This is a genomic window from Microcoleus sp. N3A4, from assembly GCF_036701805.1.
Classification (GTDB): domain Bacteria; phylum Cyanobacteriota; class Cyanobacteriia; order Cyanobacteriales; family Microcoleaceae; genus Microcoleus.
The window spans coordinates 1-49,350 of record NZ_JAUBRJ010000061.1 but is presented as its reverse complement, the minus strand read 5'-3'; the positions used below and the strand labels follow the sequence as shown (position 1 = coordinate 49,350).

At 45.5% G+C, this 49,350-nt stretch carries 46 protein-coding genes; 22 read left to right on the top strand and 24 right to left on the bottom strand.

The genetic code is table 11. From position 1 onward, the window contains the following. Window positions 1-376 precede the first annotated feature (376 nt). The 7 genes from QUA56_RS27445 to QUA56_RS27415 form a co-directional block, all read right to left on the bottom strand. On the bottom strand, window positions 377-1,699 hold the full coding sequence (locus QUA56_RS27445) for a CO2 hydration protein (protein ID WP_333364348.1): 1,323 nt from the start codon (window positions 1,697-1,699) through the stop codon (window positions 377-379). Between the two features lie 177 nt (window positions 1,700-1,876). Beyond that, complete coding sequence (locus tag QUA56_RS27440; protein WP_333364345.1) at window positions 1,877-3,430, bottom strand: NADH-quinone oxidoreductase subunit M; 1,554 nt, start codon at window positions 3,428-3,430, stop codon at window positions 1,877-1,879. 214 nt (window positions 3,431-3,644) lie between these two features. Beyond that, entirely contained in the window at window positions 3,645-4,364 is a 720-nt protein-coding gene (locus tag QUA56_RS27435; protein ID WP_333364343.1) for a carbonic anhydrase, read from the bottom strand. A gap of 128 nt (window positions 4,365-4,492) precedes the next feature. Beyond that, window positions 4,493-6,352, bottom strand: coding sequence for an NAD(P)H-quinone oxidoreductase subunit F (locus QUA56_RS27430; RefSeq protein WP_333364340.1), 1,860 nt, complete (start codon window positions 6,350-6,352; stop codon window positions 4,493-4,495). Between the two features lie 554 nt (window positions 6,353-6,906). Then, a complete protein-coding gene (locus QUA56_RS27425) occupies window positions 6,907-7,899 on the bottom strand; it encodes a glycosyltransferase (protein WP_445242953.1) in 993 nt (330 codons plus the stop codon). A 390-nt stretch (window positions 7,900-8,289) separates the two neighbouring features. Next, entirely contained in the window at window positions 8,290-9,405 is a 1,116-nt protein-coding gene (gene mraY / locus QUA56_RS27420; RefSeq protein ID WP_333364338.1) for a phospho-N-acetylmuramoyl-pentapeptide-transferase, read from the bottom strand. A gap of 130 nt (window positions 9,406-9,535) precedes the next feature. Then, a complete protein-coding gene (locus tag QUA56_RS27415; protein WP_172190580.1) occupies window positions 9,536-9,775 on the bottom strand; it encodes a DUF3134 domain-containing protein in 240 nt (79 codons plus the stop codon). Window positions 9,776-9,924: 149 nt separating this feature from the next. On the opposite strand from QUA56_RS27415, the gene QUA56_RS27410 reads away from it, so the two are divergent. From QUA56_RS27410 to QUA56_RS27400, 3 genes are all read left to right on the top strand, one after another. After that, window positions 9,925-11,859 (top strand): glycosyltransferase, encoded by a 1,935-nt coding sequence (locus QUA56_RS27410; RefSeq protein WP_333364335.1) that lies wholly within the window; start codon window positions 9,925-9,927, stop codon window positions 11,857-11,859. 164 nt (window positions 11,860-12,023) lie between these two features. Continuing rightward, window positions 12,024-12,608: a PAP/fibrillin family protein gene (locus tag QUA56_RS27405; RefSeq protein WP_333364332.1), complete on the top strand. Its 585-nt coding sequence runs from the start codon at window positions 12,024-12,026 to the stop codon at window positions 12,606-12,608. 83 nt (window positions 12,609-12,691) lie between these two features. After that, window positions 12,692-13,132 carry a retroviral-like aspartic protease family protein gene (locus QUA56_RS27400; protein ID WP_333364329.1) on the top strand — a complete coding sequence of 147 codons (441 nt, stop codon included), beginning with the start codon at window positions 12,692-12,694 and terminating at the stop codon, window positions 13,130-13,132. A 39-nt stretch (window positions 13,133-13,171) separates the two neighbouring features. On the opposite strand, the gene QUA56_RS27395 is transcribed toward QUA56_RS27400, so the two are convergent. Further along, a complete protein-coding gene (locus QUA56_RS27395) occupies window positions 13,172-13,411 on the bottom strand; it encodes a helix-turn-helix transcriptional regulator (RefSeq protein WP_333364327.1) in 240 nt (79 codons plus the stop codon). Between the two features lie 163 nt (window positions 13,412-13,574). Between QUA56_RS27395 and QUA56_RS27390 the strand changes: the two genes are divergently transcribed. The 9 genes from QUA56_RS27390 to QUA56_RS27350 all read left to right on the top strand — a co-directional run bounded on the left by QUA56_RS27390 (window position 13,575) and on the right by QUA56_RS27350 (window position 22,737). Continuing rightward, window positions 13,575-13,835, top strand: a complete 261-nt coding sequence (locus tag QUA56_RS27390) for a hypothetical protein (protein WP_333364324.1) — start codon at window positions 13,575-13,577, stop codon at window positions 13,833-13,835. Window positions 13,836-13,995: 160 nt separating this feature from the next. Next, window positions 13,996-14,664, top strand: a complete 669-nt coding sequence (locus QUA56_RS27385; RefSeq protein WP_333364321.1) for a Uma2 family endonuclease — start codon at window positions 13,996-13,998, stop codon at window positions 14,662-14,664. A gap of 185 nt (window positions 14,665-14,849) precedes the next feature. Then, window positions 14,850-15,104 carry a type II toxin-antitoxin system ParD family antitoxin gene (locus QUA56_RS27380; RefSeq protein ID WP_333364318.1) on the top strand — a complete coding sequence of 85 codons (255 nt, stop codon included), beginning with the start codon at window positions 14,850-14,852 and terminating at the stop codon, window positions 15,102-15,104. Between the two features lie 140 nt (window positions 15,105-15,244). Next, a complete protein-coding gene (locus tag QUA56_RS27375) occupies window positions 15,245-15,406 on the top strand; it encodes a type II toxin-antitoxin system RelE/ParE family toxin (protein WP_333364315.1) in 162 nt (53 codons plus the stop codon). A gap of 136 nt (window positions 15,407-15,542) precedes the next feature. Next, window positions 15,543-15,836 carry a DUF433 domain-containing protein gene (locus QUA56_RS27370; protein ID WP_333140545.1) on the top strand — a complete coding sequence of 98 codons (294 nt, stop codon included), beginning with the start codon at window positions 15,543-15,545 and terminating at the stop codon, window positions 15,834-15,836. Continuing rightward, window positions 15,833-16,177 carry a DUF5615 family PIN-like protein gene (locus QUA56_RS27365; protein WP_333364311.1) on the top strand — a complete coding sequence of 115 codons (345 nt, stop codon included), beginning with the start codon at window positions 15,833-15,835 and terminating at the stop codon, window positions 16,175-16,177. Before QUA56_RS27370 ends, QUA56_RS27365 begins: the two co-directional genes overlap by 4 nt. A gap of 164 nt (window positions 16,178-16,341) precedes the next feature. Beyond that, complete coding sequence (locus tag QUA56_RS27360; RefSeq protein ID WP_333364308.1) at window positions 16,342-17,157, top strand: PD-(D/E)XK nuclease family protein; 816 nt, start codon at window positions 16,342-16,344, stop codon at window positions 17,155-17,157. 226 nt (window positions 17,158-17,383) lie between these two features. Next, window positions 17,384-19,954: a DHH family phosphoesterase gene (locus QUA56_RS27355; protein ID WP_333364306.1), complete on the top strand. Its 2,571-nt coding sequence runs from the start codon at window positions 17,384-17,386 to the stop codon at window positions 19,952-19,954. 479 nt (window positions 19,955-20,433) lie between these two features. Continuing rightward, a complete protein-coding gene (locus QUA56_RS27350; RefSeq protein WP_333364304.1) occupies window positions 20,434-22,737 on the top strand; it encodes a serine/threonine phosphatase in 2,304 nt (767 codons plus the stop codon). Here QUA56_RS27350 and QUA56_RS27345 read toward each other — a convergent pair. Then, window positions 22,734-23,426 (bottom strand): PEP-CTERM sorting domain-containing protein, encoded by a 693-nt coding sequence (locus tag QUA56_RS27345; RefSeq protein ID WP_333364301.1) that lies wholly within the window; start codon window positions 23,424-23,426, stop codon window positions 22,734-22,736. The two genes, QUA56_RS27350 and QUA56_RS27345, sit on opposite strands and share 4 nt — an antisense overlap. Before the next feature lie 666 nt (window positions 23,427-24,092). Here QUA56_RS27345 and QUA56_RS27340 point away from each other — a divergent pair. Next, window positions 24,093-25,334: a protein kinase domain-containing protein gene (locus tag QUA56_RS27340; RefSeq protein ID WP_333364356.1), complete on the top strand. Its 1,242-nt coding sequence runs from the start codon at window positions 24,093-24,095 to the stop codon at window positions 25,332-25,334. Between the two features lie 215 nt (window positions 25,335-25,549). Here the strand turns inward: QUA56_RS27340 and QUA56_RS27335 are convergent, their stop codons facing one another. Next, entirely contained in the window at window positions 25,550-25,768 is a 219-nt protein-coding gene (locus QUA56_RS27335) for a DUF4327 family protein (protein ID WP_006631282.1), read from the bottom strand. Between the two features lie 633 nt (window positions 25,769-26,401). On the opposite strand from QUA56_RS27335, the gene QUA56_RS27330 reads away from it, so the two are divergent. Then, complete coding sequence (locus tag QUA56_RS27330) at window positions 26,402-27,382, top strand: aspartate carbamoyltransferase catalytic subunit (RefSeq protein WP_333364297.1); 981 nt, start codon at window positions 26,402-26,404, stop codon at window positions 27,380-27,382. A gap of 137 nt (window positions 27,383-27,519) precedes the next feature. Here the strand turns inward: QUA56_RS27330 and QUA56_RS27325 are convergent, their stop codons facing one another. Beyond that, window positions 27,520-27,912, bottom strand: a complete 393-nt coding sequence (locus tag QUA56_RS27325) for an SH3 domain-containing protein (protein ID WP_333364294.1) — start codon at window positions 27,910-27,912, stop codon at window positions 27,520-27,522. 636 nt (window positions 27,913-28,548) lie between these two features. On the opposite strand from QUA56_RS27325, the gene QUA56_RS27320 reads away from it, so the two are divergent. The 3 genes from QUA56_RS27320 to QUA56_RS27310 all read left to right on the top strand — a co-directional run bounded on the left by QUA56_RS27320 (window position 28,549) and on the right by QUA56_RS27310 (window position 30,555). Beyond that, window positions 28,549-29,040, top strand: coding sequence for a molybdenum cofactor biosynthesis protein MoaE (locus QUA56_RS27320; RefSeq protein WP_333364353.1), 492 nt, complete (start codon window positions 28,549-28,551; stop codon window positions 29,038-29,040). Between the two features lie 107 nt (window positions 29,041-29,147). After that, on the top strand, window positions 29,148-29,807 hold the full coding sequence (locus QUA56_RS27315; RefSeq protein WP_333364350.1) for a sigma-70 family RNA polymerase sigma factor: 660 nt from the start codon (window positions 29,148-29,150) through the stop codon (window positions 29,805-29,807). A 142-nt stretch (window positions 29,808-29,949) separates the two neighbouring features. After that, complete coding sequence (locus QUA56_RS27310; RefSeq protein WP_333364291.1) at window positions 29,950-30,555, top strand: zf-HC2 domain-containing protein; 606 nt, start codon at window positions 29,950-29,952, stop codon at window positions 30,553-30,555. Window positions 30,556-30,721: 166 nt separating this feature from the next. Here the strand turns inward: QUA56_RS27310 and QUA56_RS27305 are convergent, their stop codons facing one another. Next, complete coding sequence (locus QUA56_RS27305; RefSeq protein ID WP_333364288.1) at window positions 30,722-33,250, bottom strand: NACHT domain-containing NTPase; 2,529 nt, start codon at window positions 33,248-33,250, stop codon at window positions 30,722-30,724. Window positions 33,251-33,446: 196 nt separating this feature from the next. On the opposite strand from QUA56_RS27305, the gene QUA56_RS27300 reads away from it, so the two are divergent. Both QUA56_RS27300 and QUA56_RS27295 read left to right on the top strand, forming a co-directional pair. Further along, window positions 33,447-34,043: an ATP-binding protein gene (locus QUA56_RS27300; RefSeq protein WP_333364285.1), complete on the top strand. Its 597-nt coding sequence runs from the start codon at window positions 33,447-33,449 to the stop codon at window positions 34,041-34,043. Window positions 34,044-34,097: 54 nt separating this feature from the next. Continuing rightward, window positions 34,098-34,817 (top strand): response regulator transcription factor, encoded by a 720-nt coding sequence (locus QUA56_RS27295; protein WP_333364282.1) that lies wholly within the window; start codon window positions 34,098-34,100, stop codon window positions 34,815-34,817. 20 nt (window positions 34,818-34,837) lie between these two features. Here the strand turns inward: QUA56_RS27295 and QUA56_RS27290 are convergent, their stop codons facing one another. After that, window positions 34,838-35,242, bottom strand: a complete 405-nt coding sequence (locus QUA56_RS27290; protein WP_333364279.1) for a gamma-glutamylcyclotransferase — start codon at window positions 35,240-35,242, stop codon at window positions 34,838-34,840. Window positions 35,243-35,362: 120 nt separating this feature from the next. Between QUA56_RS27290 and QUA56_RS27285 the strand changes: the two genes are divergently transcribed. Next, window positions 35,363-35,962, top strand: a complete 600-nt coding sequence (locus tag QUA56_RS27285) for a glyoxalase-like domain protein (RefSeq protein ID WP_333364277.1) — start codon at window positions 35,363-35,365, stop codon at window positions 35,960-35,962. Window positions 35,963-36,123: 161 nt separating this feature from the next. Beyond that, entirely contained in the window at window positions 36,124-36,960 is an 837-nt protein-coding gene (locus QUA56_RS27280) for a phytanoyl-CoA dioxygenase family protein (protein ID WP_333364274.1), read from the top strand. A gap of 110 nt (window positions 36,961-37,070) precedes the next feature. Here the strand turns inward: QUA56_RS27280 and QUA56_RS27275 are convergent, their stop codons facing one another. The 8 genes from QUA56_RS27275 to QUA56_RS27240 form a co-directional block, all read right to left on the bottom strand. After that, entirely contained in the window at window positions 37,071-38,342 is a 1,272-nt protein-coding gene (locus QUA56_RS27275) for a bifunctional sterol desaturase/short chain dehydrogenase (protein WP_333364272.1), read from the bottom strand. A gap of 73 nt (window positions 38,343-38,415) precedes the next feature. Further along, window positions 38,416-39,042 (bottom strand): restriction endonuclease subunit R, encoded by a 627-nt coding sequence (locus QUA56_RS27270; RefSeq protein WP_333364270.1) that lies wholly within the window; start codon window positions 39,040-39,042, stop codon window positions 38,416-38,418. Window positions 39,043-39,053: 11 nt separating this feature from the next. Further along, window positions 39,054-39,677, bottom strand: a complete 624-nt coding sequence (locus tag QUA56_RS27265; RefSeq protein WP_333364267.1) for a restriction endonuclease subunit R — start codon at window positions 39,675-39,677, stop codon at window positions 39,054-39,056. A gap of 268 nt (window positions 39,678-39,945) precedes the next feature. Then, window positions 39,946-40,842, bottom strand: a complete 897-nt coding sequence (locus QUA56_RS27260; RefSeq protein WP_333364263.1) for a polysaccharide deacetylase family protein — start codon at window positions 40,840-40,842, stop codon at window positions 39,946-39,948. A gap of 65 nt (window positions 40,843-40,907) precedes the next feature. Beyond that, window positions 40,908-41,879 (bottom strand): hypothetical protein, encoded by a 972-nt coding sequence (locus tag QUA56_RS27255; protein ID WP_333364261.1) that lies wholly within the window; start codon window positions 41,877-41,879, stop codon window positions 40,908-40,910. Then, window positions 41,857-42,102: a hypothetical protein gene (locus QUA56_RS27250; RefSeq protein WP_333364258.1), complete on the bottom strand. Its 246-nt coding sequence runs from the start codon at window positions 42,100-42,102 to the stop codon at window positions 41,857-41,859. The genes QUA56_RS27255 and QUA56_RS27250 overlap by 23 nt, the downstream gene beginning before the upstream one ends. A 3-nt stretch (window positions 42,103-42,105) precedes the next feature. Beyond that, on the bottom strand, window positions 42,106-43,257 hold the full coding sequence (locus tag QUA56_RS27245; protein ID WP_333364255.1) for a DUF3696 domain-containing protein: 1,152 nt from the start codon (window positions 43,255-43,257) through the stop codon (window positions 42,106-42,108). Beyond that, entirely contained in the window at window positions 43,254-44,405 is a 1,152-nt protein-coding gene (locus tag QUA56_RS27240) for a DUF262 domain-containing protein (protein ID WP_333364252.1), read from the bottom strand. The genes QUA56_RS27245 and QUA56_RS27240 overlap by 4 nt, the downstream gene beginning before the upstream one ends. A gap of 132 nt (window positions 44,406-44,537) precedes the next feature. Between QUA56_RS27240 and QUA56_RS27235 the strand changes: the two genes are divergently transcribed. Continuing rightward, on the top strand, window positions 44,538-45,239 hold the full coding sequence (locus tag QUA56_RS27235) for a Uma2 family endonuclease (protein WP_333364249.1): 702 nt from the start codon (window positions 44,538-44,540) through the stop codon (window positions 45,237-45,239). A 108-nt stretch (window positions 45,240-45,347) separates the two neighbouring features. Here QUA56_RS27235 and QUA56_RS27230 read toward each other — a convergent pair whose 3' ends face one another. From QUA56_RS27230 to QUA56_RS27220, 3 genes are all read right to left on the bottom strand, one after another. Further along, window positions 45,348-46,997 (bottom strand): family 10 glycosylhydrolase, encoded by a 1,650-nt coding sequence (locus tag QUA56_RS27230; protein ID WP_333364245.1) that lies wholly within the window; start codon window positions 46,995-46,997, stop codon window positions 45,348-45,350. Window positions 46,998-47,447: 450 nt separating this feature from the next. Further along, on the bottom strand, window positions 47,448-47,846 hold the full coding sequence (gene psb27 / locus QUA56_RS27225) for a photosystem II protein Psb27 (RefSeq protein WP_333364243.1): 399 nt from the start codon (window positions 47,844-47,846) through the stop codon (window positions 47,448-47,450). A 147-nt stretch (window positions 47,847-47,993) separates the two neighbouring features. Beyond that, complete coding sequence (locus tag QUA56_RS27220) at window positions 47,994-49,247, bottom strand: DNA replication/repair protein RecF (protein WP_333364241.1); 1,254 nt, start codon at window positions 49,245-49,247, stop codon at window positions 47,994-47,996. Window positions 49,248-49,350 lie beyond the last annotated feature (103 nt).

The following is a 49,350-nucleotide window of genomic DNA, read 5'->3' as shown; positions in this document are numbered from 1 at the left end:
CGTGAGGCTATTTCTGCCCATTCTTGTGACTTGGCTCGGCCTGAGCTCATTCCCTTCTTTCAGACCTGAATCCTTACCACATATTTTTTTTGCAAGAGGTCTATTAATTATTTGTTATTTGTTTTCGCGATCTCGTTTGCGGTTGTCTCCGAATGATTTCACCGCAGATAACGCAGAGAAATCAGAGTAAAAGAAGAGAGAGATGAATGATTGCGATGCCAACTGCCTTAATATTATATCACTTTTGAAACGGCTTAAAAAAACTCTGATTTTTCCCAGTCGGTTTCAACCGACTCGCAGCTCTGAGCCAGGGGTTTAAACCCCTGGCTAACGGACTGGCGAACTTTTCAGCTAAGATGCCTCCCGCAAACATCCTTTACCTGTAATCCGAAGTCTGAATACTCTTCAACTTCGCAGCATATTTCATACCGTACTCCGGGCGGCAGAAGCGATCGAGCTGAGCCTCAAAGAAAGCCCTATTTGCCTTCAAATGCTTGGGATTCGGGTCATCTAAGGGATACAGAAGCGCCGTCCGCAAAGCTTGAATCACCGCCGAAGTAACGCAGTACATCGATCGCTGAAATGTCACCCCAATTTGATTGAGGATATCATCTTCGCCGCGACAGCGCTGTTTGTAGAAATCCATCAAATAAGGTGGCAGGAAATGCAGCATATCTTGTGCTAGCAAAGTTGGCGGAATGCCCGCCGTACCTACCAGGAATTTGTCTGCATAAAGCACTCCGTAGTGGAAGTCTTTTTGTTCGTCAGGAACTTCCCTAGCTTGAGCGTTGTAAGATTTGGTCCCTCGGAACGGCGAAGTGCGATAAAATATAGCTTCCACGTAAGGTAACGCTGCTTCGTAAAGCCAAGTGAAACCCTTAGATTTGGGGATGATTTCGTAGGTTTCACCGTCGATTTGAACGTGGTGGTAAATCGGACGACCGGCGATCGCAAATATGCCATTTACCAGGAAATCCATCGCTTGCGGGACTGTGGTAACTTTCCCTTCATCGTAAAGATCCGAAACTTCAAAAAACACCGGTGCCATTACTTCCCAGAATAAACCGAGATTGCTGTAATAAGACATTTGGCGGCACTGTTCTAAAAACATTTCGGGGAATGCTTTGTGAAGTGCCAGCATGAACGGGTCTTTTTTGAAGTAAGCTTTAATTGCCCGATCGGCATTAGCCTTATATTCGTCAGTGTCCAAATAAGGATCGAATTGATTGGTAGGCACGTACAAGCCCCGGTGCCAAAGCATTGACCTCATGCACTCTTCCGCAAATTCCATGTTAATGCGATCGTGCCACAAATGGTGAAACAGCCGCGGCATTTTACCAGTTTCACCCTTTTTCATGAACTCCAAAAGTTCCGGGTGTGCGCTTCCAGTCCCGCGCCAAATCCGCAAATCTGCACCGTCGCCTGCATAGTGATTTTGCAAGTCTAAATACTCCTGGGGCAAGAAGTATTTAAAGAAAGGAAGCGGCTGTAAAAATACCCGTTCGGCGATGTAAAGCAAATCCCGCCAGTAGAAATCCATCGGCACTGCGTAAGCTTTCCAGATAGCGATAATTTGCATCAGATTTTCCGGCGTATCTGGAATCATCGCTCCGCCGGCTTCTAGTCTGTGAATTACTTCAGCAAATTCGTGCTTGGAAGGAGGTAGTTTAGTTGCTGGTTTATTAGGGGTATGTACCATTGTTGTTTCCTTTGATTGAGTGAATCTCAATATTTTGAGTTCTTGCAAAAAGCTGCGATTATTTAACTGGTTCTCCGGCTTTGCTTGGAAACCGATATCCATGCCAGAACCGGAAAATTGGAGGCAGAGCCTCGGGATTTGCGTTACCAGGCAGAGCCTGGTAACGAGTAGATTCTCTTAGTCCGCGTCGGCGGACTTCGTTTGTGTAGACGCGATTTCAATCGCCGAGGAGTCGATGGGATAGCTAATAGCTATTTGGGTATTTCTGTCCGCCGGCAGAGTAGCAACGATCGCATTTGTAGTAGATTCGCTCCACTTGAGCAGCCAAGCAGGTTGAATTCCCAAAACGAAAATGATGCCCGCCAAAACCAGCGCCGGCATATTTTCAGCAAACGTAACTGGAGGGTAGTAAGCCGTGGCATTGTCCAACTTCCCAAAACAGGTGCGGTTGAGCAGAATTACAAAGTAAACTGCTGTTAAACCTGAAGCTAAAATGCAGAGTAAAGTGGGAATTGGAAAGATCGAAAAACTGCCTTGAAATACTAAGAATTCGGCAATAAAACCCACCAAACCCGGAATTCCGGCGCTTGCCATGCCGCCCAAAACTAACAGGGAACTGGCAGTTGGTAAACCCCGCATCGGGTTCATCAAACCGTTGAGCACGTCCAAATCCCGGGTGCCAACTTTGGTTTCGATGATGCCTACCAAATAAAACAGCAAAGCTAAAATTAAGCCGTGGCTTACCATTTGCCCGACAGCGCCGATTAATGCCAGCTTCGTACCCGCGGCGCAGGCAACGAGGATGTAACCCATATGTCCGATCGAACTATAGGCTACCATGCGCTTGATGTCTTTTTGGGCGATCGCGCTCAAAGCACCGTACATCACGCTCACAGTCCCGATAATCGCTAAACCCGGAGCGATAATTGACCAAGTTTCGGGAAACAACTGCAAGCCGAACCGCACTAAACCGTAAGTTCCCAACTTTGCCAAAATCCCTCCCAGCAGAATTGCTGTTGCTGGCGAAGCTTCGACGTAAGCATCAGGCAGCCAAGTATGCAGCGGTACTAAGGGAATTTTAATTCCCAACCCAACTAGCACAATTGTTAGCAGGATCAATTGCGTTCTCAAGGGCAATTCTTGAGTGTTAATCGCAGTGTAATCGAAATTTAAAGAGCCACTCAGCCAAGCAACACCCAAAAATCCCGCTAAAACTAAAAATCCCGAAACAGCCGTGTAAATCAAAAACTTCATGGCAGCGTATTCTCGCTGCTTTCCGCCCCAAATCGCAATCAACAGGTAAAAAGGAATTAATTCTACTTCGTAGAACAGTACAAACAGCAGCAAATTTTGAGACATCAAAGCTCCGGCAATACCAGCATTGATCAGCAAAATCAAAGCGTAGTAAAGCTGGGGCCTAGCCATCTCTTTGCCAGTGCCGTAAATGACTAATAGCGTCAGCAAAGCACTTAAAACCAGCAGCGGCAAGGACAAGCCGTCAATGCCCAAGTTGTAGCTCAAACCTAATTGTGGAATCCAAGGCAAATATTCTTGAAATTGCAGTCCAGAATTGGCTGGATCGAATTGAGTCAACAGCCAAATATTGACAAGGAAAACAGCAGCAGCAAAAGCCGAGGCTATTGAACGCAGACGCATCCCATTGATGTTTCCGGGCAAGAACCCGACTACCGCAGCGCCCAACGCGGGCAACCAGAGCAAGGTACTAAGCATAATGTGTCAAGAGTGAAGAGTAAAGAAACAATTTTGCACGCTATTGTCTTTGATAATTTGAGAGTTGAGATGTTACAGTCCTGGACGAAGGTGTCACAATTAAATCTGTAGGTTGGGTTGAACGAAGAGAACCCTACGCTTCGCTCCGCCCAACGTCAACTAGAAGATTGTGTTGGGTTTCATTCTTCAACCCAACCTACGTATATTAATTGCATCAGGACTCAGAAAGAATACTTACTCTCCCCGTGTCTAAATCGTAATATGCACCGACAACTTTCAGTTTGTTCTCCGCAATTAACTTAGAGATAACTGGAGAGGCTTTCAACCTGTTAGCTTGCAGCACAACATTGGCTTTTGAGGCATTCTCTAGCCTGTCGCCCGCTTGGTTTTTCGATCTTTCAACAGCAGGCTTAATTGCCTCGATCAAACTGCCAATTTGACCGGGAACTTGAGCTCCTTTGATGGTTGCGTCTACCGCACCGCACCTTTTATGCCCGACTACCACAAGCACTTTTGCTCCCAGTACCAGCGTGCCAAATTCCAGGCTGCCAATTTCTTCTGGAGTAGTAACATTTCCGGCCACGCGACACACAAATAAATCTCCCAATCCCTGATCGAAGATAATCTCGGAAGGAAAGCGGGAATCTGCACAGCCGAGAATAGCAGCAAAGGGTTTTTGAGCTATGGCAACTTCGAGGAGGCGGGGTAAGTCTTGGTGGGGACTTTGGCGTTTTTTGTCAACAAACCGCTGGTTCCCGTCCATTAACTGTTTCAGAGCTGCATCGGGAGTCAAGTCATTTTGAGCAATTACTGGTTCGGGTGCAGCCAAATCAGCGCCTGCTCGTGCTGCGAGTATTCCTGTACCAATGGCTCCGGCGACAAATTTGAGTGAATTGCGCCGGGAAAGATTGAATTGTATGTGATTTTGGTTCATTGATTTTGCCTTGTTGTATTGAGTTGGAAATCTTTGTTAAAGACTTCATTTACTGTTTAAAAACCTCGCTGTCAACTGTCAACTGTCAACTGTCAACTGTCAACTGTCAACTATCAAATATCAACTATTTACCCACCCACAATCAGCGACAGGCGAGCTAGCAAAGGCCAGCTTATGAGCAGTCCCAAAAGTGCAACTCCGAACAGAATTGTCAGGGCGTAAAACTGAGTTTGACCGTTAACGTTGTACTTGAGGCTTTGCCCGCCGAAAACGGTTGCAAAACCGATTAAGTTCGCGAATCCGTCAACAATATTGCGATCGACCCAAGAGATAACTCGAGCAACTAGACCGACGGCAAATATCACTGTCACCCGGTAAAGTTGGGCGGTGTAAAAGTCGTAGGCAAAAAAGTCTTGCAGGGCTTGAGAACCGATTCGCACCGGTTTTTGCCATTTTTCGTTCAGGTAAACAAACGCTCCGGCACCGATGCCGATCGCCGTTGACACAACTAGCAGTCCACTGGCGGTATAATTCAAACTCGCCCCAGGTAATAACTGCCACGCCGCCAGCAAGTGCGGAACGTGCAAAGTAAAGCCCATTAAAACAGTCATCGGCAAGATAAAAGGCCAGTGAACTTCTGGCGAACGTTCGGTCATTTGCTTTGGTTTACCGCCAAAAACTAAACCGAAGACGCGCACTAAGCCAAAAGCAGTGACGCCGTTGACAAACAGCACTATTCCTAACAAGAAAGGATGAGTTTCCCAAAGCCCGGATGTGAAGTCTTCTAAAGCCCAGAAACAGCCGAAGGGCGGCAGTCCCACCAATCCAGCGCTACCGACAATAAACGATATCGCCGATATCGGCCGCTTTCCCCACAAACCGCCGAGAGCTCGGACATCCTGAGTGACGCTGTTCCAAACTACCGAACCGATGCTCATCACCAGCAAACCCATTGCCAAGGTGTAGGCAAATATCAATGTCAGGGCTGTCTGGGCTTGCCCGGTGCCGACGGCGATAAATACTAAGCCCATGTAAGCGCTGACTATATAGGAAAGCGTGCGTTTGATGTCAATTTGGGCGATCGCAATTAATGAAGCACCCACCGCCGTCGCAGCGCCTACAATAATAGTTGTCGTCATCCCCACGGGCGACAAAGCAATCACCGGCTGCAACTTAATCAATATCCAAGCACCAGTTTCCACAACTACGGTGTTCCGCAAAATCGTCGCCGGCAGCGGGCCTTCCATCGCCTCATCCAGCCACAGGTGCAAGGGAAACTGAGCGCACTTACCCATCGGGCCGGCAATCAAAGCTAAAGTCAACAGCGTCGCGACAGTGGGATCAAGCTTTGCAGTCTGGGCCCAAACAGCCAACTCGTCAAAATTCCAAGTTCCCGCCAGCGGCAGAATGGCAACTACCCCCATCAGCAGGAATAAATCTCCCACCCGCTTGGTTAAGAAAGCGTCCCGGGCTCCTGTCACCACCAAAGACTGATTGAACCAAAGCCCGACTAGCAGGTAAGTACCCAAAGTCAGAACTTCCAAAATCATGTAGCTGAAAAACAGGGAATTGCACAACACCAAGCCGCACATCCCCGCTTCAAACAGCCCCATCAGGGAAAAGAACCTAGCCCAGCCCCAGTCCATTTCCATGTAACCGAAAGCATAAATCTGCGCCAGCAAGTTCAGTCCGGTAATCAAAACAGTCGCCCCGACGGTTACAGCAGAGATTTCCACGGGAATGGTTAAGTCTAAACCTGCTACGTTAAGCCAGGGAATCAACTGGTGCCGGGCCGGTTGGTTCCAAATAGCTGTCAGGGCGATGACGCCGTGTAGGAAAGCGAACAAGGTTAATATGGCGTTTACGTAACCGGACGGTCTGGGCCCGGTGCGGCGGGTAACTGCCGGAAACCACAGCATTGACAGAACTCCGCCGATGAGTGGATAGCAAGGTATAAACCAAACTGTCTGGAGTAAGATTTGAGCCATTGGCATTACCTGTAAAGGTTACAAAGATTTAAAAATCTGAGAATAATTCCGATGCGCTGACGACAGCAGTGGAAAGCCCGAAGGCAGAAGTAAAGAAAATTTCGGGGTTTGCCTCTGAGTTCCTTCCCGTCGTCAAACCGAACCCATCAGAATCGACTTAATTAATTTTATATTAAGGATTACGTTAAATTTTCATATTTCTAATTCAGCATATCTATATGCACCAATAAACTGCACTTATAGGTATTTAGAGGCGGGGATTGTATACAAAAGAATATTTTTCGATCGCACATCTTGCACTATTTTGAGGAACAGGCTTTCCGGCCTGTTCCACTCATAGTTCAATTTTTTTGTGGGTGCACCATTTTGAGGAAAAGGCAAGATGCCTGTTCCACAACAGTTCACTTTTTTTGTGGGGAGTAGGGGTTGGGATCTTCTAGTCTGCCCGTGAAAGGCTTATTTAGAACAAGCAAGATGCCTGTTCCACTCATAGTTCTATTTTTTTTGTGGGGTGGGCATCTTGCCCGCCCGTGAAAAACTTATGCTCTAAAATATTAAAACCGCTCAATTTCCCAAGCTGATTCGGGAAGTTTGGCTTGGCGCTGTCCGATCGCCCTTGACCTCACATTCAAAAGACCGATCGGCGTATTAAACAAATCTACCAGATCGGCTCGGGCGATCCTCTTCGTTGGCGTAGCCCCCGTAGGGGCGGGCTTCGCTAACGCACTTTTGGCAGCAGCCACAGGCAATTCTTTTAACAGCCATCTAGCCAGCCGGTAAAAATATTCCGGTGCTGTCAATTCTCGCATCAAATCGACACCGTGGAGTTCGTGCAAATATTGATTAGATTCGCCGTAGCGATACCATTGACTTTGTAACTGTTTTATTGTAGAACGGTGGCGGTGTCGGACGATCGCATTTTCAGCAAAATACAATTTATAGGATGTTTCTCGCAAAATCCGCCAACACAAGTCAGCATCGCCGCCGCTGGTGAGGTAAGGGCGAAATAATCCTATTTGTTGTAAAACGAGCCTCCGTACAGCTAAATTGGCGGTTTGACCGTAGGGACAAAAAGGGTGAGCGAGTGTATGTTTTTGAGATAAAGTATTTTGGCGATCGGCGTGCTGTTCTAAAATAGTTTTACCGGGTAATGCAACTATTTCCCCAGCGCTAATTCCTATTTCTAAGTCAACAAATGGCTTAACTAAATTTTCCAGCCAGTCAGATTCCGGGCGACAGTCTGCATCGGTAAATGCAATGATTTCGCCTTTGGATGCGCGAATTCCTTGATTGCGGGCGGCGTAAGAACTTTGAATCAGGTTTTCGGTGAGGGGGCGAATGTTGATATCTCTTTCCCTGCCCGAATCTGAGAATGTTTGGAGAATGGTTGAAGTGCGATCGCGGCTGTTGTTGTCTACTATGAGATATTCTACTCTGTCGATCGGATAAGTTTGCGATCGCAGGCACTCAATTAAATCCGGCAAATCTGCCTCGCCGTTATAAATTGGGACTATCACCGAAATGTCCGGTAACAACATTTTAATCATTCAAAAACAACCGTAAACGATAGCATAACTAATATTGAGTCAGATTAAACGAACCGCGAAGGCGCTAAGGACGCGAAGAAATAGAAATAAGGAAATGTAGTTCTTCCTTCGCGCTATCAGCGTCTTCGCGGTTCTTCAAATAATTAAAAAGCATCGGAATTAATATTATCGACAGCCAGGAAACGGCACTGCCGTTTCCTCTATATCATGTCGCTCGTGCAACCGGAAACGATATCAATTCTCAAAATTATAACTTCGGAGCCTTAAACAGGCAAAATGCCTGTTCCACAAATGCATTCAGTTCTTGTGGAACAGGCATCTTGCCTGTTGCTTTCAAGTAGTAGAAAATATCTCTTACATCCCCTGTGCAGTCCGTCACTCAATCCGTTCTCAACTGTTGCTAGTCAACATCAGAATCATTAAAACCAGAACCCCGTTAGTCAAATAAAAGATACCAACTACCTGAGTTTCCAACCAGCCGCACAACTCTAAATGATGGTGCAGCGGAGCCATTTTTAATAGACGCTTGCCGATTCCATCCGGGCCTTTTGTAGCTTTGTAATAACCTACTTGAGCAATTACTGACAGCGTTTCAATAAAGAAAATCCCGCTGATAATTAATAATATCCAAAGGCTATTTGTCAATAAACCTACCGCACCCAACGCACCGCCCAAAGCTAAAGCACCTGTATCGCCCATAAACACGCTGGCTGGATTGCGGTTGTGTGCTAAGAAACCGAGACAACTGCCGCTGGTACAGGCGCAAAATATCATTAATTCTGGCGAAGTTGAGGCTACAGATGCGCCCAATCCCAAAAGTGCGATCGCCCCCAAACCTCCCATCAACCCGTCAATGCCGTCGGTAATATTGGTGGCGTTGCTTTCAGCTACTAGCACAAAACCCGCCAGCGGCCAAAACAGCAAACCTAAAGGCAATACCCAACCGAAAGGCAAAGCAATGCTGGTAGAAATACCTGGATTTCGGAACATCAGCCACAGACAAAATAGAGCTGCAAAACTTATTTGCAAAACCAATTTCATTCGAGGTGAAATACCTTTGTTCGACTTGCGGCGCAGAATTTGCCAGTCGTCGAGCCAGCCAATGAAACCGTAAGCTAAAGTTAAAGCCGATACGGCAACAACATCTGAGTTAAACTTAGACCAAAGTAAAGCGACTGCGACCCCCGCAGGTACAAAAAATATCCCTCCCATTGTCGGCGTTCCCGCCTTTTTTAAATGAGCTTGCGGGCCGTCTTCGCGAATTACTTGTCCTGCTTTTAGTTGCTGGAGTAAAGGCACAACTGCAGAGCCCAAAACCCATGCAACTACTGCACAAACAATTAGCGGCATAAATAGCGATGCAGGCGTGTTTAAAAGTCTACCCGCTGCTACATCTAAACCGATCGCTACAATGCTGATTCCCAAACCCAACAGCAGGAATAAATTCCTGCCTGTAAGTTTGAAAGGCAGACTAAAAGGGATTTTTTCATCCACAAAGTTATCCATAACACTCCTCACCACACACGATTTGAGAATAAGCAATTGACAATTGGGGAATAGGGTGCAATACAGGAGATTGGGAAATCTCTTAGTTTTTCTTCCCTGTTTCCGGTTGATTCCTTCACCCTTCTACCAGTTATTCTTCGCCTACACTCGCATCCTCTTCTACTTCCTCTTCTAAATCGTCGTAAGGACTGTCGTCAACTGCCATCAGTTCGGAAATTTCTTCTTCGTGCAGATAGTCTGGTTCTTGGACATCCCTTGCTAACAGGCGATTGTTAGATTCCAACCAGTCTAAAAGAGAAGATTGCTGCTTTAATGGAATTACATCCGCAGGCAAGTGGCGAGGTATTTGACGCAGAGATGGGTTGTACATGATTCTCGGTTTCTAAAGACAAAGACGCGATCGAGTAGAGGTAACGTTTTGCCGACGGACTGCTTCTTCAATCAAACACTTGCCAATCGGGCATTTAGCAAGGCTAAAGCATTATACCACAAGCTCCGTTTGGTTCCGGATTGGATAAGATGGGAGACCTCCAAGACGATCGCCCCAATCATGGGCCTCAGAATAACATTAAAATCCGCTCTTGCCAATCCTTTTTTAGCCGTAAATATTGTAATCTGAGACGATCGTCTTTAAGATGTCGCGACACGCGGCGATCGTCTTGCAGGGCTTCGCTAACGGAAGCGGTTGATTCACAAGAATCTCCTGGTTTTCGATCGAACCCTTATCCCGAAAGCCCTCTGGCTTCTTCAGTCAACTCTCGATCGATAAATCTCAGCATGGATACAACGGCGGCGGTTTTATACAGCAAAGAGGGTTACGACACCGGAGGGAAAAGACTTCTGGGGCGTCATTCAGCCGGAGAAGGGTTTCTCAAAAGCTTAGTCCAACACGGAACCGCTGACTCTCTCTACTGTTGCGCCGATAGCAAAACAACCTTTAAAGAATTTTGTTCGCACATCCAACCTTGGCTGCAACAACCTCGGAAAGTCCGGTGGATTCCGACGGAACGACCGGATTTGCTATCTCAACCGGGCACAATTTACCGGCCCGATCCGGCCCTCTCGCAGATAGTTTGGGCCCGCAGATTTATCGATCAGCGGGCTTACAGCGTTTGCGGCGTTACTCACACCATCGGTACAAAATACGTCATGGAGGCGATCGGCGATTTGATCGCCGCACCGATGCAGCCTTGGGACGCCCTGATCTGCACCTCTGCAGCCGTGAAAACAGCAGTAGAAGGAGTTATGAGGGAGTGGTCTGAGTATTTAGCGCAGCGCAACGGCGGTCAACCGGAAATTTTGGTCAAATTGCCGATTATTCCCCTAGGAGTTGATTGCAGCGCCTTTCCGCAGGGTGTGGAAGCAGTTAATAGTCGCCGCCAACTGCGGCAAGAACTCGGCATTTCTCCCGGCGATATAGTTGTGTTATTCGTCGGTCGATTGACTTTTTCGGCAAAAGCTCATCCGGTACCGATGTACATCGCCCTAGAGGCCGCCGCACAACAGACAAAAGCCAGAATCCACTTAATTCAAGCTGGTTGGATCGAAGATCCGAGAGAAGAACCCGACTTTAAAAATAGCGCGCAAATCTTTTGTCCCTCCGTGAATGCTATTTTTTTAGATGGGAGAAAGCCCGAAATTAGAATAAATATTTGGTCTGCCGCCGACATTTTCATTTCGCTTTCCGACAACATTCAAGAAACCTTCGGACTGACACCAATTGAAGCAATGGCCAACGGACTGCCAGCCATAGTCTCCGACTGGAACGGATACAAAGAATCAGTACGCCACGAAATAGACGGCTTCCGCATTCCAACTCTACTCCCGCCCCCGGAATCTTGTTTAGATTTAGCGCTAAATTATCTCGACGGCAGCTTAAATTGGCCGACTTACATGGGTCACACTTCCCTAGCCACAGCAGTTGACATTGATTTTTGCACCCGCGCTTTGTGCCAATTAATTGAAAACCCCGAATTGAGAAAGCGGATGGGGGAAAATGCCAGACAAAGGGCGAGGGAAATTTATGATTGGAAAGTAGTAATTGCTGCTTACGAACAGTTGTGGCGGGAATTAGCAGAAATTCGCGTTTGGGCACCAGAGTCAGCACCTTTAAAATCTGGGAAACCGCCTTATCCCCTGGGCGACGATCCGTTTCGGGTATTGGGTCATTATGCGACTAAAACTTTAAGCAATGATATGATGCTGAGTCTGGGTGCGATCGCCACACCAGAACTTTTAAAGCAGGTACAGACAATTTGGTTTACCAGTTTTGGTGACGATAGGAGAATCTCTGTTAACATTCAGATGGAGATATTGGATACAATTAAGCAAGAAGGTGCTGTCAGCGTGGGCGAAGTTATCAGACGCTACGTTAAAAACGAGCAAGAATTAGCCTACCTGTATCGTACTCTGCTTTATCTGGTGAAATTTGGTATTTTAGTTATTAGTTGTTAATACTCGGCGATTGAAGTATTCGGCGATTGAAATCGCTCAAGAGTCAAACAAAGTCCGCCTGCGCGGACTGAAGAAAAGATCGATCAGACTTTTGCCTCACGTTCGATAATTAATCCGTGTATTCGTGTCAAAATTCTTGTCGTGCCTTCGTTCTAAAAAAAACTATGCTGAAAAAATCTGCACTATTAGAGATAATTGCTGGTAAGAATCGCGGTTTGCTGGCCACTCCCAGCGACAAACAGACGATTTTAAGTGCGATCGCCCAATTGGAAGATTACAACCCCACACCGCGCCCTGTCGAAGCCGCAGAGCTTTTAAATGGCGATTGGCGTTTATTGTACACCACCAGCCGCGAACTGCTGAATCTTGACGGTTTTCCCTTGGTGAAATTGGGTCAAATTTATCAATCTATCCGAGTTGAAGAATCTAAAGTTTACAACATTGCCGAGCTTTACGGCTTGCCTTATTTGGAAGGAATCGTCAGTGTAGCGGCGAGATTTGAGGCGACTTCGGAACGTCGAGTGCAGATAAAATTTGAACGATCAATTTTGGGATTGCGCCGGTTGATTGACTATGAATCTCCAGTCAAGTTTATCAATGAGATTGAGTCGGGGAAAAAGTTCGCTGCTGTAGATTTCGGGCTGGATACTCGCGAACAGCAGGGATGGCTGGATATTACTTATTTGGACAGGGATTTGCGGATTGGACGGGGGAATAAAGACAGTGTTTTTGTCTTGACAAAAGAGTGATTTTGTGATGTGTGATTAAGTGCGATCGCTCTTTTACCTGAAAGTTGCAATCAGTCTAAAATGATACCGAGAGAGATATAATTATGACATCAACAATCAAAGAAACAATGGGCAAAATTACCACAACGCTGACAATCACGAATCGCCTCGACCAAGGTAAAGCAGAAGATAATCTAATTCCGGCTGACCAAATACGTTCTATTACAATCAAAAATGTGCTGGTAGATACTGGGGCGACTACTTTATGCCTGCCGCAGGATGCGATCGCCAAACTCGGTTTAAAACTCCTGAAAACAGTGCCTGTAGCAACGGCAACAGGCATCGGTACGGCACGCATTTTTGAAGATGCAAAAATTTCATTAATGGGAAGAGACGCGACTTTTGAGTGCATAGAACTGCCCGCAGGAGCCGATCCGTTATTGGGCGTCATCCCGTTAGAAGCATTAGGAATTGAATTAGATTTGCAGAAACAAACACTCGTGCTGTTGCCACTGAGTCCGACGGCTAGTTATTTAAGAATTTGAATTTAGCAGTTAGGAAATAACCTAAAATGCAATTTATTGTTACTCCGTCGGTTTTTCCTGTTCTTTCTTTTCCATCGGCATTGACTTTTTGACAGCTAGCACCAACTCCGCTTCGGTACATCGATACAAGTCCCTCATTCGGAATACTTGCCAAACTTCCATTTTTGGCAATGTTCGGCTTTTTTCCCAGTTACGAATTGAAGATTCAGCGCATTCTAGTTCCCGTGCTACGTCTACGATTTTCAGCCCTGCACGTTCTCTCAAGGCTCTCAAATCCATAGCTGAACAAACCTTTTGACTCGAATTCCGTTAAAACTTACCGTTAACTCTTGACGGAAGTGGTAAGTTTGGTGTTTAATCATAGTAGTAGAGGCGTTAGTCGATTTCCGGCAAGAGACTTACTAACGCCCTTTTCTGTACTCCTTACGAATACCAGACGATTATGACACAAAACGGTTATCAACAGGGATTCCCCGCGAATCCTCGGGCGATCGCGTACCAAAAACGGCTTTACCCTTGGGCGATCGCCAAACTCATGCCCAGTATGCAGCGGGCGATTGTAGGGCGATTTCGCAGTCGATCGGATGCTGACGGACACTTGCTGTGTCTGCGTCAACTGATGCCTCAAGCAACGCTTGTCGTAGTCTTTGACTTGCAACCAGACTTAGAAGTACCAATTGCAGCGCCCACAGCAATTCGATAAACACAAGGATTGCGATCGCCCCAATTCGGGGCAGACACGGGGGCACCACCCCTACAAATAGCCTGAATCAGGCGTGTTTTGTAGGGGAAATCCCCCCGTGGTTGCCCCGATATTACGCACTTCAGTTAGGATAAAATTATCCTTAATTTGCTTTTGAATCATGACTTCTACAACTGCAAAATTCATCGTGTCTCAAGTAGGTGAAATCCCGCAATGGCAAGCCGCCACATGGGAAGATTATGTAGCTGCTTGCGAAGATCCATCTTTGGAAGAAGCCAGAATATTGTTTTATGAAGGATATCTTTGGATAGACATGGGTAATGAAGGAATTAATCACGCCAGATTTAACAACCTCTTGACTCTGGTGTTTGGATTTTGGTTTGTCAGCAAAGGAGGACAAGCTTTCGATGATTTGGGTGGATGTGTAATTGAGAAGCCAAAGGTGGGAGGAGGTGCACCAGATAAAGTTTTATACATCGGCGGAGATTTCCACCAATGGCAAAAAGGTGAACCGCGCCGAGTCAATCTGAATAAATCGCGAATCCCGGATTTAGTGATAGAAACTTCCGATACTACTTTGACGAGCGATTTAGATCAAAAGAAGCGCTTGTATGCTGCTTTGGGAATTCCTGAGTATTGGGTAGTAGATATTAAGGGCGAGAGAGTTTTGGCATTTCGCTTGCAGGAAAACGGGAAATATCAAGAATGCGAAATTTCCGGTGCGCTTGAAGGATTGCCAATTGCTTTGCTGTCGGAGACTTTGAAACTTTTGGGTGAGGGAAATGGGACGGCGGCGATGTGGTTTGCCCAACAAATTGGGAATTTGTAGAGAGATTGGCTGAAAGGGCGTTAGCGAAGCCCTCGAAGAGGATCGCGAGCGATTTAAAATAATTTTTTCAAGCTCGAATCTAGGGCGGCCACAATTTATGAATATTTTGATATTTGTGCTAAGCTAATCTACAAAAGATGTCACGATCGTGCAGTAACCTTTCTCTGATTTAAAGGAGCAAGTCAATGAATATTGTCTTAAAACCGGAATACGAAGAGTTTATTCAATCGCAAATTCAAAGCGGAAAATATGGCAGCGCTGAAGAACTAATTGGAGAAGCGATCGCACTTTTAAGAGAACGAAAACAATGCATCGAAGAACTCCGCCAGAAAATAGCAGTGGGAACTGCACAAATTGCTAAGGGACAAGTGACAGATGGAGAACTTGTGTTTGCCAAAATTCAAGAAAAGATCGATCGAAGAGAACAGTCAGGGGCATGAACAGTTATACATTTTCAGATGAAGCCGTCCGAGACTTGAATGAGATTTGTGAGTACATTGCTGGCAATAGTTCCAGGGCAGCCAGCGAGCTTTTTGATGCAATTCGTCAAAAATGTAAACTTGTCGCCTAATTTCCCAATATGGGCAAACGCTATGAGAGGTTATCCCCCAACTTGCGCGGATTTATTGTTAGGGATTATTTAATTTTTTATTACCCGAGATCGGACGGGATTGATATTGCTCGCGTGCTGCGGGGCGATCGAGACTTGGAATTATTGTTTTCAGAGTTAGGGGAAGATTAATTAGCGTTGGATCGATCTGAACGGGCGATCGCACTTGGAAAAAAGGGCGATCGCGCTTAATGCTTCTCAATTTTTTGCACACTTTTAGCTTAAATAATAACATATAATAAAAATATATCTGCCCTGTTAATCTGCCATGAATGTACAATCTGTTTCGCGTTATGTCGCACGTCACCCTGAAATCTTGCAAAGCGAACCCATAATCGCAGGAACCAGGACTTCCGTTCGGGCGATCGTGGAATTGTGGCGTTTGGGTATTACTCCTGAAGAAATCCCCATGCACTTACCTCACCTGAAATTAGCTCAAATTTTTGACGCGCTGAGCTTTTATTTGGATAACCAGGAAGAAATAAATACTTATATTGAGCGCAATCGAATTCCTGAAGAATTGATTCATCCTGCTGTTAAAGCTGCAATGAGAAAGCCGTGAAACTGTTTGCAACTATTTATACAGATGAAGATGTTTCTAGGCTTGTAGCTACTTTACTGCTGGCTAGAGGGTTCGATGTGACGACAACCAGCGAACAGGGAATGCTGAGTAAATCCGATAGCCAACAATTAGCTTACGCAGCATCTATTGAGCGATGTTTGCTCACCCATAATCGCGTAGACTTTGAGCGACTGCATCTAGATTATATGACAGAAGGAAAACAACATTCTGGAATTATTGCGAGCCCTCAAAAGAACGCCTATGAGATTGCTCAACGGGTTGCCATTTTATTAAATACGCTAACGGCTGATGAAATCGCTAATCAGCTTTTATATGTATAAAGCGATCGCACTCTAGCCCCAAAAACCGATCGCACTCTCCTCCAAAAACGCGATCGCCCTAATTTATCTGCGTTTATCTCCGTCCATCTGCCGACATCTGCGGTTAAAAAAATATCTATACCGCTTACAATCATAAAAAATCTAAAATCTAAAATTATAAAAAAATGCTCCGACTCTCCCAAACTCAACTCAAAATCCTCGAAGAATGCCCCCGCAAATTCCAACACAGTTACCTAGAACTCCTAGCCACCACCGCATCCCCAGAACACAAAGAAAAACTCACATGGGGAAGCCACTTTCACCTATTAATGCAGCAGCGAGAACTCGGACTTCCCATTGAATTTATCATCCAACAAGACCCCGAACTGGGACGCTGCGTGGCAGCCTTTATCAACACTGCACCCGAACTTTTCGCCAATTCCGAAAATAGCGACAACATTTTCCGCCAAGCCGAACACCCCCGCACCCTAATTTTCCAAGACTACCTATTCACCGTTATCTACGACTTATTAATAGCCGAACCAAACGCCGCCCAAATTCTCGACTGGAAAACCTATCCCCGCCCTCAAAAATCAAAATGGATAGCCGAAAGTTGGCAAACTCGCCTCTATTTATATGTCTTAGTGGAAACCAGCGACTATTCCCCCGAACAAGTTTCTATGACATACTGGTTTGTACAATTGCAAGGAGAAGAACCGCCGCAAAAACTCACATTTTATTACAACCAAACAGAACACGATCGCACAAAACAAGATTTAACCAACCTCTTGCAGCAGCTAACCGACTGGCGACAGCGCTATACCGAAGGCGGTGAATTCTTACCCCAAGTAGAAATTAGTTCCAATCTTTGCGATTCCTGTCAATTTGCCACTCGCTGCAACCGCACACCAGAAATCAAAGCTTCCTCACCAAATCTTCCGGCAGAAACTCCCACAGATTGGGTGCCAAATCTTGCTATAATCGACGAAATATTTATTTAATATATAAACAAGCCCCCAAATTTTACTCGTTACTAGGCTCTGCCTGGTAACGCCAATACGGAGGCTCTGCCTCCAATTTTCCCGATCGTAAGCGAGGCAGAGCCTCTGGAAATGGGTTCCCAGGCAGAGCCGGGGAACCAGTGACTCGCTTAAGTTTTATTTAACAGACAAACAAGCCCCCGGATTCATCTGCGATCGCAATCTAAAATCTAAAATCTAAAATCGGATGGCAGAACTACCTCAAAACTGGCAAAATCAACCCTTACCCCAACCCCCAGCTTGGCTGATCCAAGCTGTCAGAAACCACGCACCAGAACTACCCGGAAACTATGCCGCCGCACTTCTGTGGTATAGAGGAATTCAAAATCCCGAACAAATACCCGGTTTCTTAAATCCCAAACTTTATCAACCAGCAAGTCCCTTTGAATTCGGACTAGAAATGAACTGGGCGATCGCCAGAATCCAGCAAGCAAGAAATAGCGGAGAAAAAGTCGCCATTTGGGGAGATTTTGACGCCGACGGCATTACCTCAACTTCCGTACTTTGGGACGGACTGGGAGAATTTTTTACTCAAAATGACCAACTAACTTATTACATTCCCAACCGCTTAACCGAATCTCACGGACTCAATATCCCGGGAATAGATGCCTTAGCAAAATCGGGAATTAGCTTAATTATTACCTGCGACACCGGCAGTACAAACATCGCCGAAATCGAATACGCCACAAGTTTAAACATCGATACAATTGTCACCGACCATCATACATTACCAGACGATCGCCCGCCAGCTACAGCCATTATCAATCCCCGCTACTTTCCCCCCAACCACCAACTATTTAACCTTTCAGGAGTTGGAGTAGCTTACAAATTAGTTGAAGCATTATATCACACATTACCCGATATTCCGCAGCGCCCGCTCACGGACTTATTAGAATTAGTGGCGATCGGCTTAATTGCCGATTTAGTTCAACTTACAGGAGACAGCCGCTACCTAGCACAAATCGGCATCGAACAACTGCAAAAACAACTCGCAAATCCCACGCGCCCGGGAGTTGCAAAATTGCTCGAACTGTGCAAAAGATCGGGCGATCGCCCAACCGACATTTCCTTCGGCCTCGGCCCCCGAATCAACGCCGTCAGCCGCATTCAAGGCGACGCCAACTTCTGCGTAGAACTCCTCACCAGCCGCGACAAAAAACGCTGCGAAGAACTAGCAAATTTAACCGAAATTGCCAACTCCAGGCGCAAATCTTTACAAAAAGATGTTGCCAAAGATGCCGCCCACAAATTAGCCAAACTCGACCTCTCAACTACTAGCGTCATCGTCCTCAGCGACCCCCAATGGCCCGTAGGAGTATTAGGATTAGTAGCGGGAAAAATCGCCCAAGAATACGGACGCCCCGTAATTTTATTCAGCACCGAAGGAACCGAAGAAATTAACACAAATCTTCCCGAAACGCATTTAATCGAGTCTTTAGAAGCAAAATCACAAACACTTTCCCAATCCAAAATCGCCCGTGGTTCGGCGCGTTCAGCCAATCAAATCGACCTTTACCAATTAGTCAAAGACCAAGCACATTTATTGCACAGATTCGGCGGTCATCCCTTCGCCGCCGGCTTGAGTCTCCCCGTTGAAAATATCCCTCTATTTACCGATGCTGTTAATCAGCAACTGCGACAACAATACAGCACAGATAGTTTAACAGCCGTTACCGTTCAAGCCGACCTCACAGTTACTGTCTCCGAATTAGGCAAAGAGTTATTTCAAGAACTAAAATTGCTCGAACCTTGTGGGATGGGCAACCCCGCCCCAAAATTGCTGATTGAAAACTGCTGGTTTAAAAATATCTACAATAGGAATATTAAAGATTTAAAAGGAAAAGAAGTAAAGTATATCAAAACTTCTTTTGAAATTTGCGATGAATCTAGCGATACAGGATTTCCCGGCATTTGGTGGGAACACTACCGAGACGAAATTCCTGAAAGTCGGTGCGATGCTATAGTAGAACTAGACTTTAATAGCTATGAATCTCGCTATGAAGTGCCACACTATGAAGTGCGGTTGATAGCAGTGCATTGCCGCACGGAAGAAGGCAAAATAAATTCGCCGACTCCAATAGATTGGATCGTAGACTGGCGCAATAGAAATAACGATGCAGAGTTGTTAGCAGCCAGCACAAACTTAGAATCTCCAATGTCAGCGGAAAATCTAGTTTACAATTCCGAAAAGGTCGATCGCGAAAACTCGATCGTCCTCAAAGAATGCCCCGCAAGCTGGGACGAACTGCGGATCTGGTTTCGGCAAGCACAGCACACTCAGAAAAAACTCGCGATCGCCTACACATTACCTCCACTCGTACCCCCACAGCAAATCTGCCAACAGCTAATCGGCATCGCCAAATACCTCAGCCGCACCAAAAAACCCGTCACCAGACAGCAACTCCGCCAAAAACTCGGCATCAGCGACACCTCCCTGCAACTGGGGTTCAAAACCCTAACATATCTCGGTTTCAAAATCAATTATCGCGATCGAGCTTTCCACATCACCAGACAACCCGAAACCGCACACCGTGAAGACGCCCCAGAACACTTCCCCCAACCCTTATTAGATAGCCAATCCATCCAATTTTCAGTGCCAAATTCCCCCATCGCCGCCCGTTTTGCAGCGCAATTCCTAGCAGCACTCTCCGAAGAACAATTCCGGCGGAAATATTTCTGTGAAGTACCCCTTTCCACCATTCAATCGATCGCCCGAGAGACCGTTTTCCAAGAAGATTCTACAGCAAATCCCTTTTAACTGAAATCTTGCACCATTCTCAATTACTTGCTTAGGAACAGGCAAGATGCCTGTTCCACAAGAGATAAATTTAATTGTGGAACAGGCATCTTGCCTGTTCTTGACAACGGTGCAAGATGTGAGTTCTAACGGATACCTGCCACCATGATTAAAAACAGGCGGGATGCCAGTTCCAGTCATGAGATAACTTTTCTTGTCGGGCCCGCACTCGCTCCTGCAGGTGGGGCTGGCTTGTTCGCCTGTCAAGCGAGAGATGTTTTTGTGGATCTGGCTGAAGAGACCTATTCCCCACACGGATGCAACATCTCAGTTCTAAGAAATATCTTAGTTCTCAATTCATCCCGATAAAATAAGGCATAGGGCAATGGGAGTTATCCGTTGCGAGTCAGGCCCAAAACTCATAACTCACAACTCACAGCCCAAAACCCACAACTCCCCCACCGCCAAACTCGATCGCAAATCTCCAATTTAAAACCCCTATGCTCCTCTGTCCCCGCTGCCAATTTGAAAATCCCAATCCAAACAAGTTTTGTCAACAATGCGGAAATTCCCTAATTTACAAACCTTGCCACGAATGCGGTGCCCAAGTCGCTTTTAGCGCCGCATTATGTCAGAATTGCGGCGTCGCAACAGGTCAAGTGTGGCGGGCCATTATTTCCGGTCGATCGAATTTTCCAGCAGTCGAGCCAGACGAATCCACCCTACCCCCAGCCGAGTTTCTGCAAAAACCAGACATAGTTCCAGAAACCGCATCGCCCCAAAACACTCCTGAACCAATCGCAGACGCGATTAAAACAGAAATAACCACCCCAGCCGAACCCCGAACAGCCGTCGAACCAACTTCTCCACAGCTAAGCGACGGCGAATTCAGCAGCCGAGAAATAGACGCTGCGGCCGCCGTAGGGGCGATCGCACCAGCCTCCTTTCAAACAACCGAAAAAAGCTCTACTACAGCACCAGAGGGCGAAATAACCCCATCCGAACACAATTTTACAACCGCACCACAGCCCAAACAACAAATCCAGGAAGCAACAGAGAACCCCGACAGCCCAAACATAGCTGACATCTCCCCCCAATCTTCAGAATTCCCCGTCCCCAATTCAGAATATGTAATCCCTTCCCAGCCAGCAGGAGCTTATTTAGACACTCAGCAGCGCTACCAACTCCTAGAAACCGTGCCCCCGAGAAAACGCTCAGACACAGTAACAGTAACAGTATTGGACTGTCAGCCGCTGGAAATGTCACCCCTCAAAGCCATGCTAGCAGCCAACTCTGCCAGCGTCGCCAAACCAACCTCCCCCTACACCGCAGCAATCAAACGCGGAGAAAATTCTACCTATTCCGCCTTAGCAGAGCTTTGCCAAGGCATAGCTGAACCTTATCTGGCACTGCGGTGGCAATTCTCTCACAACCTGCCAGTCATTCACGATAGCTGGTCAGACAACGAACAGGCAGTGCTGCTGCTAGAAGACTGCTCCCAATGGCCGCTCCTGCTAGAACGGTGGAGTCAACCCGAAACTTCCACCCAGCAAATTTTATACTGGCTGCACGAAATGACAGAACTTTGGGCTGCCCTAGAACCCTGGCGCTGTCGGCAAAGCTTGTTGGAACTGACAAATTTGCGAGTCAACCCCGACTCTTCCTTTTCCTTAGCTTCTTTGCGGCTGCAATACCTCTATCCCGAACCCGCCGGCTCAAACCTGCAACTGGTAGATTTGGGGCAACTGTGGCAGGTGATATTTAGCCAGTCCGATCGCACTCAGTTTGGCGCATTGCTCGAACTGCTGCAACAAATGTACAGAGGCGAGATTAACACAATCGAAGAATTGCGATCGCGCCTAGAAACCTTTCCCCTCGAACTCCAACCCGCACCTACACCAAGCTCAACCCCGACGCGCGGGCATTACGGCAGCCCCGACGAGTCGGCCCCCGACGTTGACGAGGTTTTAACCCAGCCCATGCCGCTCCAGATTTACAGCTTGGAAGACGCAGGCCTCACCGATGTCGGCCGCACGCGCGACCACAACGAAGACTTCTTCAGCATCTGGACTCAGCTCAACAAACTCGAAAGTTCCTTCGGTCGAATCTTTCAAACCAAAGGGCTTTACATTCTCTGCGACGGCATGGGCGGACACGACAGGGGAGAAGTAGCCAGTCAACTAGCCGCTGAAACCCTCAGAGAATTTTTTCAAACCAGTTGGGAAAATCAACTACCTCCGGCAGACACCATCCGCGATGGAGTGCTGCTAGCCAACAAAGCCATCTTTGAAATCAATCAAAAGGACGGACGCTCCGGCAGCGCCCGCATGGGTACAACTCTAGTCGCAGTTTTAGTTCAAGACACCAAATTTGCTGTTGCTCACGTCGGCGACAGCCGCCTCTACCGACTGAGAAAGGGACAAACCCTAGAAAAAATCACCTCAGACCACGAAGTAGGGGAGCGCGAAATTAAGCGCGGGGTTGACCCGGAAACTGCTTATGCCCGTCCCGACGCCTATCAACTAACTCAAGCCATCGGCCCGCGAGACAGTAATTTTCTCAAGCCAGATATACAGTTTTTAGACTTGTGTGAAGATACCTTATTAATTTTGGCCTCCGACGGTCTGACAGATAATGATTTCTTGGAAACTCACTGGTCCAGCACTCTCGAACCCCTGTTCAATCCCCAAGCTCATCTCGACCTGGGAGTTGCCCAGTTGATTGAATTGGGCAACAAACACAACGGTCACGACAATATCACGGCAATTATCATTCGGGCCCAGGTAGGCGCATTTCGATTTTAGACTTTCGATGCTGCAAACCTTCTCTTGGCCGCCCCCAAGCCAGCGGCCGCCAGAGTTAAACCTGCAATTGTTGCAGGTTCGGGAACAGCCTCTGAGTTTTCAGGGGATGGTTTGACTTCTTGTGCTATCACATATCCGCCGTTTGTCGATAGTCCGTTGGATTGCCCGTAAGCTGATTGTATCCAACTCATTCTGTTTCCCTCTGTACCCGAACTATTGCCAAATATTCCCAAAGATGGCAAAGTGCGATTATTACCAAAACTCCAGTGATCTGCTAATGTAGCGATAATTCCACTGCCCGGATAAGCATTATAGACAACTCGTGTTTTGATGGGATCGAGCGGCGCCCACAGCAAAGGAGAAAGCAATTCACCCCTGCCCCCTGCTGTGGCTTGAGACAAATTCCACGACTTCCCCAATATGGTTGCAGAAAAGCTTGTGAGCGCAAACCATTGATTTGTAGCTTTTATTTCTACGGGTGGCAATAAGAAGCTAGACAAAATAGTATCTTGATAAGGAGTCGAGTCATCATAGCTGAAGGCTCCTTCGCCTACTAGAGAGTCCGCCGAATTAAAAAAACTTAAACTAAAATTAAGTGAGGCAGCCTGTGCTGATTTGACCCCAGTCAACGCCAATCCCAGAACAGTAACTGTCACAGCTACAGCAAATTTACCTAAAATCTTAGCCATTGTTAACCTCATGTTTGTATTGTCAAGTGTGAAATCGAGGGGTTTTGCTTTTCAACTCCCTAGGGTTGAGTAGCTCAACATCAAAAAACCGAATACCCAAAACCTACTTCTTAAAGAAGTCTGGACTCTCAGAGAACAAAGTTGTCTTGCGTTTAATCAGGTTGACTTACTTATCAGTAATCTTACAGATGAATACCGCCCATAAAAAATCCGAAACTCAAATGTTTACGGAATCTTTAATTAAAATTACGATATTATAAAGATTTCATAAAACTCAGGACTCCAACTAATAGGGGAATCAGCGTATCTGTTCAGGGCAAACGTATCATGTCAACAAGCGGGAATTTTACCGTGCTTGTTGCGACTATTATCGATAGCTGTAGTTGATTGAAAAGAGATTTGACTGCCGATAGCGGTGGCTATCCCTCAAAACACTACTACTATTCTCCCGGCAATTTAGATGCGTTTGCCCTGCGTATCTGTTCTTCGTTGCTTCTTGTTAAGCATGAAAAAATCCAACTTAAAACTTACAATTATTTATTAATTATTAAAGTTTAGTTATTAATATTTAAATTTTAACAATTGCTTGATGCCCCATATTCTAAACCTGTAAATTATCGATCGCCCGCCCTGCCAAATCACGGATCTCAACCACATCAATCGAAAATGCTGCTGACTCTTTTAGATCCAGAAAAACAGACCCCCCTGCAACAGTGGAGTTTCCAGAGCGAATCCATTATTCGCATCGGTCGCTCTCCAGAAAATCACGTTGTAATCCCCAATGCTCTAGTGTCGCGGCAGCATCTGGAATTGCAAAGAGTTAATAGCGGCACGTCCAGTCAGTGGTACTTAGTCAATTCCGGGACAAATGGCACTTTGGTTAACGGTATTCTCATGTCTCAGGGTTGGATATCCGACGGTGCCCTGATCCAGTTGGCGCGGGGCGGCCCAATTCTGCATTTCCAAGTTATTAATATTCAACTCGGCGGCAAAATTGAGGCGAACCCGACCGTCAATCTCGCCGCCCCGCAGTGTACCCACGCGGGAAACCCACCGGGGAATTTATTCTGCATCCACTGCGGCGAACCGATTAAAGTCGATCGCACTATCCGTCACTACCAAGTCCTGCGAACTTTGGGCCAAGGCGGTATGGGGACAACGACTTTAGCCTGGGATCGAGACAAAGCGAAAGCTCAACAACCCGGAAGTTCCCCCGCAGCTTCTCTGGTAGTCCTCAAGGAAATGAATGCTGACATGGCTCAAATAGTCAAAGCTCAAGAACTGTTTGAACGTGAAGCTAAAACTCTCAAGGCCCTCCACCATCCGGGAATTCCTCAGTTTTTTGACTTTTTTGTGGAAGGGGGCAAAAAATACTTGGTGATGGAAATGCTCCACGGCGAGGATTTAGAAAAACGCATCTACAACCGCGGGCCTGTTGCTCCCCAACCAGCAATAGAGTGGATGATCCAAACCTGTGAGATTTTGGACTACATTCACTCTCAAAAACCCCCGATCGTCCACCGGGATATTAAACCTGCTAATTTGCTGGTGCGCCACCGGGACAATGGCATTACACTGCTGGATTTTGGTGCCGTTAAAGAAATCGGCACTCCTCCGGGCACTCGCATCGGGGTTGAAGGCTACACCGCACCGGAACAAGACCGGGGACAGCCTCTCCCTCAGTCGGATTTATATGCTATTGGGCCTACTTTGATTTTTTTGCTGACGGCCCAAAGCCCTCAAAAGTTTTACGGGAAAATAGCTCGAGGTTACGGGTTTAAGCTCGAAAATATTCCGACGATCGCCCCGAAGCTGCGGGAGACCATTTTGCGAACCACGGCAGCTAAGCCTGGGGATCGCTTTCAAACTGCTCAACAATTAGCTCGAGCTTTAGCAGCTTCGCTTTAATAGAAGTCAAAAGTCATTAGTCATTGGTCATCAGTCATTAGTCAGAAGGAAAAAGTCCGCTGTCATTCGTCATTCGTCACTAGCAACAGGTAAGAGGGAAGAGGGAAGAGGGAACAAGGAAGAGGGAAGAAGTTAGCAACGGAAAATTTATTTAGACAATTTAACCGATCTGCCTCTTAATTTCTCCCATACACAAAAGTCGTGCGTCTCCTCTGTTATTCCTCGTCCCAAGCTTCTACAGCTATCAACTCGCTCACGGGGTCTTGCATAGAAAAATCAAACTCTAGGAGTTGCTGTTTCCAGTACGGCCATTCGTCGCCGTAAAGCAGAGCGATTTTCCAAATGCTGTCTGTCGGCTTGATAATGTCAGACGTGACGAGAGAATGCACCTGACGCTGGAACTTAACCATCGGCTGTATAACCTGCTGGCTCATAATACCTCTTGAATTGTTTAAATCTTGTGTAATTACCACTTCCCAGCTCACACTTTTTACCGCAGTTTCGCCAAGAACAGTCTCGCCAAGATACGTGTAGATTTTTGTCGGGAAGCTACATATTCAACTTGTATCTTAACACAGTTCGTTTTGACAAGGGCCTATAAGCAGGACTGAAGAGTCAAGACCGACTTCAAAGAATTAATCATCTTTAGACTGTCCCGCTATATGCTGTCGATCGGCAGTGGGAGGTTTGCCGCCTCGATTGTATGCACGCAAGTGGCAGATGCAAGGGCTGCGTTCGGCTTGTTTTTGACAAGGCACAGCAAAGCGAGAAACTGCAACTACTGCTCGAACGCTTGCGAAAGCCTAATTTCGGATTTGTGACCGCTCAACCACACCTGTTTCACCTTTGACGCTGGGTTCGCTGTGAGAGTGGGGTCTGAGCTACATCAACTGATTATAACTCTACTGACCGCCAAAGCGATCGAAAATTGTTGGATACTGTTGATCGCCACCCCTAAATGTCGATCGAACATTCAAAGGCGACAGCGGGCGTACAAGCAAGTTCCAAACCCATCGTCCGTCCTGATTGAGTCAATCTAAAATCTCAAATCTCAAATCTAAAATTGTATGACTTGGACAAGGCGACACATTCTCACTCTGGCTGATTTTACCTCTGACGAATACGATACGGTGCTGCAAACTGCGGCTAGTTTTCGGGAGGTGCTCGGCCGCCGCACCAAGAAAGTGCCAGCTTTGCAGGGTCAAGTGGTAGCGAATTTGTTTTTTGAACCTTCTACCCGGACTCGGAATAGTTTTGAGTTGGCGGCGAAGCGGCTGTCGGCTGACACGCTGAATTTTACGCCGGGGAGTTCTTCTCTGACGAAGGGAGAAACTATTCTGGATACGGCTAAGACTTATCTGGCGATGGGAACGGATTTGATGGTGATCCGGCACGAACAAGCTGGAGTTCCCAGCACGATTGCTTCGGAAATGGATCGTTTGGGTTCGAGAGTCAGCGTTCTCAATGCTGGAGACGGCCAGCACGAACACCCGTCGCAAGGTTTGCTAGACTTATTTACTATTTGTTCTCTGTTAGATACCGAACGTCCGCGGCTGGAACTTTTAGCGGGCAAAAAAATTGCTGTGGTGGGGGATATCTTGCATTCGCGGGTGGCTAGGTCTAATATTTGGAGTCTCACGGCTTCTGGGGCAGAGGTTCATTTGGCCGGGCCGCCGACTTTGCTGCCGCTGTTGTTTGCTGAGTGTGGCGATGGTAGGGAAGGCAAATTATTTTTGCACTGGCAGCTTGAACCTGCTTTGGCCGATGCTGATTTTGTGATGACTTTGCGGCTGCAAAAGGAACGGATGAGCGAGCATTTGCTGCCGAGCTTACGAGAGTATCATTCTTTGTACGGGATTACGCGCGATCGGCTGAAACTCTGCAACCCGGATGTGAAGGTGTTGCACCCTGGCCCGGTTAACCGCGGCGTGGAAATTAGTTCGGATTTGATGGACGATCCGCAGTTTAGCTTAATTTCTCAGCAAGTTACCAGCGGGGTAGCGGTGCGGATGGCCTTACTTTACCTGATGGGCGGCGGTAAAGTTTAGGTTGTTAGCTGTTAGTGATTAATTTCCGATATTCGATTATTTTCAGTCTCCATCGCCTCTTTACAATAATCGTTACTCGGTCTGACCGAGTAACGATTAAAACTCTTTCTAGAAATGTAAAGTGATCTAGTTAAGAATTAGGAGAGCCACGACGTTGACACCCAGCCACCGCCTTTGAGTTGGGCCCAGCCGTTTCTGTAACGACCAGTCAATGCCACATTGTCTCCAGGATATAACTTGCCGATGACATGAGAACAGCCATCGGGGCGGTGGCGGATATTCAGTCGGCCGCCGTTGGTTGCAACTTCGGCGTAGCTGTTATGGCTGCGATGGCCACAGCGTTGTTTGTAGCAACCGGCCTGCGCTTCACCGGGCACACCCAGAACAGATAGAGCTACTGCCATACCTGCAATGCCTACCCATGCAGAATTAGGAATTTTCAAGCCCAGCTCGTCTAAGGACTTGACTTGGAGTTCGGACTCTGGAGATTCATAAGCAACAAAAGAGTGGCTCAATGCTAGTGCTTCCATAGTTTCCTCGTGATTGTTGTTAACATTTGTTGGTGCAGACTCAGGTCAAAACCTCAATTAACAGCCAAAACCATAAACTTATGTGTCACAAAAGGCACAAAAGGGCGTTATGGTCTTGCTTTTACTGAGTATTAACCAATTAGCCTGAACCCTGCACAGGTATATCATGTCATTTAAGTAGCTTTTTGGAACAAAAAAATAAATAAAGTTTACATCTGCTGCTAAAGATTGGGGGGACGCGGATAAGTAGGAGGGCAGAATTAAACTTAACTGTGTCATTCAAAAGGGAAGAAAGTAATCGCTTGGGGTTTGAGATTGCTTGTACTGAGTTGCGAATGACACTACTTATCGGGTGTACTTATTTATTGAATTGCTACAGGAAGATCGGCATTGAATTCGATCGAACAAGCATCCTGCTCGTCTTCAATCACGGTCTTAATTAGGTTCGGGCGAGTTATCTTGTAGCCGATCGCACTGGTGCAGCGGTTCGGGGCGATAACCCCGATCCCTTGCCCGTGCTACGAGATTGGTCTAAAAATTAGCCTCCCTCTGTCCCCGACAAGAATGCAAGACAAATCCATCGCGACTTGATTTGTGTCAAGATCAACTAACATATCCAGCACCACTTCTTTGGCAATGAACTCCTTGGCTGCACTTTCGATCGACACAATACCTCAACGCCATGAATCAGACAGCTTCGCCATTACCATAGCGCCGCTGTCTGTAGAGGAAATATACGCTTTGGCAGATGACCCCGCGAACGGAGCCGTGGTAATGATGAGCGGTACAGTCCGCAACCAAACTGACGGTCAAGCTGTAGTTTCGCTAGAATATCAAGCCTACGAACCGATGGCCGTGCGAGTATTCCAGCAAATCGCTACTGAAATCCGCCGCCAGTGGGCCGATGTCAATCGGGTTGCCATTCACCACCGCGTCGGACGCTTGCAAGTGGGAGAAATCAGCGTACTGGTGGCTGTTGGCTGTCCCCACCGGGACTCGGCATTTGCAGCTTGCCAGTACGCCATAGATACGCTCAAACACAATGTACCGATTTGGAAAAAGGAACATTGGGCCGACGGTTCTAGCAGTTGGGTTAGTATTGGAGCGTGCGAGGTTGTCGGGCATTAGTCAATAGATTTTAGATTTGAGATTTTATATCTGAGATTGAAGAGGGGAACTTGTGACGATCGGTCAGCGTCAACAACTGTGGAATGTTCGATGAGCCAATTCCACCGATGAGCGACTTTATTTCCGTGTCCTGGTCTGCGGTTGTGGCGACCGTTCAAAGAGTGCAATTGCCAGCCGAAAAACTCTCTAATTATGACTTGGTGTTGCGTTGTCAGGAAGGAAATCGACCTGAAAGCACAGCCTTTTCAGAACTGTTGAAGCGGTATCAGTCCCACGTAGACAGGGTACTTTATCACTTGGCCCCTGACTGGCAAGACCGAGCAGACTTGGCTCAAGAAGTCTGGATTCGAGTCTACCGCAATATTAACCGCTTGCAAGAGCCTGTTAAATTTCGGGGCTGGCTGAGCCGCATCGCCACTAATTTGTTTTACGATGAGTTGCGGAAGCGCAAACGGGTGCGAACTCCGCTCTCGCTGGACGTACCCCGTACTCTGGAAGATGGCGAGGTTGATTGGGAAATTCCGGCCGACAGTCCGGGGCCTGATGAAGATTTGACGACTAGAGAATTTTACGAGCAGTTGCGGGTGGCGATCGCAGATTTGCCGTCGGTATTCCGCACGACAATTGTTTTGAGAGAAATAGAAGGTTTAGCCTATGAGGAAATAGCGGAAATGACCGGAGTTTCTCTGGGAACTGTCAAGTCGAGAATTGCTAGAGCTCGCCAAAGGTTGCAGTTGCAATTGCAAAAATATCTCGACGGTAATTAGCAAGAGTGATTTCTGACGCGGGTCAAGAAGATTTGGTGAATTTTGCTGTGACATCAAAACTTCTCTTTTAAAATATAAATAAGCAGTAAATTATCCTAATAGCGCTCCTGTGCTTCGCCAATTTGAGCAAGTGATGTGAAATATGAATTATAAATTTGAATCGGATAAAAATCAGAATCAGGAAGCTCTCGGGGATTCACTCACTGAAACTCAAGCTAACAACAATTATGCCCAGGGCAATGTAACTACTATGATGCGCGATCGCTTTGAATTGCTGAGTGCCTACCTAGACGGCGAAGTGACGGCTGCAGAACGCCGACAAGTTGAGGAGTGGCTGACAAATGACCCTGTGACGAAGGGTTTGTACTCGCGACTTCTGATGATGCAGCGGGGTTTTCAGTCAATGCCGGTGCCTGCTGCGGAACAATCTGCACAGGAGTTGGCGGCGAAGGTTTTGCAGCGGGTGGAACGCAAGCCGAAACGGGCTTGGATTTTGGGTGGAGGTGCGATCGCAGCTTTGTTGATTGCGGTGGTGTCTGGTGTCGGTGGCGGCCGCCAATTGTTTGCTCCCGAGTTTGCTCGATCGCCCGTTCCTGCTGAATCTGACGGTTTGATGGTGGCTTTGAACGAGCCTCTGGTGGAGATTGTTAATCCCAACGATTTGATGCTTGGGGTGAATGCACCCATAATGGATATTCCCAAAGTTGGTGTAGCAACCCATCAAAAGTCATTGCCAAAGGTGCAGTAGGATTTCTGTTTTGAGCATCACTGAAGTTGCTAAACTCCCTAAAAAAGGGGGATTTTGCTGTTTTCGGAGTTTTTCAAGGTGAATACATCTTTTGACAAACTCTTGGCTTTGAATGACGAATAGTGAGGCGATCGCATCTTGATATCGGAGTAGGTAGCGAGTGGAATTAGATCGGGCGATCGCACTTGTCACCGATTTTTTGCAGATTTGCGATCGGCAACAGCAATGTCTCCTCAATTTCCTGCCGCACAGCAGGAGATACATTACAACCGCTATTGAGGCAATCAACCAGCAATTTATTAGCATCATAATACTTCCTCAGCAATGACTTCTGCTGTTCGCTAAATTGCCAATCGTGACCTATATTGCGATACTTAATCATCACATTTATTAATTGCTGAGTCCAATCATGACCTTGAGCTTTCCACCACTCCCGCTCGCTTTTCCACCACTCCTGTATTCTGTTTTGATATGCTGAAGCATATAGTTGGTCTCTGAGTTGTTGCAGAGATTGCTTCAATTCAGGTTCCAGATTTAAATTGAGAGTAAAGGCGAGGATAGAGAGAAGATTGCGACCTGATGCAGCAGCATAAAGATAGGGAATATTAAGGTCAATTGCATAGACCATTGCAACGTCAAGAACAATATCAGTAGCCAAGTCAGAGTCACGTTCAGCAGCCAATTCAGAGTCACGTTCATTGTCATAATCAGAAGTAAAGTTCAACAAAAAAAGTCTAAGGGGTGGTTTAAAGGTATGGTCAATGGCATAACCAAGAATACGGATCAAACTTAGGTCAAAATTCAAGTCCGAACGAGGGTTACTAACGCGCTCTACCTCTCGACCCAGATAAAAAGCACGGATAGCTGATGGTTTATAGGGAGCCTTAATAGAAAAAGATTTATTTCTTACCCACATTAGGAACTGCTGCAACGGCTCATCATCAGCGACCAGTCCATCAACTTGCTGTTTCATTGACAGCAACGAGTCATCAGCTTTTTGCAACATCCCAACTGCTAACAATAAGACTTCTCGCCAACGCTTCTCGGTTAGGTGGATAACCAGTCTTTCCAAAGCTTTTGGATCGGAATTTTTAACTATTTCTCTAGCAGTGAAATACTCTTGGAATGTTAGATGAGAAAACGAATAAATTCCTCTTGCCCTTTCCACTAATAATCCATGTTGTGCCTCGATCGCCTTCAGGACAACCTCACTATCCATTTCTAACTGAACGCGGTCAGTTGTGCCACCGGGTAAGTTAGCTAGATAGTCGGCAATCACTTGTTGGATTTGATTTTTTTCAAAAAAGTAATCGCCCCGATCGAAAGTAATAGCTGCCACAAAAGCAAGTAAATGTTTCTTGCGGCACAAATTCAAATCGCGATAAACTTCATCCCGTTGAATGCCTCTAGTTTCATCCCATTTTCTGAGCATAATTTCCAGTCCTTCCTCGTACAACTTGGTTCTGTTGGATGGAAAGTCTGCTTTTGCTTGGAATACTAAACAAGTCAGATTCAGCAAAATTGGTGTTACTGCCAGTTCTCGGATTTGCTGATTTTGTTGCAGTTTCAGCTTCTCTACAAATTGAGATGCTAAAGCTTTCCCTGTCTCCAGATTCTGGGAAAATGCCACAAACCAATTGCGAGCAAAGGCAGCGATTTGCTTGTTATTAAAATCGGCTACCTCAACATTGGTAAATCCTTCTTCGTGAAATCTGTACTTAGAAGCGGCAATTCGACAGGTAATAATAAACTGATTGTTGTAATACTTTCCGGCAAAACGACGAATCTGTCTGACGACTGCATCGCTATCTGATTCTGGCACTTCATCTAAGCCGTCCAATAAAATCAAACCTCTGCCTTGACTGAGTGCGAATTCAGTTTGCGATCGCGCCTCAACTCCGCAACTGGCAAATTCGTCGCTGATATATTCTAATAAGTCAAGATTAGCGATTTCAGCAAAGGTTTTCAGAGGGATAAAAATCGGTATTTTGTTGGCTTCAAATTTTGCCCGATCGCACTGAATGGCAATGTGTTTCAAAAAAGTAGTTTTACCGGAACCAGGCTTGCCGAGTACCATTAATTTAGAGTGAGATTTCACTGCATCCAATCCTGGTACTCGTTTCTGGCGCACTTTGCCTAAACCCAAGCGGTTAAAGTTATCCGCATCTGGGTTGAAGTCTCTGAGTAAATCGCGAATTTCTCCCGGCTGCCAACTGGTAATTTCCTCCAAAATGTTGACTTCAACGTAGAGGTTGCTGACATCAACGGGCTGTGCAATATCCAAGAGTTGCATTTTGCTGTAAAGCTGTTGGATTTTGCTGTGGCATTTTTGCCGTATCTCTTCCACTACCGAATCAATGTCTAAATTCGATGGCTGCGGATTTTCTGGTGGAGGACGATCGACAATTTCTTCCCAATTCAACTGCAAAACCGTGCAGAAAGCCTTGAAAGCATTAGCTTTAATGGGTTCTCTTCCTCCTAAAAAACGCCTCCAAGTTGGCAGCGAGAGCCCATCGGCATAGGGCCCGGCCTCTGTCCAAGTTCGATCGGGATCTAATTTTTGACTAGCTTCTACTAGCCATCTGGGGTCTTCTATCGTCGATCCCCCTTCTCTTCTAGCTTGCCTAATTTTTACTAATCCCTCCTCAGAGGCTTTGAGGGTGAGCATTATATAATTTACTTCTCTAATTGTCAATGTCTGTTTTCGCTCAGTTTAGCGATCGCAAACTGAGTTTGTCAATATCTGAGCAATTAAGAGAAAATGATCGTGACAACAACTGCACGGCATACGGGAAAAGTCAGGCATAAGTCATGCACACTTAATCGTTCAGAAGGTCACTCCCTTTTTTAGCTAAAAAAGTCCACATTAAATCATGACAAAGGATAGCAAAATGAAAGATAACATGGATGAAATCCCGTCAGGTGGGATAGGTATAAAAATTATTGGCAAAATTGCCGATGAGCTAAGTTATACCCGCACTTCTGGCGGTCGAAACTGTCTGTTAATGGTGAAATATTATCAGCCTGGTCTAGTACAACCGCAACATAGCAATCCAGCAGGTTTTGTGAAGCGGGCGATCGGTGTTTTAAACTTTAACAGGCTTGAAAAGCAACGAAATCGCCAATCCGACCCAAGTTCTAACCAGCACCTTCAAAAATTTAGCCTTCAACTAAATACGGATATCAAGGCTGTTGCTCAAGTTTTAGAGTGGGTTGAACAGTTAGATCGTCTACCAATTCCGGAAGCCGTTTTGCATCAGTGTAAACTTGCTGTGATTGAAGGGTTTACGAATGCTGTTCGCCACGCTCACAAAAATCGGCCCTTAGAAACTCCGATCGAGCTGGAAATAACAGTTTTTTACCAACACCTAGAAATCAAAATTTGGGATGAGGGAAAGCCTTTTGACCTCAAGGCGAAGTTAGAAGAAGAATTGGCAGAAGAAAAAAGTCTGTTTAATTGCAACGATCTGGGATTTATGCTTGACTAAAGCTGTTCTGTAATTGCCAAGTTCAAAGTAACAAGAAAAATATTTTTTTTGGTGATGACTACTGATACTTCCCCCAAGATTCTCGTTGTGGATGATGACCCATCCATCCGCACTCTCGTTCATCGTTTTTTAACTCAGAAATATCAAGTAGATTCGGCAGCAGATGGCGAGACGGCTTTAGAATTGTTTGAGAAATTCAAGCCACTGTTAGTAATTCTCGATTGGAATTTGCCGGATACTACAGGCTATCACCTCTGTCAGGAAATGCAGCGCCGTACTAATGTTTTTGTGGTAATGCTAAGCAGCCGCACCGACGAAGCTGATAAAGTTAAAATCCTGTCCGCCGGTGCGGATGACTATATCTGCAAACCCTTTGGTTTGGCCGAGTTAGCCATTCGTATAGAAGTTGTGTTGAGACGCATGAGGTCTGTCACTCCATCGCGTATTGTATTCGATCGATTCGCGATCGATTCAGCGCGCCGGGAAGCAACACTCAACGATCGCATTATCAAGTTAACAGCCTTGGAATTTAATATCTTGTATTTTTTGGCAAGTCATTCCGGTCAATCTTGGAGTCGCCAACAGCTAATCGAAAAAATCTGGGGGTGGAACTGCGACGACACAGGAGAAGAGCAAGTTGTTAGCGTGCATATCGGTCAGATTCGCAAGAAAATGATTCAAGTTGATGCCACTGGGCCGCAGTTTATTAAAACTATTCGGGGTTACGGTTACAGGTTCGATCGGCCCTCGCGCACGGCAATGGCAATTTCCTAAGCTCATCGGCATTAACCACCTTATTTGGCGAAAAACCGATTTTCCCACCTGCCGTGGGGCAGCCAGATGCCTCCTAGGGAACGGACGCGATCGGGTAACATGAAGTAGGCCCAAGCCGTCCCTAGAGGTTTGAGGTGTCGATCGAAGATTTCGATGGACTGCCGCTGATATTCGTTTTCGGTCGGTTCCCGCAGCGGATCGTAGTCTTCAAGTCGGTCTAAATCGTCCAAAATAGCCGAATTTGCGAAACAGAGGAGAAAACCGCAGACTGTGCCATCTCCGGCCATCATCGCAGGATAGCCGATCGGCAGCGCAAAAAGTTGACCGCGGGCGATCGCGGGGCAAGCATCCACAACTTTTCCTTCGCAGTAGCGGAGGTAGTTGGACTCCCCCGGTTTAAGAGTGCCGTAGACAAAGACTTTCATCGGGTAGGGCCGAACCGCTAGTTTTTGCTAACATAGATGGCTAAACTAATAGTTTAAGTCTCGCGGGCGATCGCGACTGCAATCTTCCTAAATTTCGTTGTTTACCCTTTCTTATAATTCATGACTCTAGCAGTTAGTCTTATAGCTTTTGGACTTCGGCCTTTGTACTTGAGCTCTTTTTTGCCCTCCTTGCCCCTGGACAGCTTGTTTTCGACTCAAGGGATTATGGTGATGCTGCTTGCCGCCTATGCGGGGGCGATGTGGATGTTTCTCACCAGTGCTCCGAAGGTACACACGGTGATGGTATCGGATCTGGGACAAGCGAGGGAGTTTTATGAAGGTATGCTAAACCTGCCCGTAGCAGAAGTGCCGCTGCACTACTACTACAATTACGAGCAAACTTTGGGGACAACTGGTATCGATCCGCTTTATTTGTCACCGAATGTCGGGAGGGCAACGACCTCTCAAACGATGGGGAGTCCCGATGGTTTGTGGTATCAGTTGATGAAAAATACCCAACTGCACATTATTAGCGGGGCCGGTGCAGGGGAAAAAAATCGCCAGCGTCACGTTTGTTTCGATCGCGATTGTTTGGATCAGCTATTGATGAGGGTACAAACTCGCGGTATTAGTTATAAAATTCGCCGGGAAAAGCCGCTGAATTTTTTGGTCAAGGATTACGACGGCCGGGTCATTGAAATGGCTGAGGTTAGTAATTAAGCTGACAGGCAAAAAATTTTAGATATAGAAATCCGGTTTCTCCCAGAAAGCGGGTTTCTAAAGTTACGAGTTTGCCAGTCATTGTTGCTATGAATTCTTCGTCTCCGTTGCAACTTAACTAAATCTTTAATTTCTACCAAACATTGTTTAAAACCGAGAACTTGATTCAAGAGGTAAAGCAGATGGGACAGACCAAATTAATCGATCAGTTTAATCAAGATGGATATGTTAAGCTCCGGGGTTTTTTTTCAGAATCCGAGATGAGAACACTGATCGAGGATATTAAACAAGCCGATCCGAAGCACATTGACAATAATCTGAATAAAGGAAGCTTAACTTTTCACAGTCAGCTATTCCAATACAGTAAAAAGATCCAAAACTTCATCTCTCAACCCCGACTTGTGGAACTGCTTGCACAATTCATTGGTCCAAATTTCTGGGTGCGGTGGGATCAGGCAGTAGCCAAAGGACCTGGAGCAGAAACCTTTCCTTGGCATCAGGACAATGGCTACAGCAACCTTAAGGATAATCACTATCAACTGTGGATTGCACTTACCAGAATGACCCCCGAAAATGGTGGGCTGTGGTTACAACCGGGCAGTCACAAAAAACGGCTGCCGCACAAATTTGAAGGTAACTATGCTGTGTATGATGGAACTCCTGAGAGTCCACTGTTCATTGAAGCAGAAGCGGGGGATCTTGTTTTGTTTTCCTCGCTGACACTTCACAGTACCACACCTAATGTTTCGCAGGAAACCCGCTGGGCTTACGTGATTGAGTATATGTCCCTCAATCACGTCGATCCTTCTCTCAAACCACCCTATTTTGTGGTTGCCCGTAACGGTAAATCCCAGCCAGAGTTTGTTAATCTTCATACAGGTTTCCTAAACCCCTGGAATCATTTGAAATACTTTGGTTATCGCTGGAATCTCAAGCAACTGTGGCCAAGCAGGCTGAAACTACTTCTAAAGAGAGCAGAGTTGGTAGGAAAGAAGTAATACCAATTTTCACTGTACCCTCATTAGGTGAAGCCCGAATGTACTTCGTAAGTCATTCGTACTTCACCTAGAACCCTAGAAGCATTAGGTTGATTTAACCGGATTTGATATCACTTAGTTATTACTTCAACGCCCGATCGCTCTAATTCTATTTCTGTCAAAGAGACTGCTTTGCGGCTGAAGATTTGGAAATAGAGAGAAACAAAAAACTCTTTGACTGGAAAAACTATAAATGTCAAAGGATTAATTGTGACGATGATATTGCGCGCATCGGCTTTAGCTTGTTTGACAATTTGCTGTGCTACCCAGTCGGGAGACATAATGCCGATCGGGTTTAAATTGCTTTTAAACGGCCCTAAAATCAGTTTGCGAACGATGCAGGGTGCGTCTAACCGACGCAGGGTGACTAAATCTCCCAGGGCGCGTTTGCTGAGTTCGTACAGGGGACTGACAGCGGGAATTACTTCTGCTTCGGAAGTGTTGATCCAGACTTCTTTGCAAGCGATGTTTTCGTTAGTGCGGACTGTTAAGAAAAAGAGTTCCATCAGCCGCCACGCGGAAAAAGTGTTAATTTCGTAGGAGTTGGCGATCGCTTCTCCTGTTCTTTCTCCCTGTACGTTAATCCCGTGATTGATGACGAGAATATCGATTTTTTCTAACAATAGGGCTAAGTCTGCCTCTTGGCCAGCTTGCCAAGTTACAGTTTTTACAGGTAAATTTTCGCCGTCTACATTCAAAGTAATTTCCTCATTTCCAGAGGAGAGGGCGATAACTTTTGCACCAGCTTTGTGCAGGTGTTTGAGTAGCAAACGCCCTAAAGTTCCCGATGCACCGGTGACGGCTACAGTTTTGCCTTTGAGAGAAAGTGCTGTACCCATAAGTTGATCTATTAAGGTGAAAGTACCGCAATAGTAAGCATTTTGATTGTCGAAGTGATGCCGCCAATGATAAGGTTTATTAACTAACCACTTGCCAGGGGGAGTCAGGAAGTCTCCCGGTTGGTGGGTGATGTCGGTTAATTCGTCTGCACCTTTGATGCCGATCGCGCGGGCGATCGCGCTCAACAAAAAGCCTAAAGTATAAATACAACCCGCTGCTGCGCCCCAGTGGTATTGCGGCAGCCCAAAATAAGCTACAACCCACAGCAACAACCCCAAAACCATCATCGCCGCAGCTTCGGGCACGTCGTGACGCCAGTGTGCTTGCTTGTAAATTGTCTCGCTGACGGGGGTCAAATTCGGGCGGAAAACGCGGTGATGCCAAGTGTGCAGCTTTTGCAGGGGTGCCCAATAATGGGACACGACGTGATAAAAGTCTCGTATTATTTCTGCCCAGCAGACAGAAGCTATTGCCACAGCACCGACTATCCAGTAATTTACCATGCTCGCACCAGTTTGAAATTTGAGATATTAGATATTGTCTGCTTTGAAAGATAACTCAAAATGGCTTTTATTGCTAGTCTGGCAGTTGACTCAGGCGTTTTAAAATCTGCAAAACGCGGTACAATTCATTGCCGGGATTGGAAATAACAAATTCAGCCGATCGGGCATACTGGGGAGTTTCGCCTCTAACTAACTTGACAAAATTGAAGTTAGCACCTGTGGCAATCATCCCAAAAGTAGGATTTTCTGGGTTCGGATATGCCAGCATATATGTCAGGAGTTGGGCAAGTGCTTCGTCAGTTGAAAACGAAAGTTGTTTGGATTCAATTACTGTCACCCACAAGTTTGCTTTCATAATCAGGATATCTATTCTGCCTTCGATGATTCTGCCTTCATCTTCCTCTTGAATGGCGATCGACTTTTCGGCTTTGACTTGAAAAGGAGACTCATAAAGACCGGCAATAAACAAAATGGGGCTGATAATTGTTAGCTTGACTGCATTTTCCAATACAGGCGGGGTGTCTACCAAGTTGAAGTATATGTCTTGGACGCGATCGAGCAATTGTTTTTCTGAGTCTGTTACTTCTGGCAAATTTTCTTGCCATTCTCGGAAAAATTCGCTGTTGCGAACTCGCTGTAAACCGAAGTTATCGATTAGATAGCGGAGGTTGATATCTCTTGCTTGAAGTTTTTGAAGCATAATTTACTATCTTAAGCTAGTTGACTCAGGCGCTTGAATATCTGCAAAACGCTGTACAGTTCGTTGTCGCGTCTGCGAATTGAAAATTGCTCCGACAAAGCATAACGTGGAGTTTCTCCTCTGACTAACTTAATAAAAATAAAGTTACCGCCAGTAGTAATCATGCCAAACGTAGGCTTTTCTGGATGAGGACTAGCCCACATATAAGCTAGGAGTTGTCCCATCCCTTCCTCAATCGAAAAAGCTGCTTTTTTTGATTCAATGACCATTACCCAAAACTGGTCTTTTAAGAGTAATATATCAAGTCTGCCGTCGATGATGACGCCATCGTCTTCATCTTGAATCTGAATGGATTTTTCAGCTTTTACTTGAAAAGGAGATAGGTAAAAGCCGGCAATAAACAACAGCGGCCCTACTACTGACAGCTTAACTACATTTTCCAGCAAGGGTGGATATGTAAGTAAATTGATAAATCCGGCTTTCAGCCTGTCTAGCAATTGTTTTTCTAACTCGGTGATTTCGGGCAAATTATCTTGAAATTCTCGGATAAATTGCTCGTCTTCCGCTAGCTGAAGACCGAAGTTGTCTATTAAGTAACGGATGTTTATATCTTTGGCTGCGAGTATTTGTGTCATTGTTTTATTTTTTTATATATAATACCAATTTTTGCCTCATCTTGCAACAATGATGAGTGTGGGTTTGTTTGCTGAAATATTGTGTAAGGTGCGTCGCTCAAAGATTGTGGATATCATTTAAAATTTTTGATGGCGACGCACCCGGAGCGATACTGTAGCATGAGTTTTAAGAATTAGTATAGGTAGAATCATATTGTACGGCAATTTTTCCTGATTTTGGTATTTTACAGGTAATTTTTTACATTTTATAACTTGTATTCCGCGCAATTTATTTAGGTTTTTGGTCAGCAGTTTGCTGTTTTTGTGCTGCTTGCATTTGCAGCAATTGCGGTACGGTGACAAAACGATATCCCTGCTGTTTGAGTTTGGGAATAATTGCAGATAGCGCCTCGACTGTTTGCTGGCGATTGCCGCCGCCGTCGTGCAACAATACGATCGCCCCCGTTGAAGCTTGAGAAAGCACGGTGTGGGCGATCGCAGCGGCCGGAGGTTGCAGAAAGTCTTTAGGGTCGATCGACCAGATGACAACTACATAGTTTTTCTTTTGAGCGTAAGCTGCCAAACCGTTATTTAATCGGCCGCCGGGGGGGCGAAACAAGAAACTTTTGGCGCCAGTCGATCGATAAATGTGAACGCCAGTATAATCTATTTCATTCGATGCTGTTTTTTCGTTAACATTCTGATAATAATGATGCCAAGTATGGTTGCCGATCGCATTTCCCGCTTGCACAACTCGTTTCGCAATTTCTGGATACTCCCGCAAATTTGCACCCAAACAGAAAAATGTAGCTACGGCCTGATGTTTCTGCAAAACTTCTAATATTTTCAAAGTTTCAGGCGAAGGGCCATCGTCAAATGTCAAGGCGATAACTTTTGAGTTGCTGATACTTGCTTTATACACAATCTGGCTGCGAAATTGCGCGGGCGGTGCGAAGACTAAAGGTTGTTGGGGAGGTTTGGGAGAGGGAGTTGCGGGGGGAGAAGGGGGTGTTTTTTGTTTGGCGGGTTTTAGGAGGTTTGGCGGGGAATTGCCAAAAGGGGGGATTTGGGCTAATGAATTTGAGCTAGTAGTTTGTGGGTTTTTAGGGAATAGGGAAAAAAGGGCGATCGATCCGATTAATATAATACTTTTAATCGCTAATTTTTTAGTAAATTTGGGATTCATTAACTGTACAATTTGCTGTTAACGATATAATTATTATCTAAATCTTTACCAGACTGATATTGAAATTATGTAGGATAATTTACACTGGGAAGATGAGTACCAACATAACCGATAATCACCTTTCGTATACCTACTTCTGATACTTCTAAAAAAAAGTAAATTCGCCAATTATGTTGTCTGATTTTGGCGTGTTGCTCAAATAGACGTTCCTTACCATCAGGACAAACAAAAGTTCGTTCTTTACGATACTTGTCGAGAGTTGGTTTACTTTCTCCAGAAACCTCTATAGAAGTACCATCAAGGCTAAAATAACCCATTTTCCAATTTTTAGCACAATCTTCAATCTGATACAAAATTTCCAAAACAAGTTGTAATCTTTCTTCTCCTGCACGAAGTCTCCGCAACTGTTTATTACCAGCCTCACAAAATTGTAGACTAGGAAACAACTCATCTCTACGATTCCATAGTTCCATGCCGTTAATCCGTTCTGATTGAAGACGCTTTTTAATCCAATCAGCGTGTTCGAGAACGTGGTTTTTCTGACTGGCGTGAATAAGCTCTACACTTTCTTCTATCAGCTCTTCATTATCATCAATTTGTATGAGTTCTAACTTAATGCGACTGCTATTCCACAGCGATTCAGAATTCAGACTAATTGCTAATGTTTCAAGATAGTGAGCAACTTTAAAACCCTCTGTTTGGCTGCCCTGTAAACTCAACTCACAATCTGGATTTTCAACTTTTATTTTAATTTCTATATCTGGGATATCAACGGATAAAGGAGTTTTAGTTGCCAGAGTTCTCAGAAAAGTCCGCTCTTCTCTATTAACTTCCTTATCGTTGCGCCAACGAGAAAGAGGATAGTTTTCTGCAATAAACATAGCATGAAAATCTGCTTGAGTGCGGATTCCTTTCAGTCCGCAGCGTTTTGCTTCACGCATCGTACTAATCAATTCTGACATCCATTGACGTGCTGTAGAAATATCGGGAGCAAGAATTCGCGCAGACAGTTCATTAAACACCATTTCCAAATCCATCGCCTATTCTCCCTCCACCGCAGGTTCCAATAAAATCTCTAAGAGGATAGTTTTCTGCAATAAACATAGCATGAAAATCTGCTTGAGTGCGGATTCCTTTCAGTCCGCAGCGTTTTGCTTCACGCATCGTACTAATCAATTCTGACATCCATTGACGTGCTGTAGAAATATCGGGAGCAAGAATTCGCGCAGACAGTTCATTAAACACCATTTCCAAATCCATCGCCTATTCTCCCTCCACCGCAGGTTCCAATAAAATCTCTAAACTGTTGTCCCACTCATCAAAAAAACCATCCGGCCATCGATCAATTCGTCCGTTGCGATCAATTTTTGGCGATATTACCTCAGTCACTGCTTGTTCTTCCTTTTTTTGACGCTGGAAGTAATGCAACTGAACATCTTTCGGGTCAAGTTTGCCCCCGTGAACCGCAAGGCGAATCCCATTTAAAACATGATCGCTGTGAGTTTCTATGACAACTTGAACCCCACCACTAGCTGCCAAAGCTAACAATTCACCCATTTTAACTTGTCCTTTGGGATGCAGGTGAGCTTCAGGATTTTCAATTAAAACTATTGTATCAGGTGTTGATGCGAGTACCGCTACAATAATCGGTAAAGTGTAGCTAATTCCAAATCCCACATTAGTTGCGCGATAAGGATTGCTATCTCCATAGGAATATTGAAAACTCATCAAATCGACATCTGATTTGGCATCAATTTTGAGGCGCGTACCCGGACTAATTTCTCCCATCCACGCCTCAACTTGGTCTATCAACTCCATTGATTTTACTAGAGGTGCACCTGGTTGAGTCTTGGTTTTTTTTACATTGGGATGGCAGAGACTACTATTAGGAATATTCTTTCCCCCTTTAACAGAAAGGAAATGTGCAGTATATTCACCTTTGATACCAATTTGACCGAGCTGTCGTACTTGGTAATCTGACATTTCATTAAAGGATCGAGGTCCGATCCGTTCTGCGTGAAGGTAGTGAAAATTATTACCAAAAAGATTTGATTTATACAATTCTGAGCTAACTGGTTCCGATCCAATTTTCAACACATCTACCTCTTTGTCATATTTAAAACGCCATACTCCCTTGATGTTGTTTTCCCACGCAATATCAAAACCAATTAAGTCCTCTTTTGCTCCCTCAAAAAGTGCGTCCTGAGCAGTACCAATATTCACCAGATCGCCATTCAGCGCCAACCCTTTTTCTGGCAATAAACCCTGTTGATAAGATTGTCGCAGTAGCAGCAGTGATTGCATAACAGAAGATTTACCAGTGCTGTTTAAACCTGAAAATAAAGTAAGTTTTTTGAAATCTAATAACTGATTAGAAAACGGTTTGAAGTTAAGCAATTGTAGTGAAGTAATCATGCTATAATCTCCTGAATTATTTTTTCAATTATCCTAAATCTGTACTCAATCTTTTCCGCTGCTTGAGAGATAGAAATCAGAAACTCTCGATCGCTATCTACATAATTTATGAATTTTTCAATTAATTGCTCCTTGTGCTGCTTCAATATATCAAGTTGCTCGTCGCTAAGTAGACTCAGGTTAACTGACCAAACTTCAAACAATGCTTTATTAATTGGAAACATTTTTGTTTGATGTTTGGAGATTTTACGGAAGGCAGTTTTTCCAAAAATTTCCCATGCTGCAATCATAGCTTTTTTGAAATTCTTTTCAATGTCTTGTAATTCTAATTCAGACATATTATTAATTATATATAAAGCTTTACTCAAAAATAAATTTCTTTTTTCTGAGCGATCGTCTTGATAAGATGTAATATTAAATGCTAAAAACCCCAGTATAAATTCCCGATCTTCCATCCGCATTTTTCGCAAGTCACTTAGCTTTGTAACTTTATTAAATTCATCAGATGTAGCAAGTTTAGCTAAAAACTTTGTTGCCTTACCGGGGTTGAGAGCATGGCGGAGTTCTTGGGGAGACATCGGAAGTCCCCCTGTATTTATGCGTTTGAAAATGTTATACTTAACTTCTGGAGGCGTACCTTTTTCAATCAAATAAACTGTCACCTGAGTCTCTTGAATTCGACGCTGGTATCGGCGCTCTATTTCATCGTAAGTTTTGCCTTCACAATTGGTTAAGTATTCTAGTCCGCATAATCTAAGTGTTTTATCGCTCATAAATTGCTTCAGAGCAGATAGCCGCTGCAATCCATCCACCACTAACCATTTATCCTCATCAGTTGCATCTATATAAAAAGCTGGTAATGGAATCCGAATCAGGATCGACTCAATTAGTCTGCTTTTCGCGCCCTCTTTCCAGATGTTTGCATGGCGCTGAAAGTCCGGTGCTAAATCGAGAGCTTCCTCATTGATTCTTCTTAGGAGTTGCTCGATAGTTGGTTCTCTGGTGAAAATATTAATTTGGTCAGGGTCATATATCAATTTGTCTTTTTCATATGGTTCATCACCGTTATCTTCTTCTTGACTCATATTTAAGTCATCAATTGAATCTTGGTTGGATACTTGCTGATCTGGTTTGGGCTGACTTACCATAGGAAATACTCCTCTGTGTTAACTTTTATTCAGGATTTTTTAAGTAAAACTTGATCTTACTATTTTAGCAAATGAGAGCCAAAAATTCGATAAAATCGCAAGATACCGACGCATAACAACAGGAGAAAAGCCATGATTGCTCCCGCAAATCTCAGCCGCATCACGATTCCCCCTCTGGAAAATGGCGATTTGCTCAGCCGTGCAGAATTCGAGCGGCGCTATACAGCCATGCCCGCACTCAAAAAAGCAGAATTGATTGAAGGAATTGTTTATATGGCTTCACCCTTACGCTTTGATCCCCACGCCGAGCCCCATGCCGATTTAATGGGCTGGCTGTGGACTTACAAAATTGCCACCCCGGGCGTGCGTCTGGGCGATAATCCCACCGTGCGTCTCGATGTGGATAACGAACCTCAACCCGATGCTGTACTGCTAATTGATGCCCAACGAGGCGGCAAAACTTGCCTTAGCGATGATGGCTATATTGAAGGTGCACCCGAATTTGTTGCCGAAATTTCTGCAAGTACCGCTACGATCGATCTGCGGGACAAAAAACGAGTTTACCGCCGCAATGGAGTCAAAGAATATCTCGTTTGGCAAGTAATGAATCGCCGGATCGATTGGTTTTCTTTGCAGGAAGAAAAATATATTTCTCTGCTACCCGATGCAGAAGGAATTATCCGCAGCCTAGTTTTTCCGGGGTTGTGGCTGGCTGTTTCAGCACTCTTAGACGGGGATATGCCAAGTGCGATCGCAACTCTTCAAGCCGGATTAAACAGTGACGCACATCAAGAGTTTGTCCAACATTTAGCCAGCTTTCCAAATCCCGCTTAAATATCCCCTCAATCTCTTAGTCTGCGGATGCAGACTTCGTTTGTATAGTCGCGGTTTCAACCGCCGAGCGAGCGATCGGGTAATGAACCCATATTTGATATCATCCCCCTACAACCGGCAAGTTTGCCGTGCCCTTTCATCCTCCGGTTCTTGCCACCCAAAAGCAAAATGGCTCACCGCATTAATTTGCGGCGTCGCCGAGCGAATAGCAGCCATTTGAATCTCCAAAGACGGCCGATTTTTCAGAGGTTTTCCCCAATCTCCAGCAATGGCAGGAATGATTTTTGCTCCCGCAGGCGCTAAACTCAATGTCCGCTGCACCTGCGGCACAATGCAGCTTACATCCCCGCAATTTCCGTAAGACATCGCGTGGAATTCCACAGCAGCCGGAAACTTGTCCCAAGGCTGCAGCCTCGAATCAAATCCCCCTTGATTTATAGTTTGATTTGCACTGGGAAAAAACACCGCTCCTACAGGAATTCCCATCCTTTGAGCCGGTTGAATTGCTATTCCAAAAAAATCTAAAATCCCTTGGACTGCGTGAGCAACGCTCAGTTGCCAGAGGTCTTTTTGCAGAATGCCGGTATCTGGAAGTGGCGGTTTTGGTGTCGGTTTTGGTGTTGGAGTTGCAGGGTTTGGCTTGTTAGCGGCGGGAGTTGTTGAGGCCGATCTTGATGCGGCATTCTCCCTTCTAGAAGCTGGAGTTGCTACCGGTATCAGTCGCGGAACTCGCCCCTGCCAAAGAGGTTCTCGCTCAGTTGGATACTGTTTGACTACTGCTTGAACGTCATTAGTATTGATAAATCCCTTAGTCAAATACCGCTGAATTAAATCTCGCCCTTGCTGATTGTTAGCCCGCTGCAAAAGAACTTGCTGCGATGCTGGGCCGTAAATCCACAAGTCTTGAACTTTGGTAGCAACTGAAGCGGGTCCGACACCCCGTAGATAGCGAATGTAGTCGAATAACATTCCTTGCGGCTTGCGCTTGACTATTTGATTAACTAACAAAGTATAGTCTTGCCGTGCTTGTGGATTGTACGGATCGATAAAGGCTTGATTGCCCGGAACTTCTCCGAAGTCCTCGTTAATTCCTGCGTCTTGAACTACTGTTAAACTTGTCTGATTTTTACCGTTGATGGCGAGGCTTTGCTGTCTGTCGGAACGCTGAGAATAGGTATAGCCAAAGTTCATGGTGAACAACCAGGCGTATACTTTTAAACCTCGCTGTTTGCCTTTGGCGATCGCCTTTTCCAACAAGTCGTATTTCTCGTACCCGCGATTTCTTAAAACCGAAGGCCAAGCAGTTGGATTTTCTGCGACTGGGAGCAACACTTGACCGTCATAAAATGTTTCTATATAGACTTGGTTGTAGCCTTTATTCACAACTTTGTCTAATACTCGATCGAGTTCTCCGGGCCTGACATCGCAGGGATACAAACGCAGCCAAATTGCTTGGGTTTCGGGCCAAGTTTTTTGGCGGCATTCTGCTATTTCCCGCGCGTGTTTGCTCAAAACAGCAAAATATGCTTGCTGAGATTCCCGTTTTCCTGAAAGCGCGGCGCGGCGCAAGTCTTCTTTTTGATTTACTTGTTCTTTGGATAATTGGCAATAGGCTGATGTTTCGGCAAAAGCTGGTTGATTTTCGATAAACGGCCAAACAAGCTGGCTGATGAAGCTACTTGTTAAAACAGCAGTTACCGCACTTAAAAAGCGTCGCTGGTGTTGAAAATTCGCGATGCGAGTTGGTGCAATTTTCATGGAAGAATTGAATGAGGTTTTCTAGTTTAAATTGGGTGGCGATCGCCTTTTCGCGATCGCCCTCAACAAGCAGCTACAAATTTTCTACTTTTTTCGGTTAACCTAGTTATGGCACAAGTCGATCGCACAGTGCAAATTCTGTCTGGCTGCTATTTAGATCGTGTGCGATCGAATAACGGCGGGCAAGATAAGACTCTGCGGTTGAAACCGCTATTATACCAACGAAGTCCCTCTCGAATAGACTAAAGAATAAAAGGAGTAAAAAACCCGGATTTGGTATCATATCCAGTTCAATCTTTCAGTATTTTTTCACTAAATGCTGCTAAAAAAAGCGCCTGGGTAGAGTGGGCGCTAAAAGCAGTTGATATTTCTACTAAAAATTGTTAACACTCAAATATCAAGGATGAAAGATGAATTATTAAAATTTATCCTTTATCCTAAATTTTGAGATTAAGATCCTCTGTTGAGAGCAGCTTCTACCTGCTGAAATTCTGACTCAAGACGCTTTTTCAACTTTTCAGGAACGGGACGGTTTGGATAGGAACTATAATGTCCTGCCAAAGAGTTTAATGCCGTTCGCATTGTCGTGAAAGATGCCAGCTTGGTAAGAGCGGGATCGCGGCGGTAGGCAGCAAAAAAATCGTTGATACTTGTGCGAGCAGCGGCTTGAGCGGCTGCTTTTTCCGGCGCGCCCTCTGGCAAAGTGAGCGCTGTTCTCAAGCTCTTCACTAATGCTAATGTGTCTTGACCATAATCTCCAGTCAGAGTGGCCGGAACATTGGTACAGCCCGCTACGCCGATCACAACAACTAATACCAGGGCTAACAGACGGGAAATGTAATGCTTCATAAGGGTTAGAAAAATGGAAGCGAAAGCGGCAATCAAAATTAACCTTTATCCTATCTCGAATTGAGCTAGTAATGCCAAATTTTCAAGTTTTTTGTATCCTTACCATGAAACATAAAATTTGTCAATCTAAAATCTAAAATCTAAAATCTAAAATCGATTGATTTGTCCGGCAACAACGGAGAGAATTTGGGTTTGCTGCAGCCACTGAGTGTCAAAAGCGCCTAAGTGAGTCGTAGTAATCAGAGTTTGAAATCGTTCTTGAATTGTTTCTAAAAGTTGATTTTGGCGGCTCAGATCGAGTTCTGCAAGTACGTCGTCGAGCAACAGTAAAGGCGCTTCGCCGACGACTTCTTCAATAAGCTGCAACTCGGCTAATTTCAATGCTAATACCAGAGTTCGCTGCTGGCCTTGGGAGGCGTATTGACGAGCTGGGGTACTGTTAATTGTAAATGTAATATCGTCGCGGTGGGGGCCGACTAAAGTGGTTCCTTGAAAATGTTCTGCGATCGCCCTTTTTTGAATTTTCTCTAAAAATGCTTGCCGCACTCCTTCGAGATTGTCTTTAGCGATTAATTCCGGGCCTACTTCAATATTAGCATCGTATTTCACATCTAAAACTTCTGCTGAACCGCTAATTGAACCGTGCCAATTTCGAGCTAAAGGCATCAAACGCTCCAAAATTCGATCGCGCCTGCGGATCACGCGAGCGCCCGCTGTCGCCAACTGCTCGTCCCACAAAGCTAATTCTGAACTGGGAATGGGGAATTGGGAATGGGGCATTGGGCATTGGGCATTGGGCATTGGGAATTCTGCAATATTTTGGTTTTCGGGAGTTTCAGATCCGATAAATTGCATTTTGTCAAAACTTTCGGAAAATTCTGCTTTCCTGATTTCTTTAGAACGTTTCAACAGAGCGTTTCGCTGGCGCAAAATTTGGTTGTACTGCTGCAAAATGTGAGCGTAAATCGGTTCTAACTGGATGACTAGGCGATCGATCCAATTGCGCCTTCCTTCGGGCCCGCCGCGCACTAAGTCCAAATCCAAACAAGAAAATTGCACTACATTTAAGACGCTCAAAAAGTCTAAATGGCGGCGCAGCGGTTCGCCGTTGAGCTTGCATATGCGGCGCGCCCCAGAGCGCAGAGTTAAAGCTAAGTCGATCGATCCGGTTTGGCGTTCGAGTGTAGCATCAATTTGCCCGATCGGCTTTGAGTCGAGTATTAAATCGCGATCGCGCGATACTCTGTGACTTTTTAATGTGGAAAGCAACTCTACCGCTTCTAACAAGTTAGATTTTCCTTGAGCGTTGTTTCCTACTAAAATAGTTTTGGGAGCGTCAAACGCTACCTTTTGATCGAAGTAGTTCCGAAACTGCCGTAGGTGCAGCGTTTTCAAATACATAATATTAGTTATTAGTTATTGGTTATTGGTTATTGGTTATTGGTTATTGGTTATTGGTTATTGGTTATTGGTTATTGGTTATTGGTTATTGGTTATTGGTTAT

What these genes read in the sequence shown, in the direction of transcription:
- QUA56_RS27330 (WP_333364297.1), top strand. Translation starts at nt 26,402, where the DNA reads ATGACTTGGACAAGGCGACACATTCTCACTCTGGCTGATTTTACCTCT.
- QUA56_RS27355 (WP_333364306.1), top strand. Translation starts at nt 17,384, where the DNA reads ATGGCAGAACTACCTCAAAACTGGCAAAATCAACCCTTACCCCAACCC.
- QUA56_RS27430 (WP_333364340.1), bottom strand. Translation starts at nt 6,352, where the DNA reads ATGGCTCAAATCTTACTCCAGACAGTTTGGTTTATACCTTGCTATCCA.
- QUA56_RS27440 (WP_333364345.1), bottom strand. Translation starts at nt 3,430, where the DNA reads ATGCTTAGTACCTTGCTCTGGTTGCCCGCGTTGGGCGCTGCGGTAGTC.
- QUA56_RS27240 (WP_333364252.1), bottom strand. Translation starts at nt 44,405, where the DNA reads ATGGTAAGTCAGCCCAAACCAGATCAGCAAGTATCCAACCAAGATTCA.
- QUA56_RS27425 (WP_445242953.1), bottom strand. Translation starts at nt 7,899, where the DNA reads ATGATTAAAATGTTGTTACCGGACATTTCGGTGATAGTCCCAATTTAT.
- QUA56_RS27335 (WP_006631282.1), bottom strand. Translation starts at nt 25,768, where the DNA reads ATGAGCCAGCAGGTTATACAGCCGATGGTTAAGTTCCAGCGTCAGGTG.
- QUA56_RS27315 (WP_333364350.1), top strand. Translation starts at nt 29,148, where the DNA reads ATGAGCGACTTTATTTCCGTGTCCTGGTCTGCGGTTGTGGCGACCGTT.
- mraY (WP_333364338.1), bottom strand. Translation starts at nt 9,405, where the DNA reads ATGGATAACTTTGTGGATGAAAAAATCCCTTTTAGTCTGCCTTTCAAA.
- QUA56_RS27445 (WP_333364348.1), bottom strand. Translation starts at nt 1,699, where the DNA reads ATGGTACATACCCCTAATAAACCAGCAACTAAACTACCTCCTTCCAAG.
- QUA56_RS27265 (WP_333364267.1), bottom strand. Translation starts at nt 39,677, where the DNA reads ATGACACAAATACTCGCAGCCAAAGATATAAACATCCGTTACTTAATA.
- QUA56_RS27255 (WP_333364261.1), bottom strand. Translation starts at nt 41,879, where the DNA reads ATGGATTTGGAAATGGTGTTTAATGAACTGTCTGCGCGAATTCTTGCT.
- QUA56_RS27220 (WP_333364241.1), bottom strand. Translation starts at nt 49,247, where the DNA reads ATGTATTTGAAAACGCTGCACCTACGGCAGTTTCGGAACTACTTCGAT.
- QUA56_RS27375 (WP_333364315.1), top strand. Translation starts at nt 15,245, where the DNA reads ATGGGCAAACGCTATGAGAGGTTATCCCCCAACTTGCGCGGATTTATT.
- QUA56_RS27300 (WP_333364285.1), top strand. Translation starts at nt 33,447, where the DNA reads ATGAAAGATAACATGGATGAAATCCCGTCAGGTGGGATAGGTATAAAA.
- QUA56_RS27230 (WP_333364245.1), bottom strand. Translation starts at nt 46,997, where the DNA reads ATGAAAATTGCACCAACTCGCATCGCGAATTTTCAACACCAGCGACGC.
- QUA56_RS27235 (WP_333364249.1), top strand. Translation starts at nt 44,538, where the DNA reads ATGATTGCTCCCGCAAATCTCAGCCGCATCACGATTCCCCCTCTGGAA.
- QUA56_RS27415 (WP_172190580.1), bottom strand. Translation starts at nt 9,775, where the DNA reads ATGTACAACCCATCTCTGCGTCAAATACCTCGCCACTTGCCTGCGGAT.
- psb27 (WP_333364243.1), bottom strand. Translation starts at nt 47,846, where the DNA reads ATGAAGCATTACATTTCCCGTCTGTTAGCCCTGGTATTAGTTGTTGTG.
- QUA56_RS27390 (WP_333364324.1), top strand. Translation starts at nt 13,575, where the DNA reads ATGACACAAAACGGTTATCAACAGGGATTCCCCGCGAATCCTCGGGCG.
- QUA56_RS27290 (WP_333364279.1), bottom strand. Translation starts at nt 35,242, where the DNA reads ATGAAAGTCTTTGTCTACGGCACTCTTAAACCGGGGGAGTCCAACTAC.
- QUA56_RS27385 (WP_333364321.1), top strand. Translation starts at nt 13,996, where the DNA reads ATGACTTCTACAACTGCAAAATTCATCGTGTCTCAAGTAGGTGAAATC.
- QUA56_RS27345 (WP_333364301.1), bottom strand. Translation starts at nt 23,426, where the DNA reads ATGGCTAAGATTTTAGGTAAATTTGCTGTAGCTGTGACAGTTACTGTT.
- QUA56_RS27435 (WP_333364343.1), bottom strand. Translation starts at nt 4,364, where the DNA reads ATGAACCAAAATCACATACAATTCAATCTTTCCCGGCGCAATTCACTC.
- QUA56_RS27245 (WP_333364255.1), bottom strand. Translation starts at nt 43,257, where the DNA reads ATGATTACTTCACTACAATTGCTTAACTTCAAACCGTTTTCTAATCAG.
- QUA56_RS27395 (WP_333364327.1), bottom strand. Translation starts at nt 13,411, where the DNA reads ATGGATTTGAGAGCCTTGAGAGAACGTGCAGGGCTGAAAATCGTAGAC.
- QUA56_RS27340 (WP_333364356.1), top strand. Translation starts at nt 24,093, where the DNA reads ATGCTGCTGACTCTTTTAGATCCAGAAAAACAGACCCCCCTGCAACAG.
- QUA56_RS27325 (WP_333364294.1), bottom strand. Translation starts at nt 27,912, where the DNA reads ATGGAAGCACTAGCATTGAGCCACTCTTTTGTTGCTTATGAATCTCCA.
- QUA56_RS27250 (WP_333364258.1), bottom strand. Translation starts at nt 42,102, where the DNA reads ATGGATTTGGAAATGGTGTTTAATGAACTGTCTGCGCGAATTCTTGCT.
- QUA56_RS27275 (WP_333364272.1), bottom strand. Translation starts at nt 38,342, where the DNA reads ATGGTAAATTACTGGATAGTCGGTGCTGTGGCAATAGCTTCTGTCTGC.
- QUA56_RS27405 (WP_333364332.1), top strand. Translation starts at nt 12,024, where the DNA reads ATGCTGAAAAAATCTGCACTATTAGAGATAATTGCTGGTAAGAATCGC.
- QUA56_RS27380 (WP_333364318.1), top strand. Translation starts at nt 14,850, where the DNA reads ATGAATATTGTCTTAAAACCGGAATACGAAGAGTTTATTCAATCGCAA.
- QUA56_RS27370 (WP_333140545.1), top strand. Translation starts at nt 15,543, where the DNA reads ATGAATGTACAATCTGTTTCGCGTTATGTCGCACGTCACCCTGAAATC.
- QUA56_RS27270 (WP_333364270.1), bottom strand. Translation starts at nt 39,042, where the DNA reads ATGCTTCAAAAACTTCAAGCAAGAGATATCAACCTCCGCTATCTAATC.
- QUA56_RS27360 (WP_333364308.1), top strand. Translation starts at nt 16,342, where the DNA reads ATGCTCCGACTCTCCCAAACTCAACTCAAAATCCTCGAAGAATGCCCC.
- QUA56_RS27295 (WP_333364282.1), top strand. Translation starts at nt 34,098, where the DNA reads ATGACTACTGATACTTCCCCCAAGATTCTCGTTGTGGATGATGACCCA.
- QUA56_RS27285 (WP_333364277.1), top strand. Translation starts at nt 35,363, where the DNA reads ATGACTCTAGCAGTTAGTCTTATAGCTTTTGGACTTCGGCCTTTGTAC.
- QUA56_RS27310 (WP_333364291.1), top strand. Translation starts at nt 29,950, where the DNA reads ATGAATTATAAATTTGAATCGGATAAAAATCAGAATCAGGAAGCTCTC.
- QUA56_RS27400 (WP_333364329.1), top strand. Translation starts at nt 12,692, where the DNA reads ATGACATCAACAATCAAAGAAACAATGGGCAAAATTACCACAACGCTG.
- QUA56_RS27320 (WP_333364353.1), top strand. Translation starts at nt 28,549, where the DNA reads ATGAACTCCTTGGCTGCACTTTCGATCGACACAATACCTCAACGCCAT.
- QUA56_RS27350 (WP_333364304.1), top strand. Translation starts at nt 20,434, where the DNA reads ATGCTCCTCTGTCCCCGCTGCCAATTTGAAAATCCCAATCCAAACAAG.
- QUA56_RS27260 (WP_333364263.1), bottom strand. Translation starts at nt 40,842, where the DNA reads ATGAATCCCAAATTTACTAAAAAATTAGCGATTAAAAGTATTATATTA.
- QUA56_RS27410 (WP_333364335.1), top strand. Translation starts at nt 9,925, where the DNA reads ATGGGAGACCTCCAAGACGATCGCCCCAATCATGGGCCTCAGAATAAC.